This is a genomic window from Zobellia sp. 1_MG-2023 (assembly GCF_030549125.1).
In the GTDB taxonomy this organism is placed as follows: Bacteria; Bacteroidota; Bacteroidia; order Flavobacteriales; family Flavobacteriaceae; genus Zobellia; species Zobellia russellii.
Genome location: NZ_JAUOSY010000001.1, coordinates 403,700 through 461,370 on the forward strand (window position 1 = coordinate 403,700; position 57,671 = coordinate 461,370).

A 57,671-nucleotide genomic window follows, 5' to 3' on the forward strand; every position below is an offset into this window, starting at 1 on the left:
TCTTTCGTCCAGTTATGTCTAGTTTCGCTCATAGTCTTTTTGAAATCTGGCTTCAAAAATAACCTTTCTAAATTTAGAATACCAAATAAGGCTAAATAATCATGCCTATAGAAATGAAAAAAGCCCGCTGAAATAATTCAACGGGCCCTTATTCTAAAGATTGAAAACCGATTTATTCCTTTTCTTTTTTCTCGTCCGAATTAACAGGATTTACATCTTTGGCCTCACTTTCATCGGTTACATCCTTGCCTTTTAAATATTCTGGCAATTGCATTCCGGCCATATTAAACATTTCCTGCAATGGCGGAACCGACTTATACATTCCTGATATAAAATTAGCCGTTGAGCCTTTTCCATCTGCTGTCTTGGCACCGGAATCCCACACGGTCACTTTATCTATCTTAATGTTTTTGATAGCTTCTGCTTGGGTTTTCACCAATTCAGGAAGCTTATCGGCCACCAATAACAATACCGCATCTTCAGGATTGTTGCCCGCAGCTTTTACAATTTCGTCAAGACCTTGTGCTTGCTTCGTTAGGATTTCGAACAAACCTTTTGCTTCGGCCTGAGCCTTGAACAAAATAGCATCTGCCTCACCTTTTGCTTTTCTACGGATCATCTCTGCTTCCGCTTCGGCATCAATCTCAACTTTCTTTTTGTCTATTTCCGCAGGAACTACAATATCTGCCATTTGAGAACTACGCACCCTTTCCGCTCTTGCAATTTCTGCATCTTTTTCAGCCGCATAAGACTCTTCCAAAGCTTTTGCTGCCTGTACTTTTTCGGCTGCAATAGCCGTTCTTTCCGCTTCCGCTTCTCTCTGACGACGTAACGAATCCGAATTTGCTACATTAATTTTTGCAATATTTTCCCCTTCTACAGCCTGCGCGTTGGCAGCTGCCACCTGTGTACGTTGATCCTGTACCGCATTGGCCTCACCAATAGAACCATCTCTGTTTTTCTCAGCAACGGATTTTCTTGCCGCGTTAATAGCGTGTGCCGCGGCTTCCTTACCCAAAGCTTCTATATAGCCCGATTCATCTACAATATCCGTAATATTTACGTTGATAAGTTTGAGACCCACTTTCTTTAATTCCGATTCTACACTCTGCGAGATATTGGTCAAAAATTTATCTCGATCCGAGTTGATTTCCTCAATATCCATTGAAGCCACTACCAAACGTAATTGACCAAAAATAATCTCTTTTGCCAAATCTTGAACCTCTTGCATACCCTGCCCCAAAAGACGTTCAGCGGCATTTTGCATAATTCCCGGTTCCGTTGAAATACCAATGGTAAAACGAGAAGGGACATTCACTCTAATATTCTGCTTACTTAACGCGTTTACAAGGTTAACCTCAATGGAAATAGGCGTTAAGTCCAAGTATTCATAATCCTGGATCACTGGCCAAATAAAGGCGGCACCACCATGAATACATTTTGCCGAACTACCGGCACCTACTTTACCATACACCACAAGGATACGATCAGAAGGACAACGTTTGTACCTTCTAATGAACGATATGATAATGATAAAAAAGAAGAGAATGGCAAAGCCAATGGCGAGCAACGAGGCGCTTCCCGCTAACTGTAAGGGTATTAATAACATTTGGTTATTTATTTAGGGGTTCAACAATTAAAATTCCGTTTGCGGTAACTTCTTTTACGATAACTACATTGCCTTGCAAAAGGTCTTCATTAGCATTGGTCAATGCTTCCAGTTCGCGCAGTGTTCCCTGCACATTTATACTTACTTTACCAATGCTCTTACGATTGGCTCCAATAGTTAAATACACCTCACCAATTTGGTTAAGGGCATTCTTAAGTTTGAGAGTACCGCTGCTTTGCAGTTTACCCAAATAGTAGAATAAAGATGCCATGGCCAACATCATTAGCAGACCGCAAATCAACGATATAAGAACCGTAATGCCTTTGGACATTCCCGCATCCAAGCAAGCGATACCGGACCACCCAAAAAGGGTAAAAAAACCAACAAGGTTTTTAAAGGATAAAAATTGAAATTCAATTCCGGTGTCCGCATCAATATCGGCATCTACATCGCCATCTATATCATCTACCTCCCCACCAATAAAAGTTAATAATAGAAGAATAATGAGAATTACGGAGGCCACAAAGGCCGTTACCCAATAGATTTTCTCAAATAAAGTCATCATTTCGAACCCTAGTTCCATAAGCTAAAAGTTAGGTTGGCGATTAAAGATAAGAATAATCTTACCTTAAACTAATTCGAAAGCGGACTATACGTTACGAGACAATAGAATAGAAACTGCATTACCCCCAAAACCTACCGCATTTACCAAAACTTTACTAAGTTTTTTTGGTGTAGACGAATAGGTAACGAAAGGTACTTTTACCACCTGTTGGTGCTGCAACATCAAGACCGCCAATTCTATGCTTAACGCTCCCGAAGCTCCAAAAGTATGCCCTACTTTCCATTTATTTGTAGTCAGAAAAGGCAACTTGTTACAAAATACTTTCTCAATGGCCTTATACTCAGATATATCTCCCTTAATTGTTCCTGGCGCATGCATTACAATGGCATCTACCTCATTTGGATTTATTTCTCCCAAAGCCATTTTCATGGAACTCTGAAAACACTCCGCATCCGTAGAGATTGAAATATTATGGCGCAAAGGCTCTGTGGCATACCCTACACCCTCAATTACGGCCAAGGTTTTAGAGGAAACTCCATTTTCCAAACAGATAACGGAGGCACCCTCTCCAAGAACCATCATGTTCCTTTCCTTATCAAAGTCCAAGGCACGGTTCGGGAACTCATTCCCCTTATTGGTATCCGTATCCTTTTTGTATTGGGAATATATCTTTAGTACCTTCATTTGGGCAATGGTAAAAGGCGTTAACGGGGCTTCGCTGCCACCTACCAAAAATTTGTTTGCCATACCGCTCCTTAGCCATGCCACACCGTTTAAAACAGCATGAAGTGCCGTAGAACAGGTTATGGAATGGGAAATTTCCGGGCCTTGGGTCTTAAGGTCATGCGCAATCCACGAGGAGATATTCCCTAAGGTTGTAGTTGGTGAAGTGAGTGTTGCCGTTTTATTATTCGCCAAAAAGTCCTGATGGTATTTTTCAAAAAGTGCCGTTGCCCCTCTTGATGACCCTATGTTGATACCAAAGTCATCTCCTGCTTTCCATCCAGCTGTGGCAATGGCCTCTCTTGAGGCATACAAAGCGAACAGAACGGAATCATCCAGACTTTTGTATTTATTGTCCGAATTTCTGAGTGCCTCTATCGCTTGCTTAGACTCATTAGACAAAGCGGCTATCCATTCCAACTCCTCCCCAAATTCATTTTGAATAAAAAAATGGTTGTCTTTAGAGTAGTTCGCCCAAGTTTCGCTGGAAGTTTTCCCTAATGGGGAAATTGAGCCTATGGCGGTAATGGATATTGGTTCTTTCAAGCGGCAAGTTTAAATACTGTTCAATAAATCTTCTATGGTAGTATATATTTTTTGCAACTGCGCATCCGTAATCACATAGGGAGCAGAAATATAAATGGTACTACCAAGGGGCCGCAAAAATACGCCATTATCCATAAAATGTTTGAACATTTGGTCACGTAAATTCCCGTAGCGTTCCATTTTTACATTAAGGTCCAAGGCGTAAATAATACCGCATTGGCGGGTACGGGCTACTTTTGGGTGCTTTCTAATTTTAAGGTCGAACACCTGATGTGATGCGATTATGCTTTGAATTCTAGCCTGGATATCCTGTGACTGCAACAGTTCCAGTCCCGCCAAAGCCGCAGTGCATGCCAATGGATTACCCGTATAGGTATGACCATGGAATAAACCTTTAGCCAATTCATCGCTATAAAAGGCATCATAAACCTCTTGGGTACAACTCGTAATTGCCATAGGAATCAAGCCCGCAGTCAAGGCCTTGGACATGCAAATTATATCAGGTTTGGTTTCAATATACTCCGAAGCAAAGGGTTTTCCGGTTTTTCCGAAGCCCGTCATTACCTCATCGGCAACGGTGAGCACTCCATGCTGTTTTAGAAGGCGCAATATACGATCTAGATTTTCGGCTTTGTGCATTTTCATTGCTGCAGCACCTTGTACCAAAGGCTCGTAAATGAAGCCTGCAATATCGTTTCGTTTTAACCTCGTTTCCAACTGAAGTAAGATTTCCTCAATATTTTCATCCGTAGGAACGGCAATTCGCTCTACATCGATAAAAAATTCCTCAAATGGTCCGTTGTAGACCGAAAGCCCTGAAACAGACATGGCACCGAACGTATCTCCGTGAAAACCCTCTTCAAAGGCAAGCATGGTCTTGCGCTTTCTACCCTGATTAAAATGGAACTGTAAGGCCATTTTAATCCCTATTTCCGTAGCCGTGGAACCATTATCGGAAAAGAAGAGTTTTTGTTGGTTTTCGGGCAAAACCTTTATCAGCTCTTCGGACAGTTTTACTGCAGGTTCATGGGTAAATCCACTAAATACCACCTGATCCAACTTTTTCATTTGAGCATGCACCTTGTTGGTAATATACTCATTGCAATGGCCATAGGCACTGGTGTACCATGAGGCTATGCCATCTATATATTCCTTTCCATTCTCATCATACAAAACAGCACCTTTTGCCCTAACTATTCCTAACATGTTAGAATGCAGTTTATGCTGCGTTAATGGGTGCCACAGGTGTTTTTTATCTCTAGCAGATAGATTTTTCAAAACAATTATATTCGTTAAACTCTCTTTTTCTATCTTGCAAAGATGGGAATTAATCCCTTAAGAATTCATGTTTCAAAAACTTATAGATTTATTCGTAAAGAATTACGATTCCATTACAAATAGAACCGTTGTAACGGTTCTATTTATAACTTCTTTCTTTATTAGATTTCCTTTTTTTTTTAGGGATTATATAGACCGTGATGAAAGCACTTTTATTTTAATGGGTCAGTCATGGGTAGATGGATATCTTCCTTATACACAACTTTGGGACCTCAAACCTCCCGTCATTTTTCTGTTTTTTGCAACAATCATTTACAGTTTTGGGAAAAGCTTTATTGCCATAAGGTTCTTTGGTGCTGTTATAGTAGCTTTAACAGCCTTTTTTACTTACAAAATTGGAGAAACTACCCATTCAAAAAAAATAGGGCTCTGGGCAGCTATTGCCTGTGTTCTTCTTTTAAGCCTTTTCGGAAGTTTACAAGGGGTCATGTCCGAACACATTTGCATGCTATTCTTTCTTCCTGCCCTTTATCTAGTTATTAAGTACATAAGGCCGTGGGCATTTTTATGTGCTGGCCTTTTACTTGGGTTGTCCTTAATGTCTAAATTGAATATAGCTTACGTAATTCTTGTATTATGTCTAAACCTATTGTACAGTTTCTTCAATACAAACCAATTTTGGAAAGGACTTACAAACATCCTTCTTTTGGGGTTAGGTATTATATCTATTACACTATCAACTTTTTTACCATACTATTTTCAAGACTTGACAGATGTTTGGTGGAATTCCGTAATTATGGCACCAATTGAGTATTCTGCTTCGCACCAGAACCCAATATACAAAACCGCCCCTTTTTGCATTATCATTTTAACTTTCTTGGTTTTGATTTGGAAACAAAAACTATTGAATTTCAGCAATAGAGGTGTGTCTATTTTAATGGCGACAGTTTTTGGGGAGATACTTATGTTTACTATGGGAGGTAAAGTTAACGGTCACTATTTAATTCAATTTTACCCCGTATTTATTGTACTCTTTTTCATGGTGATAGCACAACTTGAAATAGTTCGAAACAAATCAAACTTTTTGTTAAAATATTTGCCTTTTCTATTATTTTTAATACCTATTGAAAGTTATATAGAATATGCCAATATTCTAAAATCTAAATGGGAACAGGGTACTTTTTATAATGGAGAAGGCATTAGAGCGCCCAATTATATCCTACAGAACAATCTGGAGACCAAGAATATTCTCTTTTTAGAATACCATATAGGCTATTGGGTTTTAGATGAAACCCCTCTTACAGTAGCGGCCACTCACCCCAGTAATATTCTACGCGAATCTCTATTTCCCTATTTTAACAACCCAAGAAAAACAGGCCTAGAGGAAATTCGTTATATTATGGAAACCATTAAACCACAAACCGTAGTAATACGAAAAAACAAAAAAGTATTCGACAAAAAATACAAAGAAGCAAACTTATACATTAATCACTACTTAGAAAGCCGCTATAAACTTACCGCAACAGTAGGCAACGCAAAAATACACCAACGGTTAGAGTGATATGAGTGCAGACTTGAATTTATCTGCATATTTCTTAACAATGGCCTTATCAAAACTAGCCTCTTCATCTATACGACCAATGGCAGAAACACCGGTTTTGTGCAAAATAATATTTTGGGTTTCAGGATTAGAGGCTCCGCTAAAAAGTATGGACACATCGTACCCTTTTTGCTGCAACCAACCCACCGTTAAAAGTGTGTGGTTAATGCTCCCTAAATAATGCCTGGATACCACCACAACATGATAGGTGGGCATAATTATATCCAAGACCGTATCATTCTCGCTAAGGGGTACTAAAATTCCTCCGGCACCTTCAATAACAAGAGAATTATCCGTTTGGGGTTCAACAATTTCTAGTCGGTCTATCTTTACACCGTCCCTTTCTGCGGCAGCATGCGGACTCATTGGTGTTTTTAACTCGTAGCTACTTTTATGAATAACGGTCCGTTCATTGGAAATCAAGGACTTAACCTTATCACTATCCGTATTGTCCAAATCTCCGGCTTGTACAGGTTTCCAATAATCGGCCTCTAGGGCTTCCACTATAATTGCCGAAGCTATAGTTTTTCCTACTTCAGTTGAAATTCCTGTTACAAAAATCTGCTGCATGCTATTGAGGTTTTGTTATCATGTTACAATGTAGGCATTTGTATTTTTTTTCCTCAAAAAATGGAAAAAGTTTATATAAAATTCCTTTTCTGTTATAATACACCTCTGATTTTTGCATTTTACAGTTAGGACACACAATCAAATTACCATTATCATCTATGGCATAGGCCCTAATTTCATTATAAATTTCTACAGCCTTTTCCCTATCTTCCGTGTAGACCTGTACTTTAACCCCGCCAATTGCATTACTGATCATTGGGTCTGAATTAAGTGTATATTCATCTTTCAAGAAAACGGATATTCCCTCAGATTCCAATTTTCCCTTTAGAATCTGAACATCCGCCGGATATTCAAAAGAAGCTATGGTATAAAATTTTTCTTTCATACTAGACCGTATCCATTACCGTTTTGAGTAAATTATCTATCTCCTTTTCGGAATTAAAACTATGAAGACAAATTCGCAAACGTTCCTGACCTACAGGCACAGTGGGCGAAAGAATAGGCCTGATATCAAATCCTTTTTCTTGAATTGCCTTGGCCATGTCACGCACCTTATCGTTGCCTGGTACCAAACAACAATGAATGGCAGAATTACTGGAAATAAACTGCCCCTGCAATCCTGAGCTAACCAATTTACGGTTGAAATAAGATATGTTATGTTTCAATTTCTCCACCTCAACACATTGATTTTTAAGATGCCCGTAAGCCGATAAAACCGAAGCGACCGAATGCGGTGAAAGCCCAGTGGTATAAATAAAACTCCGAGCAAAATTCACCAAGTACGTTTTTAGCGAAGCACTCCCCAAAATAGCGGCCCCATGGCAACCCAAACCTTTACCGAAAGTTACAATTTGGGCAAAAGCTTCTTTTTGCAAATTCAATTCATGGAGCAAACCTTCGCCTTGCTTCCCAAAGACCCCAACGGCATGGGCCTCATCAACAACGAGCCTACAGTTGTATGTGCCACATATTTTGGCAAACCCAACTAGATCGGGCGCATCTCCATCCATAGAAAAAACAGATTCCGTTACCACATAAATTTCTATATCTGGGTGATTACGACTTCGCTCTGCTTTACATCTTGCTTCTAAATCGGCAAGACTGTTATGTTTAAACTTATAACTTTTGGCATTGCCCATGCGCATTCCATCACGAATACTGGCATGAATATATTCGTCATACAGAACAACATCTCCTCTCTGGGGCACGGAACTAAAAAAGCCAATATTGGCATCATAACCGGAATTAAAGACCAGCGCAGCTTCCGATTCGTGAAATGCGGCCAACTGCATTTCCAGTTCTGCGTATAGCGGGTGATTCCCGCTTATTAATCTAGAACCGGTAGCCCCATTTACTACGCCTGGCGTTTGTTTCAGGATATTTTGGGCAACATGGTACAGCTCGGGTTTTTGAGCAAGGCCCAAATAATCATTTGAAGAAAAGTCTACCCATTTTGCATTTGGCACCGGCAAATTGCGCATGGCGTTCTGCCGGGCCCTATCCTCAAGTTTTTGTATTAGTTTATGGGGCAGGTTTACCATACCCCAAATGTAAGCTGTTTAATTAAAACATACATATTTGATCAATACAGGATACCCTCATTAAAATACTTCATTTCCAATCCTAGCTTTTGCGAGAAAAAAGTATGTTCTCCAAAATAAAGCCTTTCTTCGGATGAAAACAAAAGCTTATCATCTTCTCCGTAAATGGACAGTAGAAGGGCATCCCTTTTTTTATTGAGACTATAGTATGCCAAATTTTTATCGTTATACCCCTGTTTCAAATACACCGTTCCGCTCACAAGTCGGCCTTTATCGAAAACGGCTCTCGCCAACTCTTTACCATCCACATCATATTTTACGACGTCTCCATTCAGCTGTCCTTGCCACAATTCAAAACTGTATTTTATCTTCTCTTCATTAGGAAAATACTTCTTACAACTCACTATGCCATCCTTTGAATAGGACTTGACCAATAGGCCTTCTTTAGTTTTTATATCTTCTTTAAGCAGTTGTCCGCCTTTATAGGTTTGAATGGTATTTTTATAACTGGAAACTGATGTCCTCACACCATCCATGGGAATTCCGTCTTTATACAGCATTTCCCCAATTTGCTCTCCATCCTGATCATAATATGTAGCTTTTCCATTTAATTTATCATTCTGGTAAATTTCTTTTGACAGCAAACCACCTTTATATGTAAAGGTTTTAAAAACGCCTTCTTTTTTGTCGTTCTTGTAAGTTCCTTCTGCGAGTAGGTTTTTACTATAATCCAACTTTTTGTAATCCCCAGATTTCTTGCCCTCTTTAATCTGAAACAATTCCCTTGAAATTGGGTCGTAATACTCACCGCTCCATGGTTTTTGATTCTTGAATTTTACTTCGGCAATTAATTTACCGTCCCTATCATAAAAAGACGCACAGCAATTAACATCCATGTTTTCAACCAGTACCGGATTAATATTACCATACTTAGCATCATTTCCGTAATCATATTTTTTAAAGGCGATTTGTTCTCCATCTTTGATTACCTCATATTCTTGAACCGCATCCGAATCTCCAAAAAATTTATATCGCGTTCCTTCCTTTTTTATATAATCAAAAGAACCCAAAACCTCTTCTGTTTTACTGTAGAAAGTCCCGGTTGACTCCACATACTTTTTATATAAAGTTTCGCTCTGTTTCTTGCCGTTACTATAAAACTTTATTTCTTTGGTTTTATAATAACCTTCTCCATCATATTCTTCTATCCTCTTAAAAACAGCAGAAGAATCTTCATTGATTTTTCTTTTTCTCCAGTAGGTTTTACGAATTAGCCCTCCGTTTTCATACTCTTCTATTCCGCTTACGGATCCATCATTATAATCGTAGGTATAACGCTTACCCTCCAAAGGTTTTGGATATGAACTACTGTTTTCTAGCGCTAGCTCTCCCAACTTGTTCCCCTCCTTGTCATAATAGATTTCTATTTCGTTGATTTTTTCAATTTGAACAATATCAGTCTTGTAGAAAAAGATAATTTCCTTGATCAATTCTCCATTTTCATAGGTTCTTTGTCCCAATGAATAAATTTCCGTACCGTTCATGGGCTTATAGTTTTCATACTCCATCTTGGCCAGCTCGGAACCATCTTCTGTATAACTTACCTGAAGTATCTTTTGCCCATCTTTAAATTTATTTATTGCTTTTACCTGACCGTTCAAATAGTAATCTGCGTCCTCACTTATTTTACCATTGGCGTAAGTTGTTTTTCTAGCAATTTTATACTCATTTTTATAATTGTCCTTGTAGTTTCCGTAAGCAAAATTTATTAAGGTTCCGTTGTTGGGGATAATGCCATAAGCATCCATTTTATAGTTTATCCTACCCATCTCCTCTCCTTCCGGAGTATAATAAATATGGGCCAAATCCGGCTCCTTCTGAAAGAACGATCGGAGTTTTCCGTTGGGGTAGTAAAAAGTCTGTCCCAATACCGTACCTCTACTATAATAGTTAATGTTTTTAACTCGCATGGGGCCATACATATAAGTTACCTCTTCTCCTTTGATATTGCCGTTGGGCGAAGTTGTTTTTTCCCCAATATATGTACCTCCTTCTCCATAATATTTTGAACTAAGCTCGTATATATCTTTGGTGCCAATACGCTCAAACCGTATACCGCCTATATCATCTTGATAGACGATTTCCTTTATGGTATCACCCGCCTTTTCCATATAGTACATTCGGTCTCCATAACTTGTATTCCTTTTTCCCGATATAAATTGACCTTTGCTATATTTTGCCTTTAACTTATTCCCTTTTAAATAGGTTATAAAATCGCCTTCTAGGTAACCTTGCTCATAATCGCCTTCTTGATAAACAGAGCCATCTTCATTATACCATCTTACCTTACCTTGCCAAATGTCCTTTTCTGCGGATAGCGAAAACCCTTCCATTTGTCTCTTCCCGGACAGGTAAAAATCCTGCATATGAAACAACTCACCATTCTTCGTAACCGGAATTCTAAAAAACGAAGCACTATCTTTCACCGTAACCGGTTTCCAACTTTTATTATAGTAGATAGTGTCATTTTGGGCATGTACAACACTTATTGAAGCTATTATTAAGATGAACCAAGTATAACTTTTTAAAGAATGAATCATAATGAGGTTTTTATTGACAACAAAGGTAAGACCAAGCATTTCTTAAGAACACCCCTTTTTCAGGGGTTTTATTTAAACGGAAAGATTATAGAATATCGTCCTGAACAATAACTAGGGTTATTAAAGAAATATTGTGACTCTTAACTGTCATTACAAAAGAAGTAAGACCTTTAATCTTGACTATACCTATGATTGATTTTCTATTAACCACAGTATTGTCTAAGCAAATGTTACTATTGTTCTACTACCTTAAACTCTAAATAGGCGTTATCCGGATTGGTAAAACGGTGTTTTATATTCAGACTTACTCCCTCCCCACGGTAATAACTGGATTGATTATTAAAACTCACATTGCTTAAGTCAAGTCTAAATGCTCCACCTTCCCTTAGAATTACACCTACATTGGACTCATATGCGTTTTCTGCTTCATTCAATATTGCAGTAACAGCGTAATTACTATATGGATAATTATCAGCCGTGTTTTCCACTGAAGTAACTATATATTCAGGATCAACATACACGTCTTCGTAAGCATTTGAGAATTCAGAAAATTGCTGCAGTCCAAAATAGTAACTGAACGCTTCATCGTCTGTTGTCTCATAAATATCCAACAGCTCAGAATAACCGTCTTCTTTAAGATATCTGCTAAATTTTTGTGTAAAGAAAATTGTGTCTCCCACGGCATATTCCATTTGCTCATCAAAAGTAAATGCATCTATGGCCTCAACGTGGACATAATGAAAATTAGAACCACCATCATCCGAAAGACAACCAGTCAGCAACAAACCCAATAGTATTGTAACAATATATCTTATATGCATCTTTTCAGTTTAAAATCTATAGCCTACTCGTATTCCTGTTCGCACCATGGCAACATTTAAAAGAAGAAAATTAGTGCTAAAATTGGTGCGTAAGCCCAGTTGTGCCTCTACCGCCAATTTATTTTCTACAAATAGAAATCGGTAGCCATACCCTGTTCCTAAACCACCCACCATATAGGTTTCAGTACCAATAGTATACACACCATAACCTTGGTCATTAACAATCCTCACATACCTTTCGGCTTCATCAACCTGAGATACGGACCCGAAAATTTCAAAAAAATGACTCTTCTTTTGTGTACCATTTAAGTAAAATCTCACCAATGGCATTATCTCAAAATTTGTAGTGCGACTATAATAAGAGCCTTCGGTATCCAACTCTTCAATCCTGTCACCATAAATTGCCCCGGACAAACCTACTGCCCATTTATTGGCCACGATACGCTCATAACTCAAGTCAAAACTCTGAAATATGGGTAACATCAAATTAGAAGAAATCTGATTTTTATATTGAGGCATGTCTGTACCTTCTTGTGCAAGGCATAACAGAAAAGAACTCAAGAAAAACAGAATACTACAAAAAGCTTTTTTCATTATGGCAGTTTAATCTTCTATCAGATGTTTATGCTTTCAAAAGGTTGCTTATTTACACTATGTAATACAAATCTTTCTTCTTGTGTAGCAAAAATCAAATGTAGATAATGCTCGCTATTAATCTTATATTAGTGACATTAAATTTACATTAATGAAATTCTACCTTACGTCCCTATTGCTTACTACCATTAGTATACTTTCTGCCCAAACCAATAGCTATGAAATTTCTTTTGAAAACGCCGTTCACCATGAAGCGGTTATCAAAGGAAGCTTTCCAGAGTTAAAAACGGATACGGTCTCTTTTAGAATGAGCCGTACGTCACCTGGCCGCTATGCGTTACATGAATTTGCCAAGAACGTATATAATTTTAAGGCTACGGACAGTAAAGGAAAAAGTTTGGAAGTTCTGCGCCCAGACCCCTACCAATGGCAAGTAATAGGACATGACGGTCTTATTAACATAAGCTATACGCTCTTTGCTAACCGAGGTGATGGAACTTATTCACAGGTAGACGAAACCCACGCACACTTGAACATACCTGCAACGTTCATGTATACTCCTGCGCTTAATGAGAGAAAAATTAAAGTGGATTTCAAAGTTCGAAAGGATTTAGGTTGGAAAGTCGCCACCCAACTTCCTTTGGTTTCCGGAACAACCTATTCTGCCCCCAACCTCTATTATTTTATGGATAGCCCTACGGAAATCAGTAACCATTCCGTTCGTGAGTTTGAGGTAGAGGATAATGGAAAGAAGCAAAAAATACGTTTTGTATTGCATCATAATGGCACCGATGAAGAATTGGATGCCTATTTTGAGAACGTGAAGAAAATCGTTTTGGCGGAGGGAGATGTTTATGGAGAACTACCCGAATTCGATTACGGCACCTATACCTTTTTGGCCTGTTACATTCCCAATGCTTCGGGTGATGGCATGGAGCACCGTAATTCAACTATACTCACCAGCACACGTAGTTTAGCAGAAGGAGGCATGAGTGGTAACATAGGTACCGTGTCTCATGAGTTTTTTCACGCTTGGAACGTAGAGCGCATACGCCCCAAATCATTGGAACCTTTTAATTTTGAAGAAACCAACATGAGCGGAGCGTTGTGGTTTGCCGAGGGTTTTACAAGTTACTACACCAACCTTATACTTTGTAGGGCAGGGATTATTTCGCCCACAAAATATGTAGAGGGTATTAGCGGTACTTTTAATTATGTTTGGAACTCACCTGCACGCCAATTTTTTAATCCTATAGAAATGAGCTACCAAGCTCCTTTTGTAGATGCAGCCACTTCCGTAGATCCTGTTAACCGGGAAAATACTTTTATCTCTTATTACTCTTACGGGAGTATTCTAGGACTAGCGCTTGATCTATCCCTGAGAGAAGAAAAACTAAACCTGGACGATTTTATGAAACACGTCTGGATGCAATATGGTAAAAGCGAGCAACCGTATACCGTTGAAAACCTGCAAAAATCCTTAGCAGAATATGCAGGAAATGATATTGCCCAAAATTTCTTTGGCAAATACATTTATAAAAGCGAAATGCCGGATTACAAGTCTCTTTTAAACTCCGTTGGTGTTGCGCTCAAACAAAATCCGGAAGAACCTTATTTTGGGGCATCGGTTTCTTTAAATGGCGACGGACACGGTCAGATACAATCGAATCCCAAAATGGGCACTCCAGCATATAAATCCGGATTGAACAAAGAAGATATTATAACCCATATAAATGATGCCGGATTCCCGGACGGGCAACAGTTTAGCGCTTATATAGCAGGGCTAAAGGTTGGGGATACCCTAAACATTAAATTTACAAGCCAAGGATTCATAAAACAGACCAAACTTATTCTGGAAAGAAATCCGGATTACCATCTGCAACTAATGGAAAAAGAAAACATAAAACCTTCAAAAAAACAGTTGCGCAATAGACAAGAATGGCTAAAAGTGAATTAAAAGTGATTACCACTACAGTTACAACAGATAGTGAGCTAAAGCAAATTCTAGCGCTTCAAAAGAAAAACCTGTCTTCCACACTTTCTCCCAAGGAAAAGGTCCAAGAAGGTTTTGTAACCGTAGAACATACTTTTGAAGTTTTAAAAGCAATGAATGATGTATGTCCGCATATTATAGCCAAATCAGGTAATTTAGTTGTTGGTTATGCCCTCTGTATGCATCCAAAGTTTGCAGATGAAATACAGGTTTTAAAACCTATGTTTACCCAAATAGAATCCGTTATTCCCAAACCGGAAAATTATATGGTTATGGGACAAATCTGCATTGATAAGGCATTTCGCAAGCAAGGTATATTCAGAAAATTATACGAAACCATGCAAACCGAAACACGAGAAAATTTTAATTCTATCATCACTGAAGTAGATGCCACAAATACCCGTTCCTTAAGTGCACATTATGCTATTGGTTTTAATGAATTACAAACTTATGAATCCGCTGGGCAAAAATGGGTGATTGTTTTACTTCAATAAACTCTAAAAGTAAGCAGTAGGCTATCTTCAAAATTGAACTATGTCAGTTTTACTATTAACGTCTTCCTGACCGAAAAAAGTCAAGACTAGCGTATTTGCATAAGAAGCCAAAGGGTAAATCCTTGAACTTCTATTCTATACCTTATTTAAAATATATATCCTCAAGAAATCAATCAATTTCTATCCATTTTTGGTTATTGGCTTGGGTAGCATCCAGTAAACTTATCTGTAATTTTTGGGCCAGTACTTTTCCTTGTTCTATAGCATCTTTTTTACTTTCTAAAAGCGAGATATTAAAATGTTTATTTCTGTTGTACCATAAATTAACCTCAAACTGAGCTTTTGAATTTTTAAAAATAGAAATGTACTCCAAGTTTTGAAAGTCCTGCCATTTCCCTTTCTTAAAAGGGCCTACCCTATAAACGGACTTGTAGCGATAATTGTCAAAGTCAAAATAATAATCTCTTGTTACGGATGACCCTAGTCCTCCCATAAATGTAATTACGGCTGCCTCCAGAGCATATACAGCACCTCTAACCTCTCTGGATTCACCGTATAAATCAATAGTGACCAAAAAACGATAGAAAAAATAAATAGCAGCGGTGAAAAACACAGATGCCAGTACCAGTTGCCAAAATGGACGGTTACCCCCTGAAATAATTACGTTGCCCTTACCCATCTTTATAAAAACGAAAAAGCCATACGGTTAAGTATGGCTTTTTAATATTTATTGCACAGTGCAAACCTCTAATCGGCCAAAACTATTACCCGATTATCACTCATTTCAACAGTTCCACTAGAAATGGGAAGTATAACCTTTCCGCTAGCGTCTTTTGAAAATTTAGAAGCATGTGCCTCATCTATTGTTATGTTTCCGTCCACACGAACATTACCTTCTTGAAGTAAAGAAACTATAGCAGCGTGACCGTTCAAAATTTGAAACTCGCCATTAACTCCCGGTACAGTTACCGATGTTACTTCGCCCGAAAATAAAGTGGCTTCTGGTGATACAATTTCTAAATACATCCTTTTTAGTATTGAGTAGTTAGTATTTAGCAATTAGTTCTGCACACACAGTACTAATTACTATGTACTGCTCCTAATTAAGCTTCGGCTAACATTTTCTCACCTGCTTCTATTGCCTCTTCAATGGTTCCTTTAAGGTTAAAGGCAGATTCAGGAAGGTGATCTAACTCTCCGTCCATAATCATGTTAAATCCTTTTATGGTCTCTTTAATATCAACCAACACCCCTTTAAGACCAGTAAACTGCTCTGCTACGTGGAAAGGCTGTGAAAGGAAACGTTGTACACGTCTTGCACGACCTACTGCCAACTTATCTTCTTCGGAAAGTTCTTCCATACCAAGAATAGCAATAATATCCTGTAACTCTTTGTAACGTTGTAACAACTCCTTTACACGTTGTGCACAGTTATAATGATCGTTACCTAAAATCTCGGCAGTTAGGATACGAGAAGTAGAATCCAATGGATCCACCGCAGGGTAAATACCTAACTCCGCAATTTTACGGGAAAGTACTGTTGTTGCATCCAAGTGAGCAAAGGTTGTTGCAGGAGCCGGATCCGTTAAATCATCCGCAGGAACGTATACCGCCTGTACAGATGTAATAGAACCTCTTTTAGTTGATGTAATACGCTCTTGCATAGCACCCATCTCTGTTGCCAAAGTTGGTTGGTAACCTACCGCAGAAGGCATACGACCTAGAAGAGCCGATACCTCAGAACCCGCTTGCGTAAAACGGAATATATTATCTACGAAGAAAAGTACATCTTTACCTTGACCTTCTCCAGCACCGTCACGGAAGTACTCAGCAATTGTCAATCCTGACAATGCCACACGAGCACGTGCTCCTGGTGGTTCGTTCATCTGACCAAAAACGAAAGTTGCTTTTGAATCTTTCATAGCGGCTTTATCAACCTTTGCAAGATCCCATCCGCCTTCTTCCATAGAATGCATGAAATCATCACCATACTTGATAATACCAGATTCCAACATCTCACGAAGTAAATCGTTTCCTTCACGAGTACGTTCTCCAACACCGGCAAATACAGAAAGACCACCATGGCCTTTAGCGATATTGTTAATTAACTCCTGAATCAATACGGTTTTACCAACACCTGCACCACCGAACAATCCAATTTTACCACCCTTTGCATAAGGCTCAATAAGGTCAATTACCTTAATACCGGTAAAAAGAACTTCGGTAGAAGTAGAAAGGTCTTCAAATTTAGGAGCGTCTCTGTGAATAGGCAAACCATCTTTACCTGCTTTAGGCAAATCGCCTAAACCATCAATAGCATCACCAATTACATTAAAAAGACGACCGTATACATCATCACCAACCGGCATTTGTATTGCGCTACCTGTCGAAAGCACATCTGTTCCTCTACTTAGACCATCAGTAGAATCCATAGAAATTGTTCTCACAGTATTTTCACCAACGTGAGACTGTACTTCTAAAACAAGTTTAGAACCATCTTTACCAGCGATTTCAAGAGAATCGTAAATTTTTGGAAGGGCATCTCCTGATTGGAATTCCACATCGACTACTGGCCCAATAATCTGGGAAACTTTACCTGTAACTTTTGACATTACTTTATTAGTTTATGAATTCAAATTACTTACTGTATTGAAAAACACCTTAATACAGCGATGTTTTTCAGGCTGCAAAGGTATGTTTTTCAACTTGAATTGAAAACTACTTTTTATTCTTTTTTCACCATAAAAAAAGGCACCGTTAAATGGTGCCTTGTAAAACGTAAGAAAATCTATACCTATTGCAATGCCGGCGAATAGTTCGTTGGGAAATTCCCAATGTTGAACAAAGACCCGGATGCCTCAAAATTAGATTGATATGTAGCATCTATTGCTTTCATAAATTCATTTGCAATAAGTGCATACCCCCTAGCTGTCAAATGAACTCCATCAAGAGAAAAACCTCCCCCTGTTACTAAATTGGCAGTTAAAGTAAAATCACCGTCCGTAACACCGCCCTGGGCCAAATCCTGCAATAATTGGTTGGCATCTACAAACGCCAAGCCAGCAGCAGAAGCGGCAGATGTAATTGTAGCATTAAACTGATCCGTAGCAATCTTAATTTCATCTTGTTCTTCTGGTGTTAAGACCCATTTATCGGCTAAAGGTAACGTTATACCCTCAACAGAAAACTGACCGGCTACCGCTGCAGGAAGATTTGCTGCAGAAAGTGCGGCAAAAGATTCTTCATTAACGGTTCCGATAACTTTACTACTAGGTAGCACCAATAAATCGTTTTCCGTTGCAGGTCTGGTTTGACCATAGGTTGTTCCCAACAGACTAGCTACCAACGGAGCCGCTTCCTGAGGCAGCCCTAATTGTGTAACAAATACTGGAAAAGCGGGATTTGCATTAAAAGCACCTGTAATCTGGGCCGATATATCTACAAGTGCCTCATCCTTAATAACGACCGCATTGTCTAACGTATCCGAAAAAACAACAACTCTCTCGGTCTCTCCCAAAGCCGTATACACTTGATTCAATGCACCGTAAACCGTATTAAGAGTTGGTACCTGAGCAGCAAAATCATTTTCTTCAGGATCAATAGGATCATGAGGAACAGTTGTAAAATGCGGAATTGAAGTTACATATGGAATATTTGCCACAACCCCTTTTGCACCACCCGAAGTTAAGGTAGTTACGAGCGTATTAATTGCGAGGTCAAAAGTAGGTTGATCCGTAATAGGATTTGTTCCATCACCTCCTGAAAGCGCATATCCAAGTACATCATTATTTCCAATCCACAATGTGAAAAATGTAGGTGATTGTGCCATGGCCAGTTCTAAAACCCTAGCATCTGGTGTAGCACCCGTCATTCTAACAAAATAAGGATTGGCCAATTGAGCCGATAAATTGGCTATATTTCCATAACCTGGCGCCAATAGATGAAAACTCTTTGCTCCTGGAACACCCATATTATTGAACGGGCCTGATGGATTGTTCAAAACAATATCCGTTGTTGGGGCCACCTCACCAACTACATCGGACAAATCAACAGGGCCTGCCCCTCCGAACACCAATCTAGGATTAAAGCCTTCTATTTGTGACCCACCGGCCAATAGCCCCCCAATATTATCATTCATTAGTGGTTGAGAAAAAGAACCACCTCCTGCCAGCGCAAACTTTGTTGACAGCAGATTCGGAAAAGAGTTGGCTTGTCCCGCTTGAAAAAGTGCATTATCCGTAAAACCTGCGGTTAACGAATTCCCCAAAGAAACATAGGTTGAAAAATCTGCAGAGCCCGCATTTAATTCGGCAAGTGCCTCCGCCATTACTTCTGGCTCAAGGTTAACATCTTCAGGGTCATTACAGGCCGTAAAGGCTAAGATACCTAAAGAAAAGTATATATATTTTAAGTTTTTCATTTCAACTTGAGATTAAAAATTAATTGTTAATTGTCCAAGATAAGTAGTACATAGAACCAATATAACCGGTACCGAATGCCGTGTAGTATTCTTTACCAGTCAAGTTTGTGCCTCCCAATTTAAATGAAGATTTGATACTTGGAACTTCATAATTGATTTGTGCATCAACTACATGAAATTCTGGAATAACACCGTTACCAAAAGTAGCTTCCCAGAAATAATCATCGCTAAACCTGTACGATACGTTAAATCCAAAGTTTTTAAATAACTGTTCATTTCCGAAAGATGCCTTGAACTTGTGTTCAGGAGTGTTGAAATTCAACATTACATCTGGATTAGAATCACGATCAAAATCCAATTTTGTATACGTGTAACTACCTCCTAAATTATAGTCGCCAAATACTTTCATATTAAGGCCTAAAGACGCACCATAAGAACTAACGTCTGCATCAGTATTAGTATACGTGCTATACGCTTGATAATCTCCGTTAGCTATCGCACCTACAGAAAGGCCACCATCACCAACTACTCCATAGTAAGGAGAAATTACAACTTCTTGTGAAATAAAGTCTTTGTATGTATTGTAGTAGGTACTAAAATCTATTACAAGTTTATCTACCTTACCCCTATAACCAATTTCAAAAGATGTTACTCTTTCCGGTTTAACTAAATCCGGATTTGCAATTTCCAGCACGGAAGGATCTCCTGTTGCCCCTAAAGCGGCCACAGAGGCAGCAGAATAGGAATTATTATAAGCCACAGCACCGGTTTGGGTTACCGTTGATGGTTGTTGAAACTGAAATTGGCCAGTAGCACTTACATCAAAATCTCTTGAATATTGCTCCAAGTTATCCGGTGCAGACCCAACTAGAATTGCCCTACCGGCATCCAAACCAATGAAAAGATCTTGTGTAGTAGGGTTTCTAAATCCGGTTTGAGCAGAAGCCCTAATATTATGGTCTCTGTTTAACGTATAACCCGCAGATAGTCTTGGCGAAAAGAAACCATCAAAAAACTCAGACTTATCATAACGAATAGACCCGGTTAACTTCAAGCTTTTTTCTCCTGCCAAAGGCAAGGTCTTTTGGATTTGAGAATAAATTCCAAATTCAGAATAGTCAATTGGCCCGTCTTCTTCCGAATCCGTATAAATGGTACCTAAGGAATTTAGACTATACTCCCTAAATGAACCACCAACTTGAATTTCTGCCCAATCAATCAAATGACTAAAGTTATAATTACCATCTGCATGATAATACTTAGATTGATCGTAAAATTGAGATCCCTTGCTTAGGTCCGGGTCTTTAATCACTTTATTAAAAGCAGCCTCAAATTCCGGCGTACCAGGAAGATACCTTCCGGATTCTGCTTGTGCCCTACCGGCAGCGTGAGCCTGTTCGTCTGTGGCGCCGGCCAATGTTGCCTGAACATAAGCTCCCGTATACTCTCCAAACCAAGTATTATTATCTTTCCAAGTTTGGTTAATATTGATTCCGGTAAAAACCATATCATAAGAATCACCTGCTTTATCACCAACCACATAACCCCTTACAAAAAAGTTATCGTTTCTAACCTCAAGCTTATGCTGCTCTTGAAAGAATCCGTCTATATTGTATCTATTGGTACCCTGGTAAATTGTTGTACCTGTACCCACCTTACCTACGTAGGAAATCTCCAAACTTTTGCCTTCGATTGGCCTGTAATACAAGCCCCAATCCGCCTTTATACTTTCAGCGTTGTATTGGGTAAGGTCACTTTCATCATAACCTGTTCTACTTACGATTTCAGAAGGAACCAGAGCGTTAGCTCCTGCAGGCAAAACACCTAAACCTTCCAAAGTAAGGGCTACATCCTTAATGTTCGTAGAAACCTCATCCCCATAAACATTAACACCGTCATAATTCAAATTATCCCTAGTTCCCCCGGGAGTATTCTTATCATCTATATTATTAGCTGCCCAGTCAGTTCCCTTTAGATATCCGAAATTGACTTTTCCTGCAAATTTTTCACTGAACTTATATGCAGCTCTAATACCAAAATCCGTGTACGAATTGTCACCTGCAGCTTTTTGCGATGTTATACCTCTTTTAATAGAAACACTTATACCCTCATAATCAAAAGGGTTCTTACTACGCATGAACAAGATTCCGTTAAAAGCGTTTGCTCCATACAGCGCAGATGATGCACCCGGCAACAATTCAACACTTAAAACGTCCGGTTCAACTAAACCTACCAAGTTACCAATTGGAAAGTTCAATGCAGGTGTTGAGTTATCCATACCATCAACCAACTGCATAAAACGCGTATTTGCAAAAGATGCAAATCCTCTAGTATTGATTGATTTAAAGGTTAAACTATTTGTGTTTACATCAACCCCTTTTAAATTTTCAAGACCACCATAAAAATCTGCGGCAGTACCGTTCTTTATTTCCGAAACACCTATTCGCTCTACCGTAACCGGTGACTCAAAAATACGCTCGGGTGTTCTTGAAGCAGATATAACCACTTCATCCAAAAATGTTTGGGACTCATTAATTACAATGGTCAAGGTTTGATTGTTAGAGGTGACTTCCTCCGTAGTATCGGAATATCCGATACTGGTAATTCTTAACTGAAAAGGGGGTACTTCAGAAGTTTGCAAATTGAAATTACCGTCAAAATCCGTTGTGGTACCAATCGCTTTTCCTTCGATAACGATATTGGCCCCTGGTACGGGCTGACTGTTCTGATCTACCACTTTCCCGTTTACCGTTGTTTGCGAAAATCCAAAGCTAGACGCCAACAGCAAGGCTAAAAATAGTATTGCTCTCATGTTAAGTTTAAGTTAAAAACGTTAGTAACCCGAAGTTACATTTTTTTTTTGACCAATAATCATAAAATGAAAAAAATTATGCATGCATAGTATATTTTTCCTAAAAAAGACCCCTAAAAATTACAAATTCACCAAAACAAAACAGGTCCCGACATATGTCGGGACCTGTTAAAAACTTATACTTATCTTAAAATACTATTCCACTGTAACGGATTTTGCCAAATTTCTAGGCTGATCTACATTACAACCACGCATTACCGCTATATGATAGGATAAAAGCTGTAAAGGTATAGTTGTTAGCAATGGCGTAAGACTTTCTAAAGTCTCAGGAACCTCAACCACATGATCGGCCAACTCCTTAACTTGGGTATCGCCCTCTGTTACAATAGCGATAATCTTACCTTTTCTTGACTTTATTTCTTGAATATTACTTACTACCTTTTCATAATGGCCTTTTTTAGTTGCAATAACAAAGACCGGCATTTGCTCGTCTATTAATGCAATTGGACCGTGTTTCATTTCCGCAGCAGGATATCCTTCTGCATGAATATAACTGATTTCCTTAAGCTTTAAAGCGCCTTCCAAAGCTACCGGAAAATTGTACCCTCTACCCAAATACAGACAATTGGTAGAATCTTTATATACTTCCGATATGATTTCTATTAAAGCGTTGCTTTCTAAAACCTTCTCCACTTTTGCTGGAATAGTTTCTAGCTCCGTCAAAAATTCATGGAACCTAGATTGGGAGAAAACTCCCTTTTCTTTGGCCAACTTTAATGCAATTAACGTAAGAACAGTTATTTGAGTAGTAAATGCCTTAGTTGACGCCACTCCAATTTCAGGACCGGCATGCGTATACGCACCAGAATCCGTTTCTCTTGCTATAGAAGAACCAACCACGTTACAAACTCCAAATACATAAGCTCCTTTTTCCTTAGCCAGTTTTATTGCCGCCAAGGTGTCTGCGGTTTCTCCGGATTGAGAAATAGCAATTAATACATCTTTATCTGTAATTACCGGATTCCTATATCTAAATTCCGAAGCATATTCTACTTCTACAGGTATTCTCGCTAAATCTTCAAATATATATTCCGCTACCAACCCAGCATGCCATGATGTACCACATGCCACAATGATAATACGGTTGGCATTCATGAACTTTTCGATATTCTCATCAATCCCAGCCATCTTTATGAGGCCTTGGGCAGCACGTAACCTACCTCTATAAGTGTCTAAAATAGCTCTTGGTTGCTCATATATCTCTTTGAGCATAAAATGATCATACCCTCCTTTTTCAATTTCCTCAATATTCATTTTGAGCTCGAGGATATTAGGATATGCTACCGCATCATTTTTTATCTTACGAAGTTTAATTTCCTTACCTAAACGAACAATGGCCATCTCTTCATCCTGAAGATACACTGCATTATTGGTAAATTCTATAAAAGGGGAAGCATCCGACGCAATAAAAAACTCGTTATCGCCAATTCCTATTGCCAACGGGCTACCTAATTTGGCAACCACTATTTCATCCGGTTTCTTTTTGTCGAATACGGCTATAGCATAAGCACCCACAACTTCATTCAAAGCAATCTGCACTGCTTGACCTAACTTTACGCCTTCGGTCTTTTGAACCTCCTCAATAAGGTTTACCAAAACCTCGGTATCCGTATCGGATTCAAAAGTGTAGCCTCTTTTAATAAGCTCTTTTTTTATGGATTCATAGTTTTCGATAATTCCGTTGTGGATAATTACCAAATCACCTGAATTTGAACAATGCGGATGAGAGTTTACATCATTCGGTACACCGTGGGTTGCCCAACGTGTATGACCAATACCCAGTTTCCCTTCTAAAGAAATAGAACCTTCTGCCTTCTTCTTTAAATCTTCAACTTTACCCTTGGTCTTTGCTAAACTTATTTTTTCGCCATCGTAAATTGCAACACCGGCACTATCGTATCCTCTATATTCAAGACGTTGTAAACCTTTTACGACAATCGGATAGGCATCTCTATACCCTATATAACCTACTATTCCACACATACTGTATATGTTAATTTAAGTTGGGGAAAATAAATATTCATCACAAATGTACTAGAAGCTAGCCAAATCCCCTTAAAACACACTTATAAAACGAAAAATATCGTTAATTGGTATAAGTAAGGCCAATCTGAACACCTGCTAGTATAAAACTTACATTAATAAAAATTAGAGTAGTTGTTTTGTATAAACTTAGTTGGTTTCGGTATAGAAAATTTCAAGCTTGAGTTTCTTATCATCTTCTGCCCCATCAGCACTACCATAAAGGACAGTACCTAAAGGTGAAACTGTATTAGCTATGGGCAATTGCTGTTCTTCTCCATTCTCCAGCATAGCATTCCCCACAGTATTAAGAAACAAATTGGGTGTAGTGGTAAGACCCAAAGTTACATTATCTTCATTATTAACGATAAGGCTATTGATATACGTTGTTATGTTAACACTGTATTTGACACCTTTACCATCGCTATCAGTTTCTATTATTCCTCCATACTCGGTAGACCTACCATCCGCATCACTTGTTGATAACGGTAATATGGTATTCGTTTCCGAATTGTATAGATAAAGGCGTTGTGGCTCAGCACCTAAATTATCATTGGCAACATAAAATACAAGATTGGCATTGTTGATAATCCAATTATTGGATTTTATCTCGTTAAGTGCTTCTCTACTATTTGCTTCATCAAACAATTTAACTTCAGCAAAAGCACCTGCCCCTCCTTTTAAATAGATTTTTGCTGCATTTTCACCTGTATCCAAGTTATCCGTTATCTCGGCAGGATAGGCTTCATTAATAAATGTATTTACGGCATTACCATCTGTACCCAAAAATTGACCTTGCGAACTAAACGAATCCCTTACAAAACTCAACACTACATCCTTTTGTCCTGCTTGCTCTGTAACTGCACCGGCAGAATCTGCAGTATCATAATTATATGTAATGGTGATGTTTGCCGATTTTATATCGAACAAAAACATGACATCATTACCTCCCGATGAGAGAGAAAAATGCAATCCGCGCAAAAACTCTTTAAAATTTGCTTGACTTTCAAGTTCTGTAGAACCCTCCTTATCCAAAATATTCTCCTGAAAAAAGTCTTTGTCCAAAGCTACTCGAATTCCAGGTGCCAAATAGTTGAATTGGGTAGACTCATCAACATCTTCAGTAGAAACATCATCTCTTTTAGGCACAGGTATCTGATCTCTGCTAATTACAATTTCTTCAGAACTTGCCTCGCTATCATACAATACCTCATCAACAAAAGTGGGCGCAAATTCCTGACTTGAATAGTATTCTTGGGCCTCTTGAAAATTGGCTGAAGGATCAAGATCACGTAAAAAATAAGTGGACCGCTGTACTTTTAAATTAAAGGATGGATTGTCTCCTTCACGATATAAACGACCATCAACATAAATACTATCCAAATCAAAAGTCTTGGCAAACTGATCCCTTACAAAATTTGCGTCATCCGTATCATCCGTACTATCAAGAGGGTTAGACCCTTTTGTTTTTTCTTGATTATCCAAAAGTCCTCCGCCATCAGTATCACTATTGGGGTCTAACGGATCCTTATCCAGTTCATCTATAACGCCATCCAAATCAGCATCACCTGAAGGATTTGTCAAAAACGGGATGTACAAATAAACAGACTCTACAGTTTCATTTTCTTGAATCTGTGCCGGCACACTAGTGTTTTCAGTATCTTCCAGTTCCTGACTATATGTGCCAAAAGTAGGCGAACCACTAGGCAACAAGACCTGAGTGGTTACCTGTGCTTCGGTTTTACCATAAAGTGGATCATCATAAATGCCCAATTGATAAATTGGCAATCTATTCGTAGATACGGCCTTCACCTTTTTATTATAGGAAAAGACATCAAAGACGGCCTTATTATTTTTGAACGGCTCTCCACCAACTACGCCAGAACCAATGGTTGTCAAGTCTTCTTCACAAGACGTAAAGATGGTAACCAATACTATTACTGCAAGAGCAGGGAGCTTTAATCTGTTCAAAAAAATCATTCGGGCTATTTTAAAACTTCAGTGTTATAAAAATTGGCATACGCTTCCTCAAATTCTTGTAAGGAAACATACGGCAACACAGGTTTTTCAAGGTTGGATATGTGACTTTGTAAATCTTCCGGAATTTCTTCCGCTGCTAAAATAACCGCATCAGAATGATCTACGGCTATCTTTAACAAATTATTATAGGTAGGAGTTTTAAGTGCTTCAATACTATCTTCTGAAATACCATCAAAAGCCACCTTCTTTATCATTTCAGAATCCAGTTCGCCCTCAAAAGACTTACCGTAAACAGAGGTTACGATTTTACTGGTATCGAACAAGGGTTCGTCCGCATAGTATTTCTTCAGGTACAATGGCAATAAAGACGCCATCCAACCATGAACATGTATAATATCTGGAGACCAGTTCAATTTCTTAACGGTCTCAACAACACCTTTAGCAAAAAATATGGCTCTCTGGTCATTGTCCGGAAATAAATTCCCATCAGCATCCGCAAAAGTAGCCTTACGCTTAAAGTACTCGTCATTGTCTATGAAATACACCTGAATTCGCTCACGAGGTATAGAAGCCACCTTAATGATTAGCGGCATATCCATGTCGTTAATAACTAAATTCATACCGGACAAACGTATAACTTCATGAAGCTGATGTCTACGCTCGTTGATATTGCCATACCTGGGCATAAAAATCCGAATTTGGCCACCATTGCTGTTAACCATCCTAGGAGTTTCATAAGACATTAGGGAAACTTCGTTCTGCGGAAGATAGGGCACTAACTCCGAGGATACGAACAATATCTTTTTACCATTCATATATGCAATGTTTTTTGTGTGTATTTGGTGCAACGTGGCTGCAAAATTACAAAAATTCTACAGATTAGCCGTAATTATAGTAAGTTTGCTCGCTTTTAAACCAAACCTATGCTGGTATTCAAAACTAAAAAAGAACTCTTAGACCACATTTTAAACCGGCCTAAAACAAACACTTTAGGACTCGTACCCACTATGGGCGCACTCCATACGGGGCATGCCTCTCTAGTTCAAAAAGCGGTCATCGAAAATAACACCGTTGTGGTGAGCATATTTGTCAATCCCACTCAGTTTGACAATAAAGAAGATTTGGCCAAATATCCCCATACTTTTGACGCCGATTTAGACCTCTTATCGAAAATTTCGGAACATATTTTAGTCTTTTCCCCTTCAGCAAGTGAAGTCTACGACAACCAAATAGAAGCCAAAAAATATGATTTTGAAGGTTTGGACACCGTAATGGAAGGTGCATTTAGAGATGATCATTTTAATGGAGTAGGTACTATTGTTGAAGCGCTACTTTTACTTGTAAAACCGGACAAGGCTTACTTTGGCGAAAAAGACTTTCAACAGTTACAAATCATAAGAAAACTTGTAAAGCAAAAAGAAATTCCGGTTGAAGTTATAGGCTGCCCAATTGTTAGGGAAACCAACGGTCTTGCCATGAGCTCTAGAAATGAAAGGTTATCGCCCCAATTACGACAAAAGGCTGCATTCATCTACACAACGTTATTAACTGCCAAAGAAAAATTTGGCACGAAAAGTGCAGATTATGTAAAGGATTGGGTTAAAGAACAATTTAACGCACAATTAGATTTAGAGTTAGAATATTTTGAAATAACAGATACAGAAACCTTAGGCCCGATTACAATAAAAAAAGAAAACCTAAAATATAGGGCGTTTATTGCCGTTTATGCCGAAGGCGTTAGACTAATAGATAATATTGCCTTATAATTAATTACCTTTGTCAGATGCAAATAGAAGTTGTAAAATCCAAGATTCACCGTGTAAAAGTCACTGGCGCCGATTTAAATTATATTGGCAGCATTACTATTGATGAAGATTTAATGGATGCAGCCAATATCATTAGAGGCGAAAAAGTACAAATTGTAAACAATAATAACGGCGAAAGGTTAGAAACCTATGCCATTCCAGGACCAAGAAATAGTGGAGAAATTACACTAAACGGTGCCGCGGCAAGAAAAGTTGCAGTAGGTGATATTTTAATCCTTATTACCTACGGCAGAATGGATATTGAAGAAGCTAAGAAGTTTAACCCCGCATTGGTTTTTCCTGATGAGGGCACAAATTTGTTGAAGTAAACTTGAACGAAAAACTTAAAAAGATACTAAAAACTGTACTCCCAATAGCCTTGGGAGTTTTTTTAGTTTGGTACTCTTACTACAAGACCTCACCGGAAGACAGGACACAAATTTTATTTTACGTTAAAGAGGCCGACCTTTTTTGGGTAAGCATATCCATTATACTTGGCATTCTTGGCCATATTTCACGAGCCGTACGCTGGAACTATTTGTTAGAACCGTTAGGATACAAGCCTAAGATTACAAATAATGTGTTTATTATTTTAATGGCCTATTTTGCCAATCTGGGTATTCCCAGAACAGGTGAAATTCTTAGGGCTACCGCCTTAACAACCTATGAAGACGTTCCTTTTGAAAAAGGATTTGGCACTATTGTAACGGAGCGGGTCATAGATGTAATCATGCTTCTTTTCCTTATTGGTCTTACATTAATTTTACAGACTGATAGTATCTTGGGCTTTTTGCAGGACAGGGGTTTTAACTTAAAAAGCTTATTGCTTTTAATGGGTGCAGGTGTCATTGGACTCGTATTTTTCTTTTTCTTCATTAAAAAATCTACGCATACACTGGCCGTGAAAATCAAAGGATTCGTAAATGGGCTCATGGAGGGCGTTTTTAGCATCTTTAAAATGAAAAGAAAATGGGCATTTGTAATGCACACCCTCTTTATTTGGGGTTGTTATATTGCTATGCTTTGGGTCATAAAATTTACCGTGCCGGAAACCATTCACCTATCTCTTAGTGAACTTATGGTTGCCTTTGTAGCAGGGTCTTTTGCAATGACCGCTACCAATGGCGGCATAGGCCTCTACCCTATTGCGGTAAGTAGTGCTTTGGCCATTTTTGGCATTAGTGCAGTTTCCGGTGATGCCTTTGGGTGGATTATGTGGATTGCACAAACTCTCATGATCGTTGTTTTTGGGGCAATATCTTTTCTGGTATTACCGTTATTCAACAGAAACCGATAAGGTTTTGTTGTACCCAAAAACTGAACCATGTTACGCAAACTCACTTTTTTTGCATGCCTGCTATGCGTTAGTCTGAACGCACAAGTCACACAGGAAATTTTTGAATCGTTTAAACTGCAAGAGCGGCGCGATGTAAAATACTATTTTCCAGAAGACTATGACGAAGAAAAAAAGTACCCCTTAATCGTTGTTCTAGACGGCGAATACCTGTTTGACCAAGTAGTGGCCAACGCCAAATTTTATCATAAGTTTCATGGTATGCCCGCTAGCATTGTAGTAGGTATAGAGCAGAGTAAAAAGAGCATCCGTTTTGACGATTGTGCTTTTGAGCCAGATTCAGGTCTTCCCTCCGAAAAAGCAAAAAAATTCTTTGAGTTTTTAGGGATGGAAATCATACCCTACCTAGACCTCAATTACAGCACCGCCCCGTTTAAAATGATTGTAGGTTATGATATTACGGCCAACTTTACCAACTATTGGCTCTTTAAAGAAAATTCACTTTTTAACGCATACATAAATATATCTCCGGATTTGGCCCCAGAAATGGAAACAAGGGTACCTACACGTCTGGCCGCGTTTGATAAGCAGATTTTCTATCAGTTAATAATGGAGTCCGAAAAAAACAAGAATACACCACGGGTTCTACAGATGGACAAAGCTATTAAGGCAATTGATAAAGAATCTCTTCATTACAATTTTTTACAATATGACGGTGCCGACCATATTTCAATAGCTACTTACGGGCTAGGAAAGGCCTTTGACAACATTTTTGGCATGTTTAAACCCATTAGCCCTAAAGAGTACAAAACACAGATATTGACATCCGAAGAACCTGCTTTTCAATATTTAGAAACCAAATACCAAAGTATAGAGGATTTGTTCGGATTCAAAAAAACCGTAGACCTTAATGACATCATGGCCATATACGCCGCATGCCGTAAAAAGGAAGACACAGAATCTTTAAAACCCCTTGCCGAACTTTGTAAAAAAGAGTTTCCGGATACGATGATGGGCTTTTATTTTGAAGGCGAATACTATGAGCAATTGGGCGAACCCAAAAAGGCTTTTAAAACTTTTGAAAAAGCTTTTGCTATGGATGAAATAGATTTTCTTACCAAAGAGATGGCTTTAGAAAAAATTGATGCTTTGAAAGCTGATTTTGGATATTAATCCTTAAGCTACAATTCATAAAATACCAAACAAAGTTTTACCTTTAAGGTCAACTTAAAATTTAAGGATGGCCAAAACAAAAACAGCTTTTTTCTGCCAGAATTGCGGTACACAATATGCCAAATGGGTAGGACAATGTTCCGCCTGCAAAGAATGGAACACCGTAGTTGAAGAAGTCATTCAGAAAGAAGAAAAGGCAAGTTGGAAGACAAGTAGCGTAACTGTTTCAAAAATAGCAAAACCATTACGGGTCAATGAAATTAGTACGGATAAAGAGCTTCGGCTAAACACTTTTGACTTGGAATTCAACCGTGTATTGGGAGGCGGCCTGGTACCTGGCGCATTAGTTTTATTAGGAGGTGAACCGGGCGTAGGTAAAAGTACATTGCTTTTACAAATTGCACTGAAACTCCCCTATAAAACACTCTACGTTTCGGGGGAGGAAAGCCAAAAACAAATTAAAATGCGGGCGGATAGAATTCACCCCAATAGCGAAACGTGTTTTATCCTTACCGAAACCAAGACTCAAAATATTTTTAAGCAGATAGAGGCTACAGAACCGGACATAGTCGTTATCGATTCCATTCAAACCCTACATTCCGATTATATTGAATCGGCTGCTGGAAGCATATCCCAAGTACGCGAATGCACCGCCGAACTCATTAAATTTGCCAAAGAAACCAATACTCCCGTTATCCTAATCGGTCATATTACCAAAGATGGTTCTATTGCCGGTCCAAAGATTCTGGAGCACATGGTAGACACCGTTCTGCAGTTTGAAGGCGATAGAAATTACGTTTACCGCATCCTTAGAGCCTTGAAAAACCGTTTTGGCTCAACAGCGGAATTGGGTATTTATGAAATGCTAGGTGGCGGACTCAGACAAGTGAACAACCCATCGGAAATATTGATTTCCAAAAATGATGAAGGACTAAGCGGAACGGCCATTGCATCTACTGTAGAAGGTATGCGGCCATTAATGATAGAAATACAAGCCCTCGTTAGCACCGCAGTATACGGAACTCCACAACGCTCTACCACAGGCTACAATGCCAAACGCCTTAATATGCTTTTAGCTGTTTTAGAAAAAAGAGCAGGCTTTAAACTTGGGGCAAAAGATGTTTTCCTGAACATTACCGGAGGAATTTCCGTAGACGACCCAGCTATTGACCTAGCTGTTATTGCCGCCATCTTATCCAGCAATGAGGACATCCCTATTGAAAAAGGGGTTTGTTTTGCTGCAGAAGTAGGACTTGCCGGAGAAATTAGGCCTGTACAGCGTGTAGACCAGCGTATTTCCGAAGCGGAGAAACTTGGCTTTACCTCTATCTATGTTTCCAAGAACAATAAAATCACCTTAAAAAACACAAAAATAGAAGTACACCTAGTTTCAAAAATAGAAGATATGGTCAGTGCGCTTTTTGGATAATGAACATATTTAAAACAAAAAGCAACGGCCTATCGCTTATCACGAAGGATACGGGCAGTTACCAAAATTATGAGGATTACTGCCACTATTACAATCAGCTGTCCAAGACCTACCTTTAGAAAAAACATACAACCCATTTATGGTGCCGGATTAGGAATTGAATTGTGTATTGCTTCAATACCCTCAAGCACCTCATCACTTAACTTCAGGTCTATACTCTCAATATTTTCCTGTAATTGTTTCATTGAAGTTGCTCCAATAATGGTACTTGTTACAAACGGTCTTGTGTTAACAAAAGCCAATGCCATTTGCGCCATAGAAAGTCCGTGCTTTTGAGCTAGGTCATGATACTTCTCCGTAGCCTTAATTGCCGGGTCACTACTGTATCTGTTATAGTTAGGAAATAAAGTAATTCTGCCCGTTGCAGGCTTCATACCACCTAAATATTTTCCGGACAACGTTCCAAAACCCATTGGAGAATATGCCAACAGCCCTATTTTTTCACGTAACGAAATTTCAGAAAGGCCAACCTCAAACTGGCGATTCAGGAGACTATACGGATTCTGAATAGTGATTGCACGGGGCAAACTAGCATGTACTTTACTTTCCGTTAAAAAACGCATAGTTCCCCAAGGCGTCTCATTGGATATGCCTACGTGTCTAATCTTTCCTTCACGAATTAGATCGCGCAAGGTTTCTAATACTTGGTGGATATTATCTTTCCAATGGTCAGATATATCATGTTTATACCCTCTCTTCCCGAAGTAATTGGTATTTCTCTCTGGCCAATGCAACTGATAAAGGTCTATATAGTCTGTTTGAAGACGACCTAAACTGCCTTCAACGGCACTACGGATTGCTTCTGGCGAAAAACCAGTGGTACGGATAAACTTTGTAAAATCTGCTTTCCCGGCTATTTTTGTTGCCAGTACAACTTTATCACGGTTACTATTTTTCTTGAACCATGTTCCAATTATTTTTTCCGTTGCAGAATGGCGGTCCGGGTGTGCAGGAACGGGATACAACTCAGCTGTATCAAAGAAGTTAACACCGTTTTCTAGAGCATAATCCATCTGTTCATGGCCTTCCGCTTCTGTGTTCTGTTTGCCCCAGGTCATTGTACCAAGGCAAATTTTACTGACTTCAATATCAGTGTAAGGTAGGGTAGTATTTTTCATGTATTCTTTGGGGTATTTTGGGGTACTATTTTCAAAAGCCCCAAATTTAAGCATTTTGAAGGGTTAGGAAAAACCCCTTATCGAATGTTATCTAAAATTCGCCCAAATGCTCATTTATTACGTGCCGATCAATCTCATTTACCACTCTAAGGCTTATCTACCTCAACCAAAATAGGGCAATGGTCACTATGTTTTGCTTCAGAAAGAATAACAGACCTCTTTAACCGATCTCTTAAAGGTTCTGCCACCATGGCATAATCCAAACGCCATCCTTTATTATTATTTCTGGCATTGGCCCTATAACTCCACCAGGTATAGTTATCCGGTTCTTTATTAAAATGCCTAAAACTGTCTATAAATCCACTTTCCATAAAATTACCTATCCACTCCCGCTCAACCGGTAAAAATCCTGATACATTTTTGTTACGAACAGGGTCATGAATATCTATGGCCTCATGGCAAATGTTATAATCGCCCAAGACAATAAGGTTAGGATGTGTTTTCCTAAGTTCATCGGCATATTTCTGAAAATCTGCCATATACATTAATTTATGGTCCAACCGAGCTAAATTCGTGCCCGATGGTAAGTACATGCTCATTATAGAAATATCTCCAAAATCTGCCCTGATATTCCTCCCTTCAAAATCCATGTAATCTATACCTGTTCCCTTTTGGATGGCATCCGGTTGTTTTTTAGATAAAATAGCAGTTCCGCTATATCCTTTTTTCTGAGCACTAAACCAATAATTGTACTTATAATCGGCCTCTTCAAAAAGTGAGAGGTCTAGTTGCTCCTCCATCGCTTTTATCTCCTGAAGACAGACCACATCCGGGCCAACCGTTTGCAACCACTCTATAAAACCTTTATTCAATGCGGCACGTATGCCATTTACGTTATACGATACTATTTTCACGTTTGTTACTTTTTTACGAAAATAAGCATTGTAGACCAAGAAGCCCGTGAAGTTTCCTATTTTTACGCACTTCTAACAAAAGCCCCAAATGAAGTCTATTTTTTCAGCCCTTACCCTTTTACTTTTTGCACAACTTGCAAATGCGCAAAGCCCAATTCAAAAAGATAGTATTACCGTGTTAGAAGAAGTAATTCTAACGGACACCATCCTAAAAAAACAAGCTACCGGCATTGTTCCTTCTACCATTATAGGCACAAAAAGTTTTCAGAACTATAGCCCTGTAGATATGGTTTCTGCCATTAATCAGATTCCTGGGGTATTTGTGCTTTCGGGAGCTCTGAACACAAATAAAATTACGATTAGAGGTATCGGGGCCCGTGCCCAGTTCGGGACGGACAAGCTTCAACTTTATTACAATGATATTCCCGTAACAAATGGTACGGGCGCTTCTACCATTGAGACCTATGACCTAGAAAATCTGGACGGCATAGAAGTTATTAAAGGACCAAAAGGCACAGCCTATGGCACAGGTCTTGGCGGAGCTATCATTCTACGGTCCGACAAAAATCTGAAAGAAATCTCTAGTCTTGAAAATAGTTTTACAGTAGGTTCGTACGGCCTCCTTAAGAACAATCTTAGATTCTCGCATTCAGACAAAAAACTCTCCCTGATGCTACGGTATGGACATATGGAAACGGATGGATATCGTGAAAACAACAAGTTTGAGCGCGATGGAATTTTGATTAATACTTCGTATAAAATCAACGCTAAAAACACCCTTTCTTTTTTATTGAACCATATTGATTATTCTGCACAAATACCAAGCTCTTTAAGTAGATCTGCTTTTGACGAAAACCCGAAACAAGCAGCTTTTACATGGAAATCTTCTCAAGGTTTTGAAGACAACAACTACACGCTTGCTGGACTCTCTTACCAACATAAATTTAGCTCACGATTAAAAAACACTACCAGTATCTTCTATACTTATCTTGATCATTATGAGCCAAGACCCTTTAACATTCTAGATGAAATTACCAATGGGTATGGTTTTAGAAGTAGATTTCTTGGCGATTTTAATTTTCTCAAAGGGAAGGCGGAATATACTTTTGGGGCCGAACTTTACAAAGACGAATACAATTGGGGCACATTTGAAAATTTATACCAAGAGAATAACGGTAATGGGAGCCTGAAGGGAATGCGCATTAGCAGAAACAAAGAATTTCGTAGAAAATTTAATGGCTTTGGATCTTTGACCCTACCCTTTACCAATAAGTTAACGGCCCAAATAGGCCTTAACATTAACAAAACGCATTATGACTTTAGGGACCAGTTCAACACCGGCTCAGATAATAAAAGTGCAAAACGCAATTTTAGTGCCATTGTATTACCCAGTCTTGACGTAAGTTACCATCTGAATACGGACCATTCCATATACGTCAATGTTAGCCGAGGTTTTTCCAATCCAAGCTTAGAACGATCTCTTACCCCGGAAGGCGTAATTAATCCTGATATTGCACAAGAAACAGGCATGAATTATGAAATAGGCGGACTGTTTAATTTTTTCAATAAAAACTTTCGGGTAGACGTGGCTATCTACCGCATGGACATCAAAAACCTTCTAGTAGACCAACGCATTGGCGAGGATCAATATGTTGGAAAAAATGCAGGAAGCACCAAGCATCAAGGAATAGACCTAGAGTTAAGCTACGCCATTAAACTATCGCCACAACTGCAACTCAGACCTTTTATAAATTATACTTTAAGTGATTTTAGCTTTGTAGAATTTGTTGATGAAGACAACGATTTTTCAGGAAACCCGTTAACAGGTGTTCCTAAAAACAGATTAAATTCTGGCCTGCAGTTACAAATGAAAAACGGTTTTTATTGGAACACAACCCACCAATATGTAGATCAAATATCATTGACAGATGCCAACACCCTCTACAGTGACGAATTTAATGTACTCAACTCAAAAATTGGTTATAGAAAACAATTATCCGCCCGCTTCTCTATTGGGTTTGATTTTGGGGTCAACAACATTTTTGACACCAAATATGCCCAATCCGTTCTTATTAACGCTACAGGGTTTGGCGGAAGTGAACCACGCTATTATTACCCAGGAAACGGACGTAATTGGTATGGAGGCTTAAAATTAGGAATGAAAATTTAAGCCTCTTGCATTTTCATTAACCAACTTTTCATATCTACCGCTTTGTGAATAATTGACCTTAAGCTAGATATGTCAACACGTTCCTGCTCCATTGAGTCACGATGACGAATAGTAACGGTATTATCCTCTACCGTTTGGTGATCAACCGTTATACAGAATGGAGTACCATTGGCATCCTGCCTTCTGTAACGACGCCCAACAGCATCTTTTTCATCATATATTACATTGAAATCCCATTTAAGGTCATCAACGATTTTATGGGCTATTTCTGGTAGACCATCTTTTTTTACCAATGGAAATATAGCCGCTTTGGTAGGAGCCAAAACAGCCGGTAATTTTAAGACCGTTCTAACCGAACCGTTTTCCAGCTGCTCTTCTCTTAGCGAATTAGAGAATACGGCCAAAAACATACGATCCAAACCTATTGAAGTTTCCAATACGTAAGGCACGTAGCTTTCTCTGGTTTCCGGATCAAAATATTGTAGCTTTTTTCCGGAGAATTTCTCGTGGCTAGACAAATCAAAATCCGTTCTTGAGTGTATTCCTTCCAATTCCTTGAAGCCAAAAGGAAATCGGAATTCTATATCTGCGGCAGCATCTGCATAGTGCGCCAATTTCTCATGGTCATGAAAACGATAATTTTCTTCACCAAGACCTAAGGAAAGGTGCCATTTTAAACGGTTCTCCTTCCATTTTTCATACCATTCTTGCTGCGTACCCGGCTTAATGAAAAATTGCATTTCCATTTGCTCAAACTCTCGCATACGGAAAATAAATTGGCGCGCCACAATTTCATTACGGAACGCTTTTCCCGTTTGGGCTATACCAAAAGGAATTTTCATTCTTCCGGTTTTCTGAACGTTCAAGAAGTTCACGAAAATACCTTGTGCCGTTTCCGGACGTAAGTAAAGGTCCATAGCAGTTTCTGCAGTAGCACCTAACTTAGTTCCGAACATGAGGTTAAACTGTTTTACGTCTGTCCAATTTTTAGAACCTGACATAGGGCAAGAAATATCCAACTCCTCAATAAGTTTTTTAACGTCTGCCAAATCTTCATTCTCCAAAGACCTACCTAGTCTTTTCAAAATTGAAGTTGCTTGTTCTTGGTACTCCACCACTCGTGGGTTGGTTGCCAAAAACTGTTCCTTATCAAACTTATCTCCAAAGCGCTTAGCGGCTTTAGCCACTTCTTTTTCTATTTTACCCTCAATTTTTGCAACATGGTCTTCAACAAGAACATCTGCACGGTATCTCTTTTTGGAATCCTTGTTATCTATTAACGGATCACTAAAGGCATCTACATGACCGGAGGCTTTCCAAGTAGTAGGGTGCATAAAAATCGCGGCATCAATGCCTACAATGTTGTCATTAAGCTGCACCATTGCTTTCCACCAGTAGTCCCGTATATTTTTCTTAAGTTCGGAACCGTTCTGCGCGTAGTCATAAACGGCACTTAATCCATCATATATTTCGCTAGATTGAAATACGTAACCGTATTCCTTTGCATGGGAAATTACCCTCTTAAAATCATCTTCTTGTTTTGCCATGCGGCAAAAATAGAATATTAGGGCAATGAGTAAAAATTTATTTTAATTCAAATTCACTTGAAGACAGAAGTTTTTGGTTTTCAAAAATATTCAACCTGTAAATACCTTCCTCTAAAGATCCTTGGGGCAACGTAATGAAGTCACAAACATTGGTTTCTTCCCCACTAAACACAAACGCCACTCGCTTGCTATAAATATTCCCGTTTACGGCTATAGTGTTTGCATTATCTTCTATAACCCGCATATTCGGATCTAAAAATTGGAAGTAGATTACCTTTTCGGCATTTAGTTCGTGGCCGTCCGCAGCTACGGTAACACAACCGCGCAATTTTTCAATAAGTGATGCTTTATTGGTTTTTATTGGTTTGCCCGAGCGTAAACGAAAACCACTGCCTTCCGTATTCTGTAGGGCCAAGTATTTTTTAGCTTTGAGTTCCTTGTTCAACTCGCTAATCTTTTTTCTTTGAAGAGCCTCAGCTTCGGCAAGGGAACTACTTTTTCCTCGTAAAACCTCTATTTGCTTCTTGGTTTCCTCATATTTATCCGAAAGAAGCATATTGTTGTACCTCAAGAAATTGTTCTTAAGCTTTAAACTATCGTTTTTAGCTTCCAACCTACGTAACTCGGTTTTATATTCCCTAAGTTTTTCTACGGTAAAATTTAAACGACCAACGGAATCCAACAATTGTTGCACCCTATATTTTGAACTTTCTAGCTCAATTTCATTTACCTCATTAAGTGCCGAAAGTCTATCAACATCGGTTTTCATTATGGTAAGGTCTTTTACCAGCAGCTCTTTTTCTTGTTCCAAGAAAACAATCTGACTTCTAGATTGTGCATAGCTATAGTAAAATGCTATTAAGATACCTATGATAACTGCAACTAGGGCAGTAAGTATTATCTTGTAGTTAAATTTAGTATCTTGAACGTCCATTGGGGCGTGTGGGGCTTTAAGGTAGGTTGCGCTAAGGCTAAGGTTTGGTGTTTAAAATGTTAACAAATATACTAAATGATATCAATTCGGTCTTAGCACCACGGGTGTGTTTTGGATGTAATGTTCATTTAAACAGAGGAGAGAAACTCATCTGTACCATTTGCCGAAACGATTTGCCGCTTACCGATTATACTTTTAACGACGAAAACCCCGTTGACCGTATATTTTATGGCAGAATTAACATAAAAAAAGCAAGTTCCATGCTTTTTTTCTACGAAAAAGGTATCGTTCGCGAGCTTATACACCACTTAAAATATAGAAATCAGGAAGAAGTGGGTACATTTTTAGGGGACTGGTACGGGCAACTTCTAAAGGAAAACAATGAACTTACCAACGCAATAGACCTGGTAATTCCCGTTCCCCTGCACAAGAAAAAACTAAGACAACGCGGCTACAACCAAGTAGCTTCTTTTGCACAGCGTTTGGCGTTTCACCTAAACGCAGATTATGTTGACCACATTTTAATAAAAACAGCAAATACAAAAACACAGACCAAAAAGGGGAGAATAGGCAGATGGCAAAATAAAAAAGACCTGTACACTCTCTCAGACTTTAACTCACTAAAAGACAAGCGTATTCTTTTGGTAGATGATGTTATCACTACCGGTGCCACCATGGAAATATGTGCTAGAACATTAGCCCAAACGCCAAATACCACAATATTTATTGCCAGTATGGCGGTTGTACCTTAAGTGTGGAATTAAAGAAAATTAGTTGTTTCTTTGTGCCATAGTTCAGTTAATATGGTCCGCCGGTTTTTCACCTTTTTATTTCTATTCATGATTGTTGCCGTTCTATGGCAATGTGCACGCAGGGGAAGCCCAAGTGGTGGTCCTAAAGACCTTACCCCCCCTACTTTGACCAAGACCGAACCGGATAGTATGACCACCAACTTTAAGGCCAGCCGTATCCGATTGTATTTTGATGAGTTTATAAAACTAAAAGATATTCAGGAACAACTCATAGTTTCTCCTCCGTTAAAGTATCAACCGGACATAACCCCACAGGGCGGAGCAAGTAAATACCTTGAAGTAAAATTTAAGGATACGTTACGCGAAAACACAACATACACCCTTAATTTTGGGCAAAGCGTACAAGATAACAACGAGGGCAACCCCAGTAGTTTTTTAACCTATGTTTTTTCTACCGGAGACTATATTGATTCCCTTGACCTTACCGGCGCGGTTAAAGATGCTTTTAAGAAAAAAGCGGATGATTTTATTAGCGTAATGCTATATGAAATTGATACGGCCTATACAGATTCTACCATCTTTAAAAGACCTCCAAACTACATTACCAACACCTTGGACAGTGCAGTTATATTTAAGCTTAAAAACCTTAAAGAAGGGCAATACAAACTTTTTGCCTTAAAAGATGAAGCCAAGAACAACATGTTCGATCAGAATGTAGATAAAATTGCCTTTCTTCAAGACACTATAAATTTACCCACAGATTCTACTTACGTACTGACCCTTTTTAAGGAAATACCCAATTACAGTATGGCCGTACCAAGTCTGGTGGCTAAAAACAGGATTATTTTTGGTTATTATGGCGATGCCAGTGATGTGGAAATAAAACCAATAACATCTATACCCGATACCGTCAAGACCAAAATACTCAAAGAAAAAGACAAAGACTCCCTCAATTTTTGGTTTACTCCCTACGAAATGGACTCTATAGTCTTTACTGCCACGAACGAAAGATTAAAAATCATAGATACCTTTACTGTTAAGGGCAGAAAAGTTGATACGGATTCGTTGAGACTGAACCCCAATCAAAACGGTTCGCTTAATTTTAGTGACCCTTATTTTATTTCGGCCAATACACCGATAAGCGCTATTGATTCTACGCTGTTTTTTATGACGGACCAAGACTCCTTGGCTGTCAATTTTACCACAACGTTGGATACGATAGACAACAAAGTTGATATTGATTTTACCGTAGAACCTAACCAAAGCTATCAATTAGATCTTTTACCCGGTGCCATTACGGATTTCTTTGGACAGGCAAATGACACAATCTCATACTACCTATCTACAAGTAGCTATGCGGATTATGGAAATTTGAGATTTAACATTACTGGAGGTGACTATCCTTTAATTGTTCAGCTAACCGATGAGAACGGTGCTTTAAAAAGGGAAATTATAGCCACTGAACCCAAAGTGTTCGAATTCAACAATCTTGAACCTTCCAAATACCTTATCCGGGTTATTTTTGATACCAATGGCAACAACAAATGGGATACGGGTAATTTCCTAAAAAAACAGCAGCCCGAAAAAATTAGCTACTATCCTGATGTTATTGAAGTAAGGGCTAATTGGGAAATGGAACAAACTTTTATTATTCCAAATTAAAACGGTCTCTATCGTTCAGAAACCTAAGCTTGGCGCGCACGTTCTGAATATGTTTTTTTGATAATGACGCCGTTACTATTTCATCATTTTCTGAAAAAACCAAGTCCTTGCCCAAACTATCAAACACTACGGAATGTCCCGGGTATGCATGCCCAACATCATCCGAACCAATTCTGTTGACACCTATACAATAGCTCATATTTTCAATAGCACGTGCTTTTAACAAAGTGTCCCAGGCGGTAATTCTTGGTTCCGGCCAGTTGGCCACATAGACCAACACATCATAATCTTCGGTATTTCGTGCCCAGACCGGGAAACGCAGATCATAACAAATCATAGGGCAGATTTTGAAACCTTTATAATTTACGATGAGCCTTTCGTTGCCTGCCTTATATACTTTATCCTCGCCCGCAAGAGTAAATGTATGGCGCTTGTCATAAACCGAAGTTTTCCCGTCCGGCTCAACAAAGAACAACCTATTTTTATGAATCTTATTTTCTGAAAAAACAATGCTCCCTATAACAGCTGCATTGTTTTCTTGGGCCTTTTTTTTCATCCAGCCCAATGTCTTCTGTCCCTCTTCTATTTTGATATTCTGGGGTTCCATAGTAAATCCGGTAGTGAACATTTCCGGAAAGACTATTAAATCAACATCAGAAGGAAGAGCTTTTAGTTTTGCATCTAGCGCCACTCTATTGGCTTCAGGGTCTTCCCACTTCAATGAGGTCTGTACCAAGGCTACGTTCAATAGTTCATCCATAGAAAAAATCAATCAAAATGTACATCAATTTTATTTTCAACTGCCATACTATGCAATTGCTTTAGCTGCGATTCCAAAATCCGATCTATTGAAAGCTCCGGTAAATTGTCCATATCAAAAAAAGCGGCCCCTTCCATATCAAAACCATGATTAAGCTCACCACCTGTAAGCTGGCATAGAAAGCAAAGCTTATACACATAAAAGGGTTGTGGTGGGTGCGGGTGCGACTGCTTGTCATATACCGCCAACAATCTTACAACACTGGTGCTCAAACCGGTTTCCTCCTCTATTTCTTTAGTAACACAGGCAGATGGCGGATATCCCACTTCGGCCCAACCACCAGGTATGGTCCATTTACCATCAATGCTTTCCCTAGCCATTAAAACCTGATTCTTATCGTTCAGTACAAGCCCACGAACATCAACTTTTGGCGTTGGATAATCCGTAACGGGCATATAAAATTCCTCTAAAACGGGTAATGGCTTATTCGCCAATGAAGCAATCAACTGCAGCGCGATTTGCTTAAGCTCTTCATAACGCTCTCTGTTATATTCGTCCTCTGCATAAACAAGACCCGTTTCCGCTAGGGCCTTAATTCTTTTAATCTGCTCCAGTTGCTTCATTTAAATTTCTGAATTAATCGTTAGTACCCAACAAACTTATAAGTTCTGGAACGCCTTGCATCTTGGCATGGTCAAACGCCGTATTGCCCCTAGCGTCTTTTGCCGTTGTATCCGCTCCATGTTCCAATAACAGTTTTGCTATTTCCAATCTATTAAAAGTAGCCGCATATATCAAACAAGTTGCCCCCATTGAATTACGTTCATTAACGTTAGCTCCTTTTTCAATCAACATTTTGGCAATGCCCGCAAAACCTTTAAAACATACACCCATTAGTGCTGTGTTCCCTGAAGCATCTACCGCATCTATTTTAGCCCCATTGTTCAAAAGCACCTCGGCCGTCTCTATCTGATCGTAATACGTAGCCAAAATTAACGGAGTAGAACCCCTTTGATCTGTAGTATTTACCAATTCTGGATTTTCCTTTAGCATTGAGACCACCTCTTGTGTATTACCCAAGCGTATTTCATTAAAAAATTTGTCACTCATAATCTGCTAATATCATGTAGGTCTTGAGAATGATTAATGAATAAACACACCCTATACCTTTCAATTTATAAATTTAAAAAAAAGAGCCACGGTATGTGCCGCGGCCCTATAAATAATTACTCCAATTTTACTTTCTACGAAATGGATTTTAAAAATTAAGCTCCAACCTCTTCCGGTTTTACATTGGAATTTGGATCAATCCCTCCTTTTCTATCGTTTAGTGCCTTTTCAACACCTGCTCCATAGGCCGGGTCGGCTGCATAAAAATGTTTCAACTGTCTTTGCACTATTTCTTCCGAAACTCCGTCCATGGCAGTGGCGATATTATTAAAGAGACGTTGTCTTTGACCATCATTGAACATACGGAACAAATCTCCAGGTTGCTTGTAATCCCCAAACGTATCGTTCTCCTCATAACGCCTAACGTCTCCGTTAATTCTCATTGGCGGTTCCTCTGCACTTGGCACTTCTTCTGCTCCTCCTTTTGTATTAGGTTCATAATACGCATCCGGATTTCCAAAGTCGTTGCTAAAAAATCGCATAGCACCATCTTTATGATAGTGATTTACTTCATTAATAGGTGCATTGGCGGGAAGTGCTTCATAATGTGTTCCCAAACGGTACCTATGTGCATCGGCATACGAAAAGATACGGGCCTGTAGCACCTTGTCCGGTGAGAACCCAATACCTGGCACTACGTTAGATGGGGAGTAAGCGGCATTCTCAACATACTGCCAATAGTTATCCGGGTTTTTGTTCAGCTCAAGCTCTCCCACTTCTATTAGCGGATAATCGCCATGTGGCCACACTTTTGTAAGATCAAACGGATTATACGGTGTTTTTTCTGCATCTGCCTCTGGCATAATCTGCACTTTTAACGTCCATTTTGGGAAGTTTCCGGCTTCGATTGCACCAAAAAGCTCTTCTTGATATTTTTCTCTGGTTTGACCTATAACCTCAGCAGTTTCTTCATTGGTATAGTGCTTATGACCTTGCTGTGTTTTAAAATGGAACTTTACCCAAAAACGCTCACCATCATTGTTCCAAAAACTGAAGGTATGCGATCCGTACCCGTTCATATGCATTGGTGTAATTGGAATACCACGATCGGACATTAAAATAGTTACCTGATGAAGGCTTTCAGGAGATAGCGACCAATAGTCCCACATTGCTTCAGGGGAGCGTAAGTTAGTTCTAGGGTGTCTTTTTTGTGTATGTATAAAATCTGGGAATTTATAACCGTCCCTTAGGAAGAAAACCGGAGTATTGTTACCTACCAAATCCCAGTTACCTTCTTCTGTATAGAATTTTAAAGAAAAACCACGTACATCTCTTTCGGTATCTGCAGCGCCCAATTCTCCTGCAACTGTTGAAAAACGTGAAAGTACAGGAATCTGGTTACCTACTTTAGAGAATATTTTTGCACATGTATACTTAGAAATATCATGGGTTACCGTAAAAGTACCCATAGCACCCCATCCTTTGGCATGAACCACTCGTTCCGGTATTCTTTCACGATTTTGATGTGCCAGCTTTTCCAATAACTTGTAATCCTGTACTACTACGGGACCTCTTTCTCCTGCTGTTTTTGAGCGCTGATTATTTGCTACTGGAGCTCCAGCCGATGTTGTCAATTTTTTCTTCATATCTAAGTATTTTTAAACAACCCATTTCACTGAGTATCAATTATTTTCAAAATAAAGGTACCAAAAACAGACAAATACAGTATAAAAAAATAATATTAAAATATTATTTAAAAATAGATTTTAACTATTAAGTTGATTGATTGAGATAAGATTTTTAGTAAAAGCATCTAATTTTTAATAAACAATGTCTTAGCCCAACTCGTTTAATTCAACTTAACACAAAATATGACAGATTTTTCGTATATTATTGTCGTATATTATATAGGATTGTGTTAAATATGGTCTCTTATGTTTCATAAGGAAACGTACTATTCATTGTTAAGTCCTATTTTTACGATAAAACCCCTAAACATTGCAAACTCTTTCTATAACTTCCTTAATCAAAGATTCCCCCACAGCAGTTGCTATTTTGGATACGCAACTACGCTTTGTAGGAAATTCTAGAGTGTGGCTAAACGATTTCTGCCCTGATTATGAATCAATCATAGGCGAAAATTATTTTGATATACTTCCCAATACTCCAGAAGAATTAAAATCCGTACTTCATGAATGCCTTGAAAAGGGATTAAAAAATCTTAACGAGGGAGAAAAATTTATTTTCCCCAACGGTAAAGTCCAATGGCTGAAATGGAGAATAAGCGCTTGGACCAATAATAACAACGAAATAGGAGGTCTCATAGTTACCCTAGAAGATGTAACCGAAACAAAACGTAGTGAGGAACTCTATGCTAAGGCTGAACGTGTTGCAAGAATAGGTGGTTGGGAGGTTGATATGTCCACAAATTTTGTGCATTGGACAGATATAACCAAAGATATACATGAAGTACCCAGAGATTTTAAACCGAATCTAGAAACCGGCATAAATTTTTATAAAAAAGGAGAACATAGAGAAAAGATAACAAGCTTGGTAACCAACGCCATTACAGATGGCACTCCTTGGGATACAGAGTTGATAATCGTTACTGCAAAAGGAAATGAGGTATGGGTTAGGGCAAAAGGCGAAGTTGAGTTTCTAGACGGGAAATGCGTTCGTATTTTTGGAACCTTTCAGGATATTGACGAAAAAAAGAAAACACAACTCAAGTATTACGAGGTTACCCAGAGACTGGAAGTTGCTACTAAAGGAGCCAATGTAGGTATATGGGACTATGATATCATAAACAACCAACTCGTGTGGGACGATAACATGTACCAACTCTACGGGATTGACAGAAATGATTTTAAGGGTGAATACGAAGCTTGGCAAGCAGGCCTGCACCCTGATGATAAAACCCGGGGAGACCAAGAGATTGCCAAGGCCATATCCGGAGAAAAAGACTTTGATACCGAGTTTAGAGTCGTTTGGCCTAATGGAGACATCAGGTACATAAAAGCTACTGCGGTAACCCAAAGAAATGCCGCAGGGAAAGCCATAAAAATGACAGGGACCAACTGGGACATTACAGAGCTCAAGAATACCCAGATGATGCTCACTAAAAGTCAAGAATCTTTTTTTGGTGCCTTCGAGAATTCGGATACAGGTATGGCCATTGTTAGTATAACTGGCAAATGGATTAAAATAAACGCAAGTCTGTGCTCTAGTTTAGGCTACACAGAAGAAGAGCTTCTTAAATTAACCTTTCAGCAAATAACCCACCCCGAAGATTTACAGAATGACATAGATTTACTGAACCAAACTATTGTCGGAGAAATACCAAGTTACCAGATGGGCAAACGTTATTTCCACAAAAACGGCAGCATTGTTCATGGTATTTTGACCGTAACCGCAGTTAAAAATATTAACGGTAAAATTTTACACTTCATTTCACAAATTACGGATATTACCCCGCAGATAGAAAACGAAAAAAAATTAAAACGTTTGGTTGATATTACCTCAGAGCAAAATGAAAGTCTCTTAAACTTTGCCCATATCGTATCACATAATCTACGCTCACATTCCAGTAATTTGGCTATGCTTACCAATTTTTTGGTCAAAGAAAAAAGTGATGAAGAACGCCAAAACCTTTTGGGTATGCTCAGAGGCGCATCGGACAGTCTTAACGAAACCATACTACATTTGAACGAGGTAGTTCAAGTAAAAGTTGGTTCTTTAGAAAAGATGAAAAGCATTAACCTATACGAGGCTATTAAAAATGTAGAAAAGAACTTGAACCTTCTAATCCAAGAAAAAGGTGCGATTTTAGAAATTAACGTTCCCGAAAATCTTACGGTTAGTGGCATCCAGGCTTATATAGACAGTATTGTACTTAACCTAGTCTCAAATAGTCTTAAATATAGTTCTCCGGACAGAAAACCTCTAATTCAAATAAATTCAGAAATCCAAGAAGAAGGCGTAGTTCTTTCTTTTAAAGACAATGGTTTAGGAATAGACCTGGAAAAACATCGTGAAAAGCTCTTTGGCATGTATAAGACTTTTCATCGCAATAAAGACGCTAAAGGTATTGGTCTTTTTATTACAAAAAACCAAATAGAAGCCATGAACGGTACAATTGAGGTAGAAAGCGCCGTTGATGCAGGAAGTACGTTTAAACTACACTTTAAAAAACCATTAACATGAATATGAATATCACTAAAATTAAGAGCGTCTGCATTATAGACGATGACCCAATATTTATCTACGGCACCAAACGTATTATGAACGAGGTTGATTTTGCTGACGAAATTATTGTTTATAACGATGGCCTTGCTGCATTTGATGGATTAAAGGAAATGACTCAAAAGGGAGAGGAACTGCCCTCCATGATTTTTCTGGATATAAATATGCCTATTATGAACGGGTGGGAATTTTTGGACGAGTTTGTTCAGCTACCCAATAACAACACAGAAAACATAATCATATATATAATCAGTTCGTCTGTTGACCCTCGTGATGTTGTCCGAATTCATGAATACAAAGTTGTCAACAACTACATTTTAAAACCTATTTCAATAGAAGATCTTCATAATATTCTTCAAAATGTAGGTAATTAAGGCTATTTGTTTATTTTAGGCGATTGGACAAAATCATTGAACCAAGAGCTAAGCGAATATTACTTTATTGAATGGGCAATTTTGAAAAAACATGTATTATAGACGATGATGCGATAGCCGTTTTTGGATTAAAAAGAGTAATGCAAGCTTTAAAATTCTCGCCAGAACTCATTATTTATGAAAACGGTCTTGACGCCATAGAAGGTTTTCAAACAATGATAGTAGACGAAATGTCTCTCCCTTCCCTAATTTTAATAGATATTAATATGCCAGTGATGGACGGATGGGATTTCATTACCGAAATGCGTAAAATATGGCCCAAAGGCCTAGAAGAGCCAACGATTTATATGATGACTTCTTCTTTAAGCCCTATGGATGTTGAAACGGCCAAAAGCTTTGGGTTAGAAAACAATTATCTCATAAAACCCATTTATGCAGAGGTTTTACAAGATATTTTAGTGTAATACTAAATTTAACCTTTCTTTTTTGGGGAAAAATCATCCGGTGCTATTTTAACCTGTTTGGTTGTACCCATGTCTCCCGAGTCGTTCCATATATACCATTCATTAAAATCAAAACTGCCATTTCCTTTCGAAAATTCTGGTTTACGCAACGCCCGGCCATCTTCAAATTCATGATTGGTGCCACTGCCATCTTCTCCTACAACCCCAAATACATCAATTATTTTCCCGAATGGATCTACCAGTTCAAGATTATCATCTCCGTTAGAATCTGCCGGACTATTGGTTCCTACACCTAAATCAGGCGGAAATCCATAAACCGCTTCAAACTCCCCAGCGTTTGGTGAAATCACTATAAAACCATTTGCATCTATAGTTAGAGCGGACAAGTCTATTTCTGAACTGACTTCTGTGCTCGCATTTGTATACCGCTTTAGGCTCCAGCCTTTAAGACTTAAACTTTCATCTGAAGAATTATAAAGCTCAACAAACCTGGCCGAAGCATTATTGTCCGGATCGGCTAATTCTGAGATCAATATATTTTCAGAAGTAAATTCATCTACCAACTCGGTACAGCGTTCTTGATTGAAGTCTATATCCAGCAAACTACGAATGCCAATCCTGTAATCTGCATTCTCCCTCAACAAAATCCCTGTTACGCTTCCTCTACCCTCCGGCAACAAATCGGCTTGAAAATCAGAATATCCGCTGTTCAGCATAATAATTTCATTATCGTTACAATCTACCAGAATACGTTCTGTCTCCTCTCCCGCAAGAGCAAAAGGTTGCCCTAGTTCCTCTTCTTTAAACTCTACATCAGTAAGCGAAACGAGTGTATTGGTCAATTCCTTTTTTACGTCGAAAATTGTTATTACTGTAGGCTCAACAAATACTTCTTCGTCACAAATTCTAAAAACATGTTCATTAACTATGGCTGCCGGTAACCTCCCCACCGAAACATTACCAAAAGAGGTAAAGGTAGCTCCTAGCTTAAATACGTCCTTACTCTTTCCTAGATATAGACCTTTTAACTTTATTCCGATTTTTGTTCCCACGGGATAAAACAAATGCGAGTCCCTAACGTCTACTTCTATTTGGAATCCCTCGGTTGGATTAACGGAACTATCCTGAAAATATAGTACACTAAAAAAGTTTCCAGCTTCATCTGAGGAAACAACATACCCCTCAATTATTAAATCATCTTGTATTTGGAAAGTATCGCCCTTATAAAGACTTTTCACATCTGCATATGTACTATTAGCTGTCAGGTTTGAAGTACAGTCGTTTGATGGCTGTTCGTAATTACGGCTCTTTACACAACTGTAAAAACACGCAGCTACAAGAACCGAAAAAACAAAAACCAACTTATTGAATCTATGCCTATCTCCCATCTGTACCATACTAAAAACTATATGCCAAGTTCAAAAAATAAGTGCGTCCATAACCGTACCAATACTTAGGAGCAAAGGATGGTGTTCCACTTAAATTATCTTGCTTGAATTGACCATAATTACCATTTCTACTTTGCTCATAACCTCCCGTCCGGAACACGGCATCAAAAAGGTTATTGACACTTGCAAAAACACTTATGTATTTTCCGTTCTTCAACCAAGATTTTCCACCTACTAGATTCAGCAGGTAAAAATTATCCAGCGGTCTTTGAGCCAGTGCATTATTTACATTTTCTTCCGTGGCATCCGCAAACGGGCTATTGGTTTCAGGATCCAAATAAAAACTTCGGGTCCTGGTAAGAGTAGATATGCCTGCATAATTATTTGCCAAGTAATTAGTAGTAGCTCCCACCCACCAATATTTGGGGTCACGATACTCTATACCTATCGCATAAGCTTGTTGGGGACCTTGCGCCAATTTATAATCTTTGATTTTGGCAACACCCAAATCTACCGTGCCCTCTAAGTTTATAAGGTCTTCTTCCCTTCCTGCCGTATCAAAATTAATGGCAACATTTGGGTCGCTCGCATATACATACTTGCCTACAGCAGCCACAGCGGTCAATTTTACTGCTGACGACAATTGATATTCCAAACCTAGTTCCGTGCCCATATGCAGCCTGTCTAGCCTCGTGAGAACCTCTTGGACGAAGTCTGACCCAACACCGGCATCAACAAAGAAGAAGTTTACGTCCGTTGTATTTTGAAAACGGGTGTAAAATCCCGTAAGCCTACCAGTTAATTTAGGAAGGCGCAGAAAGTAATTAAGGTCTACGGTCGTATTTATTTCATTACTAATGTTGGGTACAACGCTATTATTCTCGCGTGGGTTAATAAACACATTTTGAAGTACCGGCGGCCTGGTCATGTAGGAACCGTGAGCGGACAGCCAATGTCTTTCCGTTAATTTATAAGTAAAGCCAGATTTGCCTCCCAATGAATTGAATACCGCTGCATCACTTTCACCCAATGAACTCTGCGGATATCTATCATTTTTAAAAAGACCTACTCGTTGGTAATTGGTAGTCGCATATTTACCGGATATAAATGCACTCCACCTTTCTTGACTATATTTAAATTGAACGAACGACTCAAACTGATCGGCCTTCATTTTATAATTGTAATTGAATATGTCATCCTCTCCTTTTTCAACCGTTCCGTTACTATCGTTCAGTGTTTCGGAAAACGGGTCAATATCAGCATGAAAATCCGCTCCCAATAAATCATTAATTCTAGCATAATTTTCAGAATTAAGGGTTTTATAACTCAACCCAAAATCCATTAAAAACCTATCGGTCAAAATTAAATTCCCCACTGTATTTAAACTTACCTGGGTATCATCAGCTACATCATCATACAAAACATAAGCGGCATTTCCATTGGTGTTAGCCGTGTAAACCTGACTCCAATTAAGTTGAGGTTCGTTCAAAAAACCTTCTTTAGCCGCATTAGCACTACTAAAATTAGCCCCTAATGGGGAGTTGATATAGAAGCTAGGCAAATATCTATAGTAGGTTGGGTCCGGATTTGGCGCATTATAATACCCTAACCGGCTTCTAGAATTAGAACCGGACTGGTATGCTATTCCCGTATTTAAACTAAACCGATCGGAGCTAAAATAATGGTTGAGCATAAAAATTGGTTCCGAGATTTTTCGCTCTCGAGAGTTTCTGATTTCACCATTCTGCTCCCCCCAATAAGGATTATATTTTTTACCTACCAAATCAAAGACCTCCTCTGTAATAGCAGAGGAACGACCTCGTCTATTTGAAGCCCAAAGTGCAGTAAGGTTTATACTGTTCTTTTCATTGAATTGATATTCTAGAGCACCAAAAAATGAAAATGCGTCGTATAGTGTACCATCTATATACCCCTGTTTTGCCCACCTCCTTGAACCAGAAACCGAATACGCCAAACCATTTTTTTGAACGCCAGAAGTATAGGTGGCCATTAATCTGCCCGCATAAGTTCTGTTTGAATATGATGTAGATAAACGCGTACCAGGCCGCAAACCAGAAGGTCTTGTATCTATGTTGGTGTTGCCCAAAATACCGCCAAAAGTATAGTCCGATGCTTCTAGGCCATTTGTAAATTGTTGATTTCTGGTTACATCGTTCATGCCTCCCCAATTGTTCCACTGAGGACGACCATCATAAAACTTGTTCATTGAAATACCGTTCAACAACACCGTTCCGTTCTGTGAATCGTATCCACGCACCCGAAAAAAGGCCTGACCAAAATCAAAAGCTGCTCTATTTAAAAATAAATCTCTAGTTGCCCTGAGCAGACCGGAAGAATTAGAACTTACTTCATCATCCAACAATTCCGCATCACTCAATGAGATAAGGTTATCTGCCTGTTCTATCTGAATATCTTCCTCCAAGTAAAGTGTACCTAAATCCAAGTTTCCGTTTTCCACAGAAATGGGTACCCTTTTAAGAATATAATCGGTCGCTTCAATCTCTAAAATGTAATCCCCTGAATTTTGAATCGAAAGAACGAACACCCCTTCATCATTAGATACCGTATACGCGTTCGTACCTTCCAAGTTAATCTTAGCATTTTCAACAGGAATTTTTGACCGGTATGAAAGAAGTATACCTTCTACAGAAAAGCTGGTTTGAGACCATATGGCAAAATGCCACATAAATAGAAAGGTACCACAAAGGAATAATCGCATTAACGGGGTTTAATGGTCGGGAATCCCTAACAAGATATCGAAAACACAAATTATCCTACAAGAATTACCTACAAAAATCATTGTTTTTTCGTTAATTGGTATTCGTATCTATCTAACTGTATGAATTTTAGGTTTACATTACTCTTACTATTGTTTGCTCTTGGAGGGTATTCTCAGGAAGACAAATTGTATAAAATTAGAACTGTTGCATTTTATAATTTTGAGAACTTATTTGACACAGAAAACGATACCCTTATTTTTGATGACGACCGAACTCCCGAAGGAAAAGATAACTGGACACTTGAACGTTACAATAAAAAAGTTGATCACCTTTCCCGTGTTCTTTCGGAAATTGGATTGAACACTAGTAAAACTTCCCCAGACATCATAGGAATCTGTGAGGTAGAAAGCCGAAAAGTTATAGAGGATGTAATTCACCATCCTAATTTAATTTCAAGAGATTATGGGATAGTGCATTATGATTCTCCCGATGAACGCGGGATCGATGTTGCCCTGCTGTACAAAAAGTCCGTGTTCTTACCTACTTCATCTGCAAGTCATAGACTATTGCTTATTAATGATGATGACGAAAGAAATTACACAAGAGACCAACTTATTGTTGGCGGACTTTTAGACAATGAACAGTTCTATTTTATGGTAAACCATTGGCCTTCTAGAAGTGGTGGCGAAGCAAGAAGTAAGCCCAACCGTATGGCCGCAGCAAAACTCAGTAAACGTATTATAGACTCTGTACAACGGTTGGATACCGATGCGAAAATCATTAGCATGGGCGATTTTAACGACGACCCCACCAACGATAGCTTTAAAAAGATTCTTAAGACTAAAGGTAAGGCCAACAAATTGGACAGCCTAGGCCTTTACAACCCCATGGAGAAACTCTATAAAAAGGGAATAGGGTCTCTTGCGTACAGGGACAAATGGAATCTTTTTGACCAGATTTTCTTTACCCAAAATCTTTTACAGCCTAAAGAAAGGCTTTATAAATTTTGGAAGGCCAAAGTTTTTAACGCTCCCTATTTAATTACCAAAAAGGGACAATACAAAGGCTACCCCAAAAGAACCTATGCCGGTGGAAGTTACACCGGAGGATATTCAGATCATTTTCCGGTTTACATCTACCTAATAAAACCTGTTATGGACAAACCCCCAACCGAATAAGAAACTAAAACGACCTAATCATTCTACAAAAATGAATAGGTCGTTCTAAGTATTTTTTTATAAAAATTGTTACTTCAGTTCGGTAATTTTAATGTTTTTCCATTGCACTTTAATTCCTCCTCCATCATGGATCTGTAAAATAACCGACCCTTCTCCGGCGCCTATAATTTTGTCGGTCAGCGTAATCATTTCAGTACCGTTTAACCACGAAGTAATCTCATCTCCGTTTACACGAATTTTCATGGTATTCCACTCGCCCATTTTAAGGGCCTTATCTTTTTCGGGCGCCGGTTTTATGAGCCAGTTCCGGCCATATGATTCGTAAACTCCCCCTGTAGAATATCCTGGTGGTGCCACCTCTACTTGCCAACCACTAACCGTTGTGCCTTCTACAGTAGAACGAATAAACACACCACTATTACCGTCTGCCAACTGTCTAAAGTCTACTGTTAGCTCAAAATTTTTATAGTGTTCATCCGTAGCCAAATATCCATATTGCTCATCCGGACCACTCTCACAAACCAAAAGACCATCTGCTACATACCACTTTTCAGTACCGTAAATTGTCCATCCGTCCAAGTTTTTACCATTAAAAAGTTCTTTTTCCTGTGCAAAGGTAGAGACCGCAAAAAATGCGAATACGAATACTAAAATGTTTTTCATGTTGGTTGGTTTGAGTTAGCAAAGTAAAATGATTCCCGGAAGTTAATTAAACCATTGCCCCCAAGGAATACGACTAAGAATAAATACTAGACCTAAACCATAGAAAATAGCAATGCTTTTGAACTTCTTGTCTCCTTCAACAAACTTCTTGTGACGAGACCACCCCACTGTTATTAAAACAATGGCGATAATATTTATGAACGGATGCTCTACCGCCAATAATCTTGATGCCGAATTAAGACCGCCCATACCCAATGCCTGAATAGCTTGAAGTCCGCTTGGAGAAACAAAATATAGTATTAAGCCTACCAATAGTTGAATGTGCGACAAAATCAACGTAAAAAGACTTAGGCGCAAATCCTTTTCCATAGTAAACATTTTGTTACCAATCCAGCCCATAATGGCGTTGGAAACGGCCAAAAATAGCAGAGCGAGAACAACATAGGCCAAATAAGAGTGAACCACCTGAATAACTTCGTACATAATAGATATATTTTAAGCTTTAAATGTACTGATTTTTGGGCATAAAAAAACCCTGCCGCTTGGCAGGGTTTTATCTCTTTTTAAATTTAATACTAGAAGCTATAACGAGCACTAACATTAAAAGTTCTTCCAAATCCAAAAAATACTTTATTATCTGTAGAGATTCCTTCATACAAAGAATCACCACTTCCTGCAAAGGTGTTCGTTAAAGATTCAGCAATATACTCTGTATCAAAAAGGTTGTTTACATTAGCTGCAATACTTAGTTTGTTACTTCCTCCAAAACCAAAGGTATAGTAAGCACCTAAATCAAAAAGTGTATAACTTGGCAAACGTAAGGAACCGTTATTATCAGCAGAATCAAAATCCTCAGCATTTAAAAATGCATATAATCTTGAAGCATTGTAAAGGTTAGCACTAATCTTAAGATCTTCAATAGGTCTTATGATCATTTCTAGGTTAGTTGTAAATTGTGCAGCATCACCAACTTTTACCCCATCTAAAAATAAAGAAACATCTGGATCAATAATATTTCTGTCATCATCCAAAGCTTGACCAAATGCATTACCTCCATATTCCCAATCACCCAAAGAAAGCATACCTCTAAACTGTACTACTTCTGATGCACGGTAGTTAGCTTCAATTTCAATACCTTGGTGAATTTGCTCTACACCGTTAATATTTGCATTACCCTCATCTCCTGTTGGAGTTTCAACGCCAATACTAACAAATCTATCTTTCCAAGTAGTACGGTAAATGTTGACCTTAGCTCTAAAGTCACCAAGATTGAGACCATAACCCAATTCAAGACCTAAAATTTTCTCATTAGTTAAATCTGGATTCAACTCATTTACGAAATTGATATAAACGGCATCGAACAATGGTTGTTTTGAATAGTAACCACCATTAAAAAATACGTTATTTGCTTCATTAATATTAAAGTTAACACCACCTTTAATGTTACCTCCCAAAATATTTTCCCAATCTGTTTCTTGTAAAGGATCAGAATCTAGATAGTTGAAATAATCGATTCTCTTAAATCCTTGGTTAGAAATGCCACCTTGAACAAAAGCAGAAACTACACCATCAGTATATTCAACTTGACCAAATGCACCAGCCCATCTTACAAGACCATCATTATAATAATCAATTTTCTCCTCATCATCAATACTCTTGAACACATTCAAAATAGACGAGAAATCAGAATCTACAACACCGTCTTGACGTACAACATGATTAGGATTATTGATGTCATCATCATCAAAATAACCATCAGCCCCTAACAAATTATCCATTCTTCTGTAATGAATACCCTTATAGCTTCTTAAATCCAAACCTACATCATAGCTCCATTTTTCGTTAATTTGAGTATTCAAATTAGCAATTAAACCAAACCAGTTGTGAGAATTAATAGATGCTCTTCTTGCAAGGCCATCACCAAAACTTGTAGTGATATATTCTCCATCGGTATTAGGCGACAATTGGTAATCATTACCATCATAAAAAGTAACCGCCTCACCACCATTGAAACGAGAAATTAAATCATAATCAACCTGACCAGTTTCAGGAATTCTATATCTACTAGAACTAGCAAAACCGGAATTTGGACCAGAACCAATATCCCCTGTACCACCACCACGACCAAAAGAGGCGTAAACAGAAGTAGATAAAGTTGATTTTTCAGAAGCTTTCCATTCCCATGTCAATGAAGTAATAGGCTTATGGTAGAAGTTTCTTCTCCAACCAAATTCTTCACCATTTAAAGTACCATCGTTATAATTATATTTAGCGCCATACTCTAAATGATCTGCCAACGTTGCAACATTAAAGAAACTTGATGTTCTCTGGTTGTGTACTTGTGGGGCTCCAGTTAAAACGAACTGGAAATTATGTTTTTCATTAGGCTCATAACCCAAACCTATAAAATAATTGTAACCTTCAAATTCAGTTCCCTGAATATAACCATCACCAGAAGTTCTACCTAACAATATAGAAGCCGCAAAGCCTTTATCAGATTTTCCAGTATTGTAAGCGACGTTAGTTTTTAAATAACCATCGTTTCCTCCACCAAGTGTAACTGTACCACCTTCTTCTTTCTCGGTAGATTTTGTAATAACGTTTATGGTACCACCTACAGAAGAAATTGCCAACTTAGATGACCCTAAACCTCTTTGTACCTGCATTGCAGTAGTAACATCACCTAAACCAGCCCAGTTACTCCAATACACTGCGCCATTTTCCATATCATTAACAGGAATACCATTAACCATTACCGCAGTGTTTCTAGAATCAAAACCTCTAACGTTTACTCTACCATCACCAAAACCACCACCTGTTTTGGTAGCGTAAATAGAAGGAGTAGATTTAAGTATTTCAGGTAATTCCTGAGAACCTAATTTTTCTTGAATCTCTGCTGCTCTAATAGTCGAAACCGCGACAGGAGTCTCCCTGTCTTTTGCAATATCAATTACACCACTTACTACAACACCTTCTAATTCTTGCGCATTAGGTTCCAATACAATATTACCTATATTACCACCACTGGTATAAGCTACTTTCTTGGAAGTATATCCAATGTAAGAAACTAAAAGTGTTCCTGCATTTTCTGTGATTTCAATTTGAAACTTACCATCAAAATCTGTTGAAGTTCCGTTGGTTGTCCCTTGAAGAACAACACTGGCTCCTGGCAGTGGCTCATTAAGCTCACCATCTATTACGGTACCCGTAATAGTTCCTTGTGAAAATGCGATAGTCGTCATCAGAAATGCGACCCATGCGAAGTACATCTTTTTCATTTGTTCAGTTTTTACGTTTTCTCAATTTGCTGCAAAAGTGCTGCATTTTGCTGGCGCGAATGTTAAGAGAAGGTTAAATAACCCCTTTGCGAATATACTGAACAAAGGCGCAACTTCCACTCAAAAACAAGAAGTTGCGCCAATATTATAAAAAAATATGAAAATTCTATTTTAACCCTTAAAATAACGTAAAAGCTGCAAAGTAGAGCTGTCATGATCGGCAATTTCTGAACCTTGAATATCTTTCAAAATTGTTCCTGCCAACTGCTTTCCGAGTTCTACGCCCCACTGATCGTAGCTAAAGATGTTCCAAATAACCCCTTGCACAAAAATTTTGTGCTCATAAAGCGCTATTAAGCCACCCAAACTCTTAGGAGACAACTTATC

At 38.6% G+C, this 57,671-nt stretch carries 48 protein-coding genes (2 of these 48 running past the window's edge); 15 read left to right on the plus strand and 33 right to left on the minus strand.

Annotated features, from left to right (window positions below):
- The 5 genes from bioB to bioA all read right to left on the minus strand — a co-directional run.
- Nucleotides 1-32 carry the beginning of a biotin synthase BioB gene (gene bioB, locus Q4597_RS01600; RefSeq protein ID WP_215913684.1) on the minus strand. The gene continues 1,063 nt to the left of window position 1, outside the view, so the window shows 32 of its 1,095 coding nt (coding positions 1-32); its start codon is at nucleotides 30-32; its stop codon lies beyond the left edge, outside the window.
- Nucleotides 33-172: 140 nt separating this feature from the next.
- Nucleotides 173-1,609, minus strand: a complete 1,437-nt coding sequence (locus Q4597_RS01605; protein ID WP_303404509.1) for a flotillin family protein — start codon at nucleotides 1,607-1,609, stop codon at nucleotides 173-175.
- 4 nt (nucleotides 1,610-1,613) lie between these two features.
- On the minus strand, nucleotides 1,614-2,192 hold the full coding sequence (locus Q4597_RS01610) for a hypothetical protein (RefSeq protein ID WP_303404510.1): 579 nt from the start codon (nucleotides 2,190-2,192) through the stop codon (nucleotides 1,614-1,616).
- A gap of 66 nt (nucleotides 2,193-2,258) precedes the next feature.
- Complete coding sequence (locus Q4597_RS01615; RefSeq protein ID WP_303404511.1) at nucleotides 2,259-3,443, minus strand: beta-ketoacyl synthase N-terminal-like domain-containing protein; 1,185 nt, start codon at nucleotides 3,441-3,443, stop codon at nucleotides 2,259-2,261.
- 9 nt (nucleotides 3,444-3,452) lie between these two features.
- The gene (bioA, locus tag Q4597_RS01620; protein ID WP_303404512.1) at nucleotides 3,453-4,721 is read right to left on the minus strand and encodes an adenosylmethionine--8-amino-7-oxononanoate transaminase; all 1,269 of its coding nucleotides are present in this window, start codon (nucleotides 4,719-4,721) and stop codon (nucleotides 3,453-3,455) included.
- 67 nt (nucleotides 4,722-4,788) lie between these two features.
- Between bioA and Q4597_RS01625 the strand changes: the two genes are divergently transcribed.
- Nucleotides 4,789-6,282, plus strand: coding sequence for a glycosyltransferase family 39 protein (locus Q4597_RS01625; protein WP_303404513.1), 1,494 nt, complete (start codon nucleotides 4,789-4,791; stop codon nucleotides 6,280-6,282).
- On the opposite strand, the gene bioD is transcribed toward Q4597_RS01625, so the two are convergent.
- The 6 genes from bioD to Q4597_RS01655 form a co-directional block, all read right to left on the minus strand.
- Nucleotides 6,274-6,891 carry a dethiobiotin synthase gene (bioD, locus tag Q4597_RS01630; protein WP_303404514.1) on the minus strand — a complete coding sequence of 206 codons (618 nt, stop codon included), beginning with the start codon at nucleotides 6,889-6,891 and terminating at the stop codon, nucleotides 6,274-6,276. The two genes, Q4597_RS01625 and bioD, sit on opposite strands and share 9 nt — an antisense overlap.
- A 1-nt stretch (nucleotide 6,892) precedes the next feature.
- Nucleotides 6,893-7,276: a DUF2007 domain-containing protein gene (locus Q4597_RS01635; RefSeq protein ID WP_215437408.1), complete on the minus strand. Its 384-nt coding sequence runs from the start codon at nucleotides 7,274-7,276 to the stop codon at nucleotides 6,893-6,895.
- Between the two features lies 1 nt (nucleotide 7,277).
- Nucleotides 7,278-8,432, minus strand: coding sequence for an 8-amino-7-oxononanoate synthase (locus Q4597_RS01640; protein WP_303404515.1), 1,155 nt, complete (start codon nucleotides 8,430-8,432; stop codon nucleotides 7,278-7,280).
- 41 nt (nucleotides 8,433-8,473) lie between these two features.
- The gene (locus tag Q4597_RS01645) at nucleotides 8,474-11,032 is read right to left on the minus strand and encodes a toxin-antitoxin system YwqK family antitoxin (RefSeq protein WP_303404516.1); all 2,559 of its coding nucleotides are present in this window, start codon (nucleotides 11,030-11,032) and stop codon (nucleotides 8,474-8,476) included.
- A gap of 233 nt (nucleotides 11,033-11,265) precedes the next feature.
- On the minus strand, nucleotides 11,266-11,853 hold the full coding sequence (locus tag Q4597_RS01650; RefSeq protein WP_303404517.1) for a hypothetical protein: 588 nt from the start codon (nucleotides 11,851-11,853) through the stop codon (nucleotides 11,266-11,268).
- Between the two features lie 9 nt (nucleotides 11,854-11,862).
- On the minus strand, nucleotides 11,863-12,447 hold the full coding sequence (locus tag Q4597_RS01655) for a DUF3575 domain-containing protein (RefSeq protein WP_303404518.1): 585 nt from the start codon (nucleotides 12,445-12,447) through the stop codon (nucleotides 11,863-11,865).
- A 151-nt stretch (nucleotides 12,448-12,598) separates the two neighbouring features.
- Here Q4597_RS01655 and Q4597_RS01660 point away from each other — a divergent pair, with 151 nt between their 5' ends.
- Entirely contained in the window at nucleotides 12,599-14,404 is a 1,806-nt protein-coding gene (locus tag Q4597_RS01660) for a M61 family metallopeptidase (protein WP_303404519.1), read from the plus strand.
- Nucleotides 14,386-14,934, plus strand: coding sequence for a GNAT family N-acetyltransferase (locus tag Q4597_RS01665; protein WP_303404520.1), 549 nt, complete (start codon nucleotides 14,386-14,388; stop codon nucleotides 14,932-14,934). The genes Q4597_RS01660 and Q4597_RS01665 overlap by 19 nt, the downstream gene beginning before the upstream one ends.
- 169 nt (nucleotides 14,935-15,103) lie before the next feature.
- Here Q4597_RS01665 and Q4597_RS01670 read toward each other — a convergent pair whose 3' ends face one another.
- The 8 genes from Q4597_RS01670 to Q4597_RS01705 form a co-directional block, all read right to left on the minus strand.
- Nucleotides 15,104-15,613: a hypothetical protein gene (locus tag Q4597_RS01670; protein WP_303404521.1), complete on the minus strand. Its 510-nt coding sequence runs from the start codon at nucleotides 15,611-15,613 to the stop codon at nucleotides 15,104-15,106.
- Nucleotides 15,614-15,681: 68 nt separating this feature from the next.
- On the minus strand, nucleotides 15,682-15,960 hold the full coding sequence (locus tag Q4597_RS01675; RefSeq protein WP_155601322.1) for a F0F1 ATP synthase subunit epsilon: 279 nt from the start codon (nucleotides 15,958-15,960) through the stop codon (nucleotides 15,682-15,684).
- 77 nt (nucleotides 15,961-16,037) lie between these two features.
- Complete coding sequence (gene atpD / locus Q4597_RS01680) at nucleotides 16,038-17,546, minus strand: F0F1 ATP synthase subunit beta (protein ID WP_215437392.1); 1,509 nt, start codon at nucleotides 17,544-17,546, stop codon at nucleotides 16,038-16,040.
- A gap of 182 nt (nucleotides 17,547-17,728) precedes the next feature.
- Nucleotides 17,729-19,354 (minus strand): G-D-S-L family lipolytic protein, encoded by a 1,626-nt coding sequence (locus Q4597_RS01685; RefSeq protein WP_303404522.1) that lies wholly within the window; start codon nucleotides 19,352-19,354, stop codon nucleotides 17,729-17,731.
- Between the two features lie 19 nt (nucleotides 19,355-19,373).
- The gene (locus tag Q4597_RS01690) at nucleotides 19,374-22,166 is read right to left on the minus strand and encodes a TonB-dependent receptor domain-containing protein (RefSeq protein ID WP_303404523.1); all 2,793 of its coding nucleotides are present in this window, start codon (nucleotides 22,164-22,166) and stop codon (nucleotides 19,374-19,376) included.
- 195 nt (nucleotides 22,167-22,361) lie between these two features.
- Complete coding sequence (glmS, locus tag Q4597_RS01695) at nucleotides 22,362-24,209, minus strand: glutamine--fructose-6-phosphate transaminase (isomerizing) (RefSeq protein ID WP_215913671.1); 1,848 nt, start codon at nucleotides 24,207-24,209, stop codon at nucleotides 22,362-22,364.
- Between the two features lie 189 nt (nucleotides 24,210-24,398).
- The gene (locus tag Q4597_RS01700; RefSeq protein WP_303404524.1) at nucleotides 24,399-26,228 is read right to left on the minus strand and encodes a DUF4270 domain-containing protein; all 1,830 of its coding nucleotides are present in this window, start codon (nucleotides 26,226-26,228) and stop codon (nucleotides 24,399-24,401) included.
- 5 nt (nucleotides 26,229-26,233) lie between these two features.
- On the minus strand, nucleotides 26,234-27,043 hold the full coding sequence (locus Q4597_RS01705) for a glycogen/starch synthase (RefSeq protein WP_215437382.1): 810 nt from the start codon (nucleotides 27,041-27,043) through the stop codon (nucleotides 26,234-26,236).
- Between the two features lie 108 nt (nucleotides 27,044-27,151).
- Between Q4597_RS01705 and panC the strand changes: the two genes are divergently transcribed.
- From panC to radA, 5 genes are all read left to right on the plus strand, one after another.
- Complete coding sequence (panC, locus tag Q4597_RS01710; protein WP_303404525.1) at nucleotides 27,152-27,994, plus strand: pantoate--beta-alanine ligase; 843 nt, start codon at nucleotides 27,152-27,154, stop codon at nucleotides 27,992-27,994.
- Between the two features lie 17 nt (nucleotides 27,995-28,011).
- Nucleotides 28,012-28,362, plus strand: a complete 351-nt coding sequence (gene panD, locus Q4597_RS01715) for an aspartate 1-decarboxylase (RefSeq protein WP_215437378.1) — start codon at nucleotides 28,012-28,014, stop codon at nucleotides 28,360-28,362.
- A 2-nt stretch (nucleotides 28,363-28,364) separates the two neighbouring features.
- Entirely contained in the window at nucleotides 28,365-29,330 is a 966-nt protein-coding gene (locus tag Q4597_RS01720) for a lysylphosphatidylglycerol synthase transmembrane domain-containing protein (protein WP_303404526.1), read from the plus strand.
- Between the two features lie 27 nt (nucleotides 29,331-29,357).
- Nucleotides 29,358-30,500: an alpha/beta hydrolase gene (locus tag Q4597_RS01725; RefSeq protein WP_215437373.1), complete on the plus strand. Its 1,143-nt coding sequence runs from the start codon at nucleotides 29,358-29,360 to the stop codon at nucleotides 30,498-30,500.
- A 67-nt stretch (nucleotides 30,501-30,567) separates the two neighbouring features.
- Nucleotides 30,568-31,929, plus strand: coding sequence for a DNA repair protein RadA (gene radA, locus Q4597_RS01730; protein WP_303404527.1), 1,362 nt, complete (start codon nucleotides 30,568-30,570; stop codon nucleotides 31,927-31,929).
- A 137-nt stretch (nucleotides 31,930-32,066) separates the two neighbouring features.
- On the opposite strand, the gene Q4597_RS01735 is transcribed toward radA, so the two are convergent.
- Together Q4597_RS01735 and Q4597_RS01740 are read right to left on the minus strand one after the other, a co-directional pair.
- Nucleotides 32,067-33,107 (minus strand): NADP(H)-dependent aldo-keto reductase, encoded by a 1,041-nt coding sequence (locus Q4597_RS01735; protein ID WP_215437369.1) that lies wholly within the window; start codon nucleotides 33,105-33,107, stop codon nucleotides 32,067-32,069.
- Nucleotides 33,108-33,253: 146 nt separating this feature from the next.
- A complete protein-coding gene (locus Q4597_RS01740; RefSeq protein WP_303404528.1) occupies nucleotides 33,254-34,021 on the minus strand; it encodes an exodeoxyribonuclease III in 768 nt (255 codons plus the stop codon).
- Nucleotides 34,022-34,109: 88 nt separating this feature from the next.
- Between Q4597_RS01740 and Q4597_RS01745 the strand changes: the two genes are divergently transcribed.
- On the plus strand, nucleotides 34,110-36,191 hold the full coding sequence (locus Q4597_RS01745; protein WP_303404529.1) for a TonB-dependent receptor: 2,082 nt from the start codon (nucleotides 34,110-34,112) through the stop codon (nucleotides 36,189-36,191).
- Here Q4597_RS01745 and Q4597_RS01750 read toward each other — a convergent pair.
- Together Q4597_RS01750 and Q4597_RS01755 are read right to left on the minus strand one after the other, a co-directional pair.
- Nucleotides 36,188-37,738, minus strand: a complete 1,551-nt coding sequence (locus Q4597_RS01750) for a glycine--tRNA ligase (protein ID WP_289060612.1) — start codon at nucleotides 37,736-37,738, stop codon at nucleotides 36,188-36,190. The genes Q4597_RS01745 and Q4597_RS01750 overlap by 4 nt on opposite strands.
- 37 nt (nucleotides 37,739-37,775) lie before the next feature.
- On the minus strand, nucleotides 37,776-38,672 hold the full coding sequence (locus Q4597_RS01755; protein WP_215437359.1) for a hypothetical protein: 897 nt from the start codon (nucleotides 38,670-38,672) through the stop codon (nucleotides 37,776-37,778).
- Nucleotides 38,673-38,728: 56 nt separating this feature from the next.
- On the opposite strand from Q4597_RS01755, the gene Q4597_RS01760 reads away from it, so the two are divergent.
- Nucleotides 38,729-39,424 carry a ComF family protein gene (locus Q4597_RS01760; RefSeq protein ID WP_215437358.1) on the plus strand — a complete coding sequence of 232 codons (696 nt, stop codon included), beginning with the start codon at nucleotides 38,729-38,731 and terminating at the stop codon, nucleotides 39,422-39,424.
- Between the two features lie 87 nt (nucleotides 39,425-39,511).
- Complete coding sequence (locus Q4597_RS01765) at nucleotides 39,512-41,086, plus strand: Ig-like domain-containing protein (RefSeq protein WP_303404530.1); 1,575 nt, start codon at nucleotides 39,512-39,514, stop codon at nucleotides 41,084-41,086.
- Here Q4597_RS01765 and Q4597_RS01770 read toward each other — a convergent pair.
- The 4 genes from Q4597_RS01770 to Q4597_RS01785 form a co-directional block, all read right to left on the minus strand.
- Nucleotides 41,073-41,846 (minus strand): amidohydrolase, encoded by a 774-nt coding sequence (locus Q4597_RS01770; RefSeq protein ID WP_303404531.1) that lies wholly within the window; start codon nucleotides 41,844-41,846, stop codon nucleotides 41,073-41,075. The genes Q4597_RS01765 and Q4597_RS01770 overlap by 14 nt on opposite strands.
- Before the next feature lie 8 nt (nucleotides 41,847-41,854).
- A complete protein-coding gene (locus Q4597_RS01775) occupies nucleotides 41,855-42,469 on the minus strand; it encodes an NUDIX hydrolase N-terminal domain-containing protein (RefSeq protein ID WP_303404532.1) in 615 nt (204 codons plus the stop codon).
- Nucleotides 42,470-42,482: 13 nt separating this feature from the next.
- Nucleotides 42,483-42,956, minus strand: a complete 474-nt coding sequence (locus Q4597_RS01780; protein WP_215913658.1) for an ankyrin repeat domain-containing protein — start codon at nucleotides 42,954-42,956, stop codon at nucleotides 42,483-42,485.
- Between the two features lie 155 nt (nucleotides 42,957-43,111).
- A complete protein-coding gene (locus tag Q4597_RS01785; protein ID WP_303404533.1) occupies nucleotides 43,112-44,602 on the minus strand; it encodes a catalase in 1,491 nt (496 codons plus the stop codon).
- A 352-nt stretch (nucleotides 44,603-44,954) separates the two neighbouring features.
- Between Q4597_RS01785 and Q4597_RS01790 the strand changes: the two genes are divergently transcribed.
- From Q4597_RS01790 to Q4597_RS01800, 3 genes are all read left to right on the plus strand, one after another.
- Complete coding sequence (locus Q4597_RS01790; protein ID WP_303404534.1) at nucleotides 44,955-47,159, plus strand: PAS domain S-box protein; 2,205 nt, start codon at nucleotides 44,955-44,957, stop codon at nucleotides 47,157-47,159.
- Nucleotides 47,156-47,572, plus strand: coding sequence for a two-component system response regulator (locus Q4597_RS01795; protein WP_303404535.1), 417 nt, complete (start codon nucleotides 47,156-47,158; stop codon nucleotides 47,570-47,572). The genes Q4597_RS01790 and Q4597_RS01795 overlap by 4 nt, the downstream gene beginning before the upstream one ends.
- 71 nt (nucleotides 47,573-47,643) lie before the next feature.
- Nucleotides 47,644-48,036, plus strand: a complete 393-nt coding sequence (locus Q4597_RS01800; protein WP_303404536.1) for a response regulator — start codon at nucleotides 47,644-47,646, stop codon at nucleotides 48,034-48,036.
- A gap of 8 nt (nucleotides 48,037-48,044) precedes the next feature.
- On the opposite strand, the gene Q4597_RS01805 is transcribed toward Q4597_RS01800, so the two are convergent.
- Both Q4597_RS01805 and Q4597_RS01810 read right to left on the minus strand, forming a co-directional pair.
- Nucleotides 48,045-49,433 (minus strand): DUF5689 domain-containing protein, encoded by a 1,389-nt coding sequence (locus tag Q4597_RS01805; protein WP_303404537.1) that lies wholly within the window; start codon nucleotides 49,431-49,433, stop codon nucleotides 48,045-48,047.
- A gap of 1 nt (nucleotide 49,434) precedes the next feature.
- Nucleotides 49,435-52,164 carry a TonB-dependent receptor gene (locus tag Q4597_RS01810; RefSeq protein WP_303404538.1) on the minus strand — a complete coding sequence of 910 codons (2,730 nt, stop codon included), beginning with the start codon at nucleotides 52,162-52,164 and terminating at the stop codon, nucleotides 49,435-49,437.
- A 120-nt stretch (nucleotides 52,165-52,284) separates the two neighbouring features.
- Here Q4597_RS01810 and Q4597_RS01815 point away from each other — a divergent pair, with 120 nt between their 5' ends.
- Nucleotides 52,285-53,343 carry an endonuclease/exonuclease/phosphatase family protein gene (locus tag Q4597_RS01815; protein WP_303404539.1) on the plus strand — a complete coding sequence of 353 codons (1,059 nt, stop codon included), beginning with the start codon at nucleotides 52,285-52,287 and terminating at the stop codon, nucleotides 53,341-53,343.
- Nucleotides 53,344-53,412: 69 nt separating this feature from the next.
- Here Q4597_RS01815 and Q4597_RS01820 read toward each other — a convergent pair whose 3' ends face one another.
- The 4 genes from Q4597_RS01820 to pgi form a co-directional block, all read right to left on the minus strand.
- Nucleotides 53,413-54,006, minus strand: coding sequence for a DUF1080 domain-containing protein (locus Q4597_RS01820; RefSeq protein WP_303404540.1), 594 nt, complete (start codon nucleotides 54,004-54,006; stop codon nucleotides 53,413-53,415).
- A gap of 42 nt (nucleotides 54,007-54,048) precedes the next feature.
- Nucleotides 54,049-54,489 carry a hypothetical protein gene (locus Q4597_RS01825; protein ID WP_215913651.1) on the minus strand — a complete coding sequence of 147 codons (441 nt, stop codon included), beginning with the start codon at nucleotides 54,487-54,489 and terminating at the stop codon, nucleotides 54,049-54,051.
- 92 nt (nucleotides 54,490-54,581) lie between these two features.
- The gene (locus Q4597_RS01830) at nucleotides 54,582-57,284 is read right to left on the minus strand and encodes a TonB-dependent receptor domain-containing protein (protein ID WP_215437334.1); all 2,703 of its coding nucleotides are present in this window, start codon (nucleotides 57,282-57,284) and stop codon (nucleotides 54,582-54,584) included.
- A gap of 171 nt (nucleotides 57,285-57,455) precedes the next feature.
- Nucleotides 57,456-57,671, minus strand: partial view of a glucose-6-phosphate isomerase gene (gene pgi / locus Q4597_RS01835; protein WP_303404541.1) — the 3' end only. The gene runs 1,422 nt beyond the window's last position; only the last 216 of its 1,638 coding nucleotides appear in the window; the start codon falls outside the window, past its right edge — the gene reads right to left on this strand; its stop codon occupies nucleotides 57,456-57,458.

What these genes read in the sequence shown, in the direction of transcription:
- Q4597_RS01815 (WP_303404539.1), top strand. Translation starts at nt 52,285, where the DNA reads ATGAATTTTAGGTTTACATTACTCTTACTATTGTTTGCTCTTGGAGGG.
- Q4597_RS01685 (WP_303404522.1), bottom strand. Translation starts at nt 19,354, where the DNA reads ATGAAAAACTTAAAATATATATACTTTTCTTTAGGTATCTTAGCCTTT.
- Q4597_RS01750 (WP_289060612.1), bottom strand. Translation starts at nt 37,738, where the DNA reads ATGGCAAAACAAGAAGATGATTTTAAGAGGGTAATTTCCCATGCAAAG.
- bioD (WP_303404514.1), bottom strand. Translation starts at nt 6,891, where the DNA reads ATGCAGCAGATTTTTGTAACAGGAATTTCAACTGAAGTAGGAAAAACT.
- Q4597_RS01625 (WP_303404513.1), top strand. Translation starts at nt 4,789, where the DNA reads ATGTTTCAAAAACTTATAGATTTATTCGTAAAGAATTACGATTCCATT.
- Q4597_RS01725 (WP_215437373.1), top strand. Translation starts at nt 29,358, where the DNA reads ATGTTACGCAAACTCACTTTTTTTGCATGCCTGCTATGCGTTAGTCTG.
- Q4597_RS01610 (WP_303404510.1), bottom strand. Translation starts at nt 2,192, where the DNA reads ATGGAACTAGGGTTCGAAATGATGACTTTATTTGAGAAAATCTATTGG.
- Q4597_RS01785 (WP_303404533.1), bottom strand. Translation starts at nt 44,602, where the DNA reads ATGAAGAAAAAATTGACAACATCGGCTGGAGCTCCAGTAGCAAATAAT.
- Q4597_RS01655 (WP_303404518.1), bottom strand. Translation starts at nt 12,447, where the DNA reads ATGAAAAAAGCTTTTTGTAGTATTCTGTTTTTCTTGAGTTCTTTTCTG.
- Q4597_RS01770 (WP_303404531.1), bottom strand. Translation starts at nt 41,846, where the DNA reads ATGGATGAACTATTGAACGTAGCCTTGGTACAGACCTCATTGAAGTGG.
- Q4597_RS01640 (WP_303404515.1), bottom strand. Translation starts at nt 8,432, where the DNA reads ATGGTAAACCTGCCCCATAAACTAATACAAAAACTTGAGGATAGGGCC.
- Q4597_RS01795 (WP_303404535.1), top strand. Translation starts at nt 47,156, where the DNA reads ATGAATATGAATATCACTAAAATTAAGAGCGTCTGCATTATAGACGAT.
- panC (WP_303404525.1), top strand. Translation starts at nt 27,152, where the DNA reads ATGCTGGTATTCAAAACTAAAAAAGAACTCTTAGACCACATTTTAAAC.
- Q4597_RS01645 (WP_303404516.1), bottom strand. Translation starts at nt 11,032, where the DNA reads ATGATTCATTCTTTAAAAAGTTATACTTGGTTCATCTTAATAATAGCT.
- atpD (WP_215437392.1), bottom strand. Translation starts at nt 17,546, where the DNA reads ATGTCAAAAGTTACAGGTAAAGTTTCCCAGATTATTGGGCCAGTAGTC.
- Q4597_RS01690 (WP_303404523.1), bottom strand. Translation starts at nt 22,166, where the DNA reads ATGAGAGCAATACTATTTTTAGCCTTGCTGTTGGCGTCTAGCTTTGGA.
- Q4597_RS01670 (WP_303404521.1), bottom strand. Translation starts at nt 15,613, where the DNA reads ATGGGTAAGGGCAACGTAATTATTTCAGGGGGTAACCGTCCATTTTGG.
- Q4597_RS01775 (WP_303404532.1), bottom strand. Translation starts at nt 42,469, where the DNA reads ATGAAGCAACTGGAGCAGATTAAAAGAATTAAGGCCCTAGCGGAAACG.
- Q4597_RS01765 (WP_303404530.1), top strand. Translation starts at nt 39,512, where the DNA reads ATGATTGTTGCCGTTCTATGGCAATGTGCACGCAGGGGAAGCCCAAGT.
- Q4597_RS01800 (WP_303404536.1), top strand. Translation starts at nt 47,644, where the DNA reads ATGGGCAATTTTGAAAAAACATGTATTATAGACGATGATGCGATAGCC.
- Q4597_RS01830 (WP_215437334.1), bottom strand. Translation starts at nt 57,284, where the DNA reads ATGAAAAAGATGTACTTCGCATGGGTCGCATTTCTGATGACGACTATC.
- Q4597_RS01760 (WP_215437358.1), top strand. Translation starts at nt 38,729, where the DNA reads ATGTTAACAAATATACTAAATGATATCAATTCGGTCTTAGCACCACGG.
- Q4597_RS01825 (WP_215913651.1), bottom strand. Translation starts at nt 54,489, where the DNA reads ATGTACGAAGTTATTCAGGTGGTTCACTCTTATTTGGCCTATGTTGTT.
- panD (WP_215437378.1), top strand. Translation starts at nt 28,012, where the DNA reads ATGCAAATAGAAGTTGTAAAATCCAAGATTCACCGTGTAAAAGTCACT.
- Q4597_RS01745 (WP_303404529.1), top strand. Translation starts at nt 34,110, where the DNA reads ATGAAGTCTATTTTTTCAGCCCTTACCCTTTTACTTTTTGCACAACTT.
- Q4597_RS01660 (WP_303404519.1), top strand. Translation starts at nt 12,599, where the DNA reads ATGAAATTCTACCTTACGTCCCTATTGCTTACTACCATTAGTATACTT.
- Q4597_RS01810 (WP_303404538.1), bottom strand. Translation starts at nt 52,164, where the DNA reads ATGCGATTATTCCTTTGTGGTACCTTTCTATTTATGTGGCATTTTGCC.
- Q4597_RS01805 (WP_303404537.1), bottom strand. Translation starts at nt 49,433, where the DNA reads ATGGTACAGATGGGAGATAGGCATAGATTCAATAAGTTGGTTTTTGTT.
- Q4597_RS01700 (WP_303404524.1), bottom strand. Translation starts at nt 26,228, where the DNA reads ATGATTTTTTTGAACAGATTAAAGCTCCCTGCTCTTGCAGTAATAGTA.
- Q4597_RS01675 (WP_155601322.1), bottom strand. Translation starts at nt 15,960, where the DNA reads ATGTATTTAGAAATTGTATCACCAGAAGCCACTTTATTTTCGGGCGAA.
- Q4597_RS01635 (WP_215437408.1), bottom strand. Translation starts at nt 7,276, where the DNA reads ATGAAAGAAAAATTTTATACCATAGCTTCTTTTGAATATCCGGCGGAT.
- glmS (WP_215913671.1), bottom strand. Translation starts at nt 24,209, where the DNA reads ATGTGTGGAATAGTAGGTTATATAGGGTATAGAGATGCCTATCCGATT.
- Q4597_RS01755 (WP_215437359.1), bottom strand. Translation starts at nt 38,672, where the DNA reads ATGGACGTTCAAGATACTAAATTTAACTACAAGATAATACTTACTGCC.
- Q4597_RS01820 (WP_303404540.1), bottom strand. Translation starts at nt 54,006, where the DNA reads ATGAAAAACATTTTAGTATTCGTATTCGCATTTTTTGCGGTCTCTACC.
- Q4597_RS01605 (WP_303404509.1), bottom strand. Translation starts at nt 1,609, where the DNA reads ATGTTATTAATACCCTTACAGTTAGCGGGAAGCGCCTCGTTGCTCGCC.
- Q4597_RS01650 (WP_303404517.1), bottom strand. Translation starts at nt 11,853, where the DNA reads ATGCATATAAGATATATTGTTACAATACTATTGGGTTTGTTGCTGACT.
- Q4597_RS01665 (WP_303404520.1), top strand. Translation starts at nt 14,386, where the DNA reads ATGGCTAAAAGTGAATTAAAAGTGATTACCACTACAGTTACAACAGAT.
- Q4597_RS01780 (WP_215913658.1), bottom strand. Translation starts at nt 42,956, where the DNA reads ATGAGTGACAAATTTTTTAATGAAATACGCTTGGGTAATACACAAGAG.
- Q4597_RS01705 (WP_215437382.1), bottom strand. Translation starts at nt 27,043, where the DNA reads ATGAATGGTAAAAAGATATTGTTCGTATCCTCGGAGTTAGTGCCCTAT.
- radA (WP_303404527.1), top strand. Translation starts at nt 30,568, where the DNA reads ATGGCCAAAACAAAAACAGCTTTTTTCTGCCAGAATTGCGGTACACAA.
- Q4597_RS01735 (WP_215437369.1), bottom strand. Translation starts at nt 33,107, where the DNA reads ATGAAAAATACTACCCTACCTTACACTGATATTGAAGTCAGTAAAATT.